The 57,671-nt window shown below is 66.7% G+C and carries 44 protein-coding genes, 1 tRNA gene and 1 pseudogene (2 of these 46 cut by a window edge); 26 read left to right on the top strand and 20 right to left on the bottom strand.

The annotated features are described in order from the left end of the window. Positions 1–652 carry the 5' portion of an alpha-ketoacid dehydrogenase subunit beta gene (locus tag ACOGI8_RS08695; RefSeq protein WP_419853406.1) on the bottom strand. 350 nt of this gene lie to the left of the window's left edge, so only the first 652 of its 1,002 coding nucleotides appear in the window; its start codon is at positions 650–652; the stop codon falls past the left edge of the window. Further along, positions 649–1,641 carry a thiamine pyrophosphate-dependent dehydrogenase E1 component subunit alpha gene (locus tag ACOGI8_RS08690; protein ID WP_419853405.1) on the bottom strand — a complete coding sequence of 331 codons (993 nt, stop codon included), beginning with the start codon at positions 1,639–1,641 and terminating at the stop codon, positions 649–651. Before ACOGI8_RS08690 ends, ACOGI8_RS08695 begins: the two co-directional genes overlap by 4 nt. A gap of 230 nt (positions 1,642–1,871) precedes the next feature. Between ACOGI8_RS08690 and ACOGI8_RS08685 the strand changes: the two genes are divergently transcribed. The 3 genes from ACOGI8_RS08685 to ACOGI8_RS08675 all read left to right on the top strand — a co-directional run bounded on the left by ACOGI8_RS08685 (position 1,872) and on the right by ACOGI8_RS08675 (position 8,014). Next, positions 1,872–3,647 carry an IlvD/Edd family dehydratase gene (locus ACOGI8_RS08685; protein WP_419856386.1) on the top strand — a complete coding sequence of 592 codons (1,776 nt, stop codon included), beginning with the start codon at positions 1,872–1,874 and terminating at the stop codon, positions 3,645–3,647. A 33-nt stretch (positions 3,648–3,680) separates the two neighbouring features. Next, positions 3,681–4,634, top strand: coding sequence for a calcium/sodium antiporter (locus ACOGI8_RS08680; RefSeq protein ID WP_419853404.1), 954 nt, complete (start codon positions 3,681–3,683; stop codon positions 4,632–4,634). A gap of 83 nt (positions 4,635–4,717) precedes the next feature. Then, the gene (locus ACOGI8_RS08675) at positions 4,718–8,014 is read left to right on the top strand and encodes a cell wall-binding repeat-containing protein (protein ID WP_419853403.1); all 3,297 of its coding nucleotides are present in this window, start codon (positions 4,718–4,720) and stop codon (positions 8,012–8,014) included. A gap of 28 nt (positions 8,015–8,042) precedes the next feature. Here ACOGI8_RS08675 and ACOGI8_RS08670 read toward each other — a convergent pair whose 3' ends face one another. Next, positions 8,043–9,458, bottom strand: coding sequence for an MFS transporter (locus ACOGI8_RS08670; protein WP_419853402.1), 1,416 nt, complete (start codon positions 9,456–9,458; stop codon positions 8,043–8,045). Between the two features lie 120 nt (positions 9,459–9,578). Between ACOGI8_RS08670 and ACOGI8_RS08665 the strand changes: the two genes are divergently transcribed. From ACOGI8_RS08665 to ACOGI8_RS08645, 5 genes are all read left to right on the top strand, one after another. After that, positions 9,579–11,666, top strand: a complete 2,088-nt coding sequence (locus tag ACOGI8_RS08665) for a molybdopterin-containing oxidoreductase family protein (RefSeq protein ID WP_419853401.1) — start codon at positions 9,579–9,581, stop codon at positions 11,664–11,666. A 12-nt stretch (positions 11,667–11,678) separates the two neighbouring features. Then, complete coding sequence (locus ACOGI8_RS08660) at positions 11,679–13,181, top strand: class I adenylate-forming enzyme family protein (protein WP_419853400.1); 1,503 nt, start codon at positions 11,679–11,681, stop codon at positions 13,179–13,181. Continuing rightward, a complete protein-coding gene (locus ACOGI8_RS08655) occupies positions 13,178–14,143 on the top strand; it encodes a YihY/virulence factor BrkB family protein (protein ID WP_419856385.1) in 966 nt (321 codons plus the stop codon). The genes ACOGI8_RS08660 and ACOGI8_RS08655 overlap by 4 nt, the downstream gene beginning before the upstream one ends. A 174-nt stretch (positions 14,144–14,317) precedes the next feature. Further along, positions 14,318–14,608: a type II toxin-antitoxin system Phd/YefM family antitoxin gene (locus ACOGI8_RS08650; RefSeq protein ID WP_419853399.1), complete on the top strand. Its 291-nt coding sequence runs from the start codon at positions 14,318–14,320 to the stop codon at positions 14,606–14,608. Continuing rightward, positions 14,598–15,011, top strand: a complete 414-nt coding sequence (locus ACOGI8_RS08645; RefSeq protein WP_419853398.1) for a type II toxin-antitoxin system VapC family toxin — start codon at positions 14,598–14,600, stop codon at positions 15,009–15,011. Before ACOGI8_RS08650 ends, ACOGI8_RS08645 begins: the two co-directional genes overlap by 11 nt. Here the strand turns inward: ACOGI8_RS08645 and ACOGI8_RS08640 are convergent. Further along, the gene (locus ACOGI8_RS08640) at positions 14,997–16,301 is read right to left on the bottom strand and encodes an McrC family protein (RefSeq protein WP_419853397.1); all 1,305 of its coding nucleotides are present in this window, start codon (positions 16,299–16,301) and stop codon (positions 14,997–14,999) included. The genes ACOGI8_RS08645 and ACOGI8_RS08640 overlap by 15 nt on opposite strands. A 21-nt stretch (positions 16,302–16,322) precedes the next feature. Continuing rightward, entirely contained in the window at positions 16,323–18,827 is a 2,505-nt protein-coding gene (locus ACOGI8_RS08635; protein ID WP_419853396.1) for an AAA family ATPase, read from the bottom strand. A 398-nt stretch (positions 18,828–19,225) separates the two neighbouring features. On the opposite strand from ACOGI8_RS08635, the gene ACOGI8_RS08630 reads away from it, so the two are divergent. Then, complete coding sequence (locus ACOGI8_RS08630) at positions 19,226–19,879, top strand: MamI family restriction endonuclease (protein WP_419853395.1); 654 nt, start codon at positions 19,226–19,228, stop codon at positions 19,877–19,879. Here the strand turns inward: ACOGI8_RS08630 and ACOGI8_RS08625 are convergent. From ACOGI8_RS08625 to ACOGI8_RS08615, 3 genes are all read right to left on the bottom strand, one after another. Continuing rightward, positions 19,831–21,894 carry an N-6 DNA methylase gene (locus ACOGI8_RS08625; protein WP_419853394.1) on the bottom strand — a complete coding sequence of 688 codons (2,064 nt, stop codon included), beginning with the start codon at positions 21,892–21,894 and terminating at the stop codon, positions 19,831–19,833. The two genes, ACOGI8_RS08630 and ACOGI8_RS08625, sit on opposite strands and share 49 nt — an antisense overlap. A gap of 771 nt (positions 21,895–22,665) precedes the next feature. Continuing rightward, on the bottom strand, positions 22,666–23,940 hold the full coding sequence (locus ACOGI8_RS08620) for an ATP-binding protein (RefSeq protein WP_419853393.1): 1,275 nt from the start codon (positions 23,938–23,940) through the stop codon (positions 22,666–22,668). Positions 23,941–24,061: 121 nt separating this feature from the next. Then, positions 24,062–24,337, bottom strand: coding sequence for a hypothetical protein (locus ACOGI8_RS08615; RefSeq protein ID WP_419853392.1), 276 nt, complete (start codon positions 24,335–24,337; stop codon positions 24,062–24,064). 132 nt (positions 24,338–24,469) lie between these two features. On the opposite strand from ACOGI8_RS08615, the gene ACOGI8_RS08610 reads away from it, so the two are divergent. From ACOGI8_RS08610 to ACOGI8_RS08600, 3 genes are all read left to right on the top strand, one after another. After that, positions 24,470–25,912 carry an HNH endonuclease gene (locus tag ACOGI8_RS08610; protein ID WP_419853391.1) on the top strand — a complete coding sequence of 481 codons (1,443 nt, stop codon included), beginning with the start codon at positions 24,470–24,472 and terminating at the stop codon, positions 25,910–25,912. 344 nt (positions 25,913–26,256) lie between these two features. Next, on the top strand, positions 26,257–27,552 hold the full coding sequence (locus tag ACOGI8_RS08605) for an ATP-binding protein (protein WP_419853390.1): 1,296 nt from the start codon (positions 26,257–26,259) through the stop codon (positions 27,550–27,552). 149 nt (positions 27,553–27,701) lie between these two features. Continuing rightward, the gene (locus ACOGI8_RS08600; RefSeq protein WP_419853389.1) at positions 27,702–28,481 is read left to right on the top strand and encodes a hypothetical protein; all 780 of its coding nucleotides are present in this window, start codon (positions 27,702–27,704) and stop codon (positions 28,479–28,481) included. A 37-nt stretch (positions 28,482–28,518) separates the two neighbouring features. On the opposite strand, the gene ACOGI8_RS08595 is transcribed toward ACOGI8_RS08600, so the two are convergent. Next, positions 28,519–34,338 carry a fibronectin type III domain-containing protein gene (locus ACOGI8_RS08595; protein ID WP_419853388.1) on the bottom strand — a complete coding sequence of 1,940 codons (5,820 nt, stop codon included), beginning with the start codon at positions 34,336–34,338 and terminating at the stop codon, positions 28,519–28,521. 366 nt (positions 34,339–34,704) lie between these two features. On the opposite strand from ACOGI8_RS08595, the gene ACOGI8_RS08590 reads away from it, so the two are divergent. Both ACOGI8_RS08590 and ACOGI8_RS08585 read left to right on the top strand, forming a co-directional pair. After that, complete coding sequence (locus ACOGI8_RS08590; protein ID WP_419853387.1) at positions 34,705–35,256, top strand: TIGR03086 family metal-binding protein; 552 nt, start codon at positions 34,705–34,707, stop codon at positions 35,254–35,256. Further along, the gene (locus tag ACOGI8_RS08585) at positions 35,253–36,200 is read left to right on the top strand and encodes an MBL fold metallo-hydrolase (protein WP_419853386.1); all 948 of its coding nucleotides are present in this window, start codon (positions 35,253–35,255) and stop codon (positions 36,198–36,200) included. Before ACOGI8_RS08590 ends, ACOGI8_RS08585 begins: the two co-directional genes overlap by 4 nt. A gap of 104 nt (positions 36,201–36,304) precedes the next feature. Here the strand turns inward: ACOGI8_RS08585 and ACOGI8_RS08580 are convergent, their stop codons facing one another. Next, positions 36,305–37,756 carry an NAD(P)/FAD-dependent oxidoreductase gene (locus ACOGI8_RS08580; RefSeq protein ID WP_419853385.1) on the bottom strand — a complete coding sequence of 484 codons (1,452 nt, stop codon included), beginning with the start codon at positions 37,754–37,756 and terminating at the stop codon, positions 36,305–36,307. A gap of 98 nt (positions 37,757–37,854) precedes the next feature. Here ACOGI8_RS08580 and ACOGI8_RS08575 point away from each other — a divergent pair, with 98 nt between their 5' ends. From ACOGI8_RS08575 to ACOGI8_RS08550, 6 genes are all read left to right on the top strand, one after another. Next, complete coding sequence (locus ACOGI8_RS08575; protein WP_419853384.1) at positions 37,855–38,523, top strand: GNAT family N-acetyltransferase; 669 nt, start codon at positions 37,855–37,857, stop codon at positions 38,521–38,523. Continuing rightward, the gene (gene speB, locus ACOGI8_RS08570; RefSeq protein WP_419853383.1) at positions 38,520–39,545 is read left to right on the top strand and encodes an agmatinase; all 1,026 of its coding nucleotides are present in this window, start codon (positions 38,520–38,522) and stop codon (positions 39,543–39,545) included. Before ACOGI8_RS08575 ends, speB begins: the two co-directional genes overlap by 4 nt. Beyond that, complete coding sequence (locus ACOGI8_RS08565) at positions 39,542–40,672, top strand: ABC transporter ATP-binding protein (RefSeq protein ID WP_419853382.1); 1,131 nt, start codon at positions 39,542–39,544, stop codon at positions 40,670–40,672. The genes speB and ACOGI8_RS08565 overlap by 4 nt, the downstream gene beginning before the upstream one ends. After that, positions 40,672–41,658 (top strand): ABC transporter permease, encoded by a 987-nt coding sequence (locus ACOGI8_RS08560; RefSeq protein ID WP_419853381.1) that lies wholly within the window; start codon positions 40,672–40,674, stop codon positions 41,656–41,658. The genes ACOGI8_RS08565 and ACOGI8_RS08560 overlap by 1 nt, the downstream gene beginning before the upstream one ends. Positions 41,659–41,671: 13 nt before the next feature. Then, complete coding sequence (locus ACOGI8_RS08555) at positions 41,672–42,508, top strand: ABC transporter permease (RefSeq protein ID WP_419853380.1); 837 nt, start codon at positions 41,672–41,674, stop codon at positions 42,506–42,508. A 94-nt stretch (positions 42,509–42,602) separates the two neighbouring features. Further along, entirely contained in the window at positions 42,603–43,802 is a 1,200-nt protein-coding gene (locus ACOGI8_RS08550) for a polyamine ABC transporter substrate-binding protein (protein WP_419853379.1), read from the top strand. A gap of 27 nt (positions 43,803–43,829) precedes the next feature. Here the strand turns inward: ACOGI8_RS08550 and ACOGI8_RS08545 are convergent, their stop codons facing one another. The 4 genes from ACOGI8_RS08545 to ACOGI8_RS08530 all read right to left on the bottom strand — a co-directional run bounded on the left by ACOGI8_RS08545 (position 43,830) and on the right by ACOGI8_RS08530 (position 47,057). After that, a complete protein-coding gene (locus ACOGI8_RS08545) occupies positions 43,830–45,068 on the bottom strand; it encodes an acyl-CoA dehydrogenase family protein (protein WP_419853378.1) in 1,239 nt (412 codons plus the stop codon). Between the two features lie 135 nt (positions 45,069–45,203). Next, positions 45,204–46,049: an enoyl-CoA hydratase/isomerase family protein gene (locus ACOGI8_RS08540; protein WP_419853377.1), complete on the bottom strand. Its 846-nt coding sequence runs from the start codon at positions 46,047–46,049 to the stop codon at positions 45,204–45,206. A gap of 101 nt (positions 46,050–46,150) precedes the next feature. Next, a complete protein-coding gene (gene infA / locus ACOGI8_RS08535; protein WP_323672860.1) occupies positions 46,151–46,375 on the bottom strand; it encodes a translation initiation factor IF-1 in 225 nt (74 codons plus the stop codon). A gap of 148 nt (positions 46,376–46,523) precedes the next feature. Next, the gene (locus ACOGI8_RS08530; RefSeq protein ID WP_419853376.1) at positions 46,524–47,057 is read right to left on the bottom strand and encodes a flavin reductase family protein; all 534 of its coding nucleotides are present in this window, start codon (positions 47,055–47,057) and stop codon (positions 46,524–46,526) included. A gap of 150 nt (positions 47,058–47,207) precedes the next feature. On the opposite strand from ACOGI8_RS08530, the gene ACOGI8_RS08525 reads away from it, so the two are divergent. Together ACOGI8_RS08525 and ltaE are read left to right on the top strand one after the other, a co-directional pair. Further along, a complete protein-coding gene (locus ACOGI8_RS08525) occupies positions 47,208–48,881 on the top strand; it encodes an N-acyl-D-amino-acid deacylase family protein (RefSeq protein WP_419853375.1) in 1,674 nt (557 codons plus the stop codon). A gap of 85 nt (positions 48,882–48,966) precedes the next feature. After that, positions 48,967–49,971 carry a low-specificity L-threonine aldolase gene (gene ltaE, locus ACOGI8_RS08520; RefSeq protein WP_419853374.1) on the top strand — a complete coding sequence of 335 codons (1,005 nt, stop codon included), beginning with the start codon at positions 48,967–48,969 and terminating at the stop codon, positions 49,969–49,971. 165 nt (positions 49,972–50,136) lie between these two features. Here ltaE and ACOGI8_RS08515 read toward each other — a convergent pair whose 3' ends face one another. Next, a complete protein-coding gene (locus ACOGI8_RS08515; RefSeq protein WP_419853373.1) occupies positions 50,137–52,257 on the bottom strand; it encodes a flavin-containing monooxygenase in 2,121 nt (706 codons plus the stop codon). Positions 52,258–52,379: 122 nt separating this feature from the next. Beyond that, on the bottom strand, positions 52,380–52,883 hold the full coding sequence (locus tag ACOGI8_RS08510; RefSeq protein WP_419853372.1) for an FABP family protein: 504 nt from the start codon (positions 52,881–52,883) through the stop codon (positions 52,380–52,382). A 64-nt stretch (positions 52,884–52,947) separates the two neighbouring features. On the opposite strand from ACOGI8_RS08510, the gene ACOGI8_RS08505 reads away from it, so the two are divergent. Further along, positions 52,948–53,298 carry a thioesterase family protein gene (locus ACOGI8_RS08505; RefSeq protein WP_419853371.1) on the top strand — a complete coding sequence of 117 codons (351 nt, stop codon included), beginning with the start codon at positions 52,948–52,950 and terminating at the stop codon, positions 53,296–53,298. 93 nt (positions 53,299–53,391) lie between these two features. On the opposite strand, the pseudogene ACOGI8_RS08500 reads toward ACOGI8_RS08505, so the two are convergent. Both ACOGI8_RS08500 and ACOGI8_RS08495 read right to left on the bottom strand, forming a co-directional pair. Continuing rightward, positions 53,392–53,739 (bottom strand): annotated as a pseudogene (locus ACOGI8_RS08500) (peroxiredoxin); the annotation flags it as partial. Between the two features lie 12 nt (positions 53,740–53,751). Beyond that, positions 53,752–53,880, bottom strand: a complete 129-nt coding sequence (locus ACOGI8_RS08495; protein WP_419853370.1) for a hypothetical protein — start codon at positions 53,878–53,880, stop codon at positions 53,752–53,754. 129 nt (positions 53,881–54,009) lie between these two features. Between ACOGI8_RS08495 and ACOGI8_RS08490 the strand changes: the two genes are divergently transcribed. Then, positions 54,010–55,143 (top strand): DUF1295 domain-containing protein, encoded by a 1,134-nt coding sequence (locus ACOGI8_RS08490; protein ID WP_419853369.1) that lies wholly within the window; start codon positions 54,010–54,012, stop codon positions 55,141–55,143. 39 nt (positions 55,144–55,182) lie between these two features. After that, positions 55,183–56,316 carry a DUF1295 domain-containing protein gene (locus tag ACOGI8_RS08485; RefSeq protein ID WP_419853368.1) on the top strand — a complete coding sequence of 378 codons (1,134 nt, stop codon included), beginning with the start codon at positions 55,183–55,185 and terminating at the stop codon, positions 56,314–56,316. 53 nt (positions 56,317–56,369) lie between these two features. Here ACOGI8_RS08485 and ACOGI8_RS08480 read toward each other — a convergent pair. Continuing rightward, positions 56,370–56,443 (bottom strand) — tRNA-Val (locus ACOGI8_RS08480). Positions 56,444–56,463: 20 nt separating this feature from the next. Continuing rightward, positions 56,464–57,231, bottom strand: coding sequence for an inositol monophosphatase family protein (locus tag ACOGI8_RS08475; protein WP_419853367.1), 768 nt, complete (start codon positions 57,229–57,231; stop codon positions 56,464–56,466). Between the two features lie 69 nt (positions 57,232–57,300). On the opposite strand from ACOGI8_RS08475, the gene ACOGI8_RS08470 reads away from it, so the two are divergent. Further along, on the top strand, positions 57,301–57,671 hold the 5' portion of the coding sequence (locus ACOGI8_RS08470; RefSeq protein ID WP_419853366.1) for a hypothetical protein. The gene runs 199 nt beyond the window's last position; the window shows 371 of its 570 coding nt (coding positions 1–371); its start codon is at positions 57,301–57,303; its stop codon lies off the right edge, out of view.

The raw sequence follows: 57,671 nt of genomic DNA, 5'->3' as shown, positions 1-57,671 counted from the left end.
CGTAGGTCACCACGGTGACGTCGTCGCCCGGTCGTACAACTTGCGCCGTGCCCAAGGGAATCTCATACAGGTCCTCGGGAACCTCGCCCTTCAGTCCCAGCAGGCGCTTGTGCTTCACGAATACCGTCGGGTTGTCGTCGCGAATGCACGAGATGAGCAGGCCCTTCGCGTCGTAGGGGTTCGACGGCATGACCACTTTGAGCCCCGGGATGTGGCACAGCATCGCCTCGAGGCTCTGGCTGTGCTGGGCCGCCGCTGACAGCCCGGCCCCGGCGCTTGTGGTGATCGTCATCGGCAGCGTGGCCTTGCCGCCGAACATGTACTTCAGCTTTGCCGCCTGGTTCACGATCTGGTCCATGGCCACGAGCATGAAGTCCATGAACATCACGTCGACGACCGGGCGCAGGCCGCTCACGGCCGCACCGGTGCCCAGACCCACGATGGCCTGCTCGCTGATCGGCGTGTCCACCACCCGCATGTCGCCGAAGCGCTCGTTCAGCCCGCGGAACGAGCCGAACACTCCCCCGGCCCGGCCGACATCCTCGCCTGCCACGAAGACGTCCGGATCGGCGTCCATCATCTGCGCCAGCCCCTCGGTGAAGGCTGCTCCGTAGGCGATGCGGCGCTCCTCGGTGTCGGGAGGCGGTGTCATGCTGTAGCTCCTGAGTACGCGGCCGGTGTGTAGACGTCGACCAGCAGGCTGTCGGGATCGGGCAGCGGACTCTCCTCGGCAAACGCGATCGCCGCTTCGATGTCTGCCTCCGCTGCGTCGTGCACGGCTTGAGCGCCGTCGGCGTCGAGCACACCGGCAGTTGCGAGCCGATCCTCGAACAGCTCGATCGGGTCTCGCTGCTTCCACTGTTCGAGCTCGTCATCGGAGCGGTACTTCATGCCGAGGGTCTGCACGCCATGGTGGTTGTAGAAGCGGTAGGTCTTGGCCTCGATGAACGAGGGTCCTTCGCCCCGGCGGGCCCGGCTGACGGCCTCGTGGGCGGCTTCCCATACCGCCACCACGTCCATGCCGTCCACGATCGCCCCTGGCATGCCGTAGCCGGCTGCGCGGTCCACCACATCGGTGATGGCCATCGTGCGGTCACGAGGCGTGAACTCTCCGTACTCGTTGTTCTCGCACACGAACAGCACCGGCAGCGACAGCGCAGCCGCCATGTTCGCAGCTTCATGGAAGGCGCCGATGTTCGAGGCGCCGTCGCCGAAGAACACCACCGAGACCCGGTCGCTGCCCCGGTACTTGTTGGCGAACCCGGCGCCTACGGCGATCGGCACGCCGCCGCCCACGATGCCGTTCGCACCGAGCATTCCCAGGTCGAGGTCGCAGATGTGCATGGAGCCGCCCTTGCCCCCGCAGTAGCCGGTGGCCTTGCCCATCAGCTCGGCCATCATCCCGCCGTAGTCGCCTCCCTTGGCCACTAGGTGCCCGTGACCCCGGTGAGTCGAGCTGATCTGGTCGTCATCGTCGAGGTTGGCGCACACCCCGGCGGCTACGGCCTCCTCCCCCACGTATAGGTGCAGGAACCCCGGCAGCCGGTTCTGCTCCGCGAGCCGGCCAGCGGCTTCCTCGAAGTGGCGGATCCGCACCATGCGCCGGTGCAGATCCAGCAATACCTCTGGACTCGGATCCATGCGAACCCCCTCGTGGCACGGCTCCAGCGCGCCTCACACTAGTTCTGGGCCTGTGCGCCGATCACGGCTGCGTTCGACCCGTCCGTCGCCATCACCGGGTTGGCGACTCCGTTGCCGTCACGAGCGACGCGTAGTGTGGCCCGGTGGCTCCCGAACCAGACGCACCTTCGACCTCTGAACCCCGTTCGATTCATCCCAGCGGCCCCGATCCCGGCGTCGGGCGCGGCGGCCTGCGTTCAGCAGCCTGGTTCGACATCGAGGGCGATCCGCTCATGTCGGCGCTGTACCTCGAACGCTACGCCAACTACGGCTTGACACGCGAAGAGCTCCAATCGGGCAAGCCGATCATCGGCATCGCCCAGACCGGGTCGGATCTGTCGCCGTGCAACCGCCACCACCTCGAACTGGCGAAGCGGGTGCGTGAAGGCATCCGCGAGGCAGGAGGCATCGCGTTCGAGTTCGGCGTGCATCCCATCCAGGAGACCGGCAAGCGGCCGACAGCATCGCTCGACCGCAACCTGGCCTACCTGGGCCTCGTCGAGGTGCTGCAGGGCTACCCGCTTGACGGCGTAGTGCTCACGATCGGCTGCGACAAGACCACGCCCGCGTGCCTGATGGCAGCCGCAACGGTGAACCTGCCGGCCATCGCACTGTCGGTCGGGCCGATGCTGAACGGCTGGCACGAGGGGCAACGCACCGGTTCGGGCACGGTCGTGTGGAAGGCGCGCGAGCTCTACGCCGCCGGTGAGATCGACGACACCGGGTTCATCGATCTGGTTGCGTCGTCGGCCCCGTCGGTCGGCTACTGCTCCACGATGGGCACCGCCACCACCATGAACTCGCTAGCTGAGACGCTGGGCATGCAGCTGCCCGGCTCCGCCGCAATCCCTGCCCCGTACCGCGAGCGGGCGCAGATGGCATACCGGACGGGCCTGCGCATCGTCGAGATGGTGCGGGAGGACATTCGGCCGTCGGACATCATGACCCGCGAGGCGTTCGAGAACGCCATCGTGGTGAACTCTGCGATCGGCGGGTCCACCAACGCCCCGATCCACCTCAACGCGATAGCCGCGCACCTCGGCGTGCCCCTCGACAACGACGACTGGCAGAAGCACGGCTACGCAGTGCCGTTGCTGGTGAACCTCATGCCCGCCGGGGAGTATCTCGGTGAGGACTACCACCACGCCGGCGGTGTGCCCGCGGTGGTCGGCGAGCTGATGCGGGCCGGCCTGCTGCCGCACCCCGAGGCGCTGACTGCCAACGGTCGCAGCATCGGCGAAAACTGCGCGGACGCCGAGATCATGGACACCGATGTGATCCGCGCTGCGGGTGAGCCGCTTCTCGCCGACGCAGGCTTCATCAACCTGTCGGGCAATCTCTTCGACAGCGCCATCATGAAGACCAGCGTCATCTCCGACGAGTTCCGCCAGCGCTACCTGTCGAACCCCGACGATCCCGACGCCTTCGAGGGCCGTGCCATCGTCTTCGACGGGCCGGAGGACTATCGGGCCAACATCGACAACCCCGAACTCCGCATCGACGAGCACTGCATGCTGTTCGTGCGCGGGACCGGCCCGGTGGGCTACCCCGGCGGCGCCGAGGTGGTCAACATGCAGCCGCCGGCAGCGCTGCTGGTGCGCGGCGTCCACTCGCTGCCCTGCATCGGGGATGGCCGCCAGTCCGGCACGTCGGGCTCGCCGTCCATCCTGAACGCCGCGCCCGAAGCAGCTGTCGGCGGTGGCTTGGCGCTGCTGCGCACCGGCGACCGCGTCCGGATCGACCTGCGGCGCGGCAGCGCCGACATGCTGGTCGACAACGACGAGCTGGCCCGGCGCCGCGCCAAGCTGGACGAGGCCGGCGGCTACCCGGTGCCGCCGTCGCACACCCCGTGGCAGGAGATCCAGCGCGGGATCGTCACACAGTTCGACGAGGGCATGGTGCTGCGTCCGGCGGTCAAGTACCGCGACACCTCTCGCACCCACGGCACACCGCGTCACAACCACTAGACACACACCGGCGGCAATGAGGGCAACACGGCGATGATCTGGGCATTGCTGGCCCTGCTGGCGGGACTGGTCCTGCTGGTGGTTGCAGGAGATCATTTCGTCGCGGGTGCGTCGCGCCTGGCGACGGCGCTGCGCATGCGACCGGCCGTAATCGGCGCAGTGGTCCTGGGTTTCGGCACCTCGGCTCCCGAGATGGTCGTGTCCGCGCTGGCCTCGATCAACGACAACCCCGCGCTGGGCGTGGGCAACATCGTGGGCTCGAACGTGGCCAACCTGAGTCTCGGCCTCGGCGTGGCGGCGCTGCTGATGCCGATCCCGTTCTCCCGCACCGCGCTGCGCAGGGACGTCCCGTGGTCGGTGGCGACGGCAGCCATCTTCGCCGTACTCGTGATGGACGACTACCTCAGCCGGCTCGAAGGCGGGCTGCTGGCCGTGCTGATGGTGATCACGCTGGCCTGGCTGATCCGCACATCGCGTGATGACGCGCGGCTGCCCGACGCAGGCGGCGCACCCGGCACGACGGCACGCGATGCCGGGACTGCGTGGCGCAATCTGGCGCGGGCAGTCCTGGGCCTCTGTGGCGTGATCGTCGGCGCCCAGCTCGCCGTGGAAGGCGCCATCGCCCTTGCCCAGCACTGGAACCTGAGCGGCGGATTCATCGGCTTCTCGATCGTGGCGCTCGGCACCTCCCTGCCCGAGCTGGCGACCGTCGTCGCAGCAGCCCGCAAGGGCCATACCGAGCTGATCGTGGGCAACCTGTTCGGCTCCAACGTCTTCAACAGCCTCGCCGTGGGCGGGGCCATGGGTCTCGTGGGCGCTGGCGCCATCAACGATCCGTCGCTGACCGGATTCGGCATCGGGGCGATGATGGCCGTGGTGGTGCTGGCCTACCTAGGCGCCTTGGTGGGCAAGCGCGCCGGGCGCATCGACGGCGTCGTGCTGCTGGGCATCTACATCGCCACCATGATCCTGCTCGGCACCGGCTAGCAGACTGCAGCCCGACGACCGTCTGCGTCGTCGGCGAGGCCGGCTACGCGGCCTTCATCGGGAGGAGCGGCAATAATCGGCCGATGCGACCCCACAAGCATCCAAGACAATGGCGTTCGCTGGTCATCGGCGTGCTGTCGTTGGCGCTGGCAACGGGAATCGCTGTGCCGGTCACGACAACACACGCCATGGCGCAGAATCACGACTCGGGCACCTCCGTCACGCGCTATGGGGATGCTGACAGGTATGCGACCGCGCTCCGGGTCGCAGAGCAGGTTGTCGCCGACGCCGGCGGCACCGCTGAATGGGCGGTGATGGTGTCGGGCACGAGTTGGCCAGACGCGGTCCTCGCCTCGTCGCTGGCGGGGGCGCTTGGAGCCCCGCTCGTGCTCACACGCCCCGGGGAACTGCTCGTCGAAGTGCAGCGCTTCCTCAAAGCAACGAAGGTCACCCGGGTGATCATCGTGGGTGCCGACGTCGCTCCTGGCGTCAGCGCGGGCGTCGTCTCCAAGCTGAAAGCGCTCGGCTACCGAACCGAACGGGTCGCCGGAGCCAACCGCTACTCGACGGGCGTAAGCGCAGCCGAGCGGCTGGGCAGCATCTTGCAGGCGGGCAATAGCTCTTCGCCGCGGGTGGGCGAGATGCCAGGTCTCGGCCGCACGGCCATCGTGGCAAGCGGCGAGGTGTTCGTCGATGCGCTGGTCTCGGGGCCAGTCGCAGCGCGCGGTCGGCATCCGGTACTGCTCACTCCACCGGACCAGCTCCACCCTGAGGTCGCGGCATACCTCAGCGCCGCAGACGTCGAGCACGTTGTGCTGATGGGCGGAACCGCCGCGCTCGGTGCATCCGTGGAAACGGGTCTGCGCAGCCTCGGGTTGTCGGTGACGCGACTCGCCGGGACGACACGATTCGAAACCGCGGTTGCCATGGCTGACCTCGTGGCAGGCCGCTACGCCAGCCAGGCCGGCAAACCGTGCTTCGACCGCGGCCAGATCGGACTCGCGCGAGCCCGCGTGCCATTCGACTCGTTCAGCGCCGCACCTCTGCTGGCACGTCGTTGCGCCTCGTTGCTGCTGACATACCCAACGTCGACGAACTCTGCGACCAGAGGGCATCTGGATGCGGCGCGCGGCAGCCTCGCAGCCACAGGCGGCGACCAACTCCAACTTCTTGTCTTCGGCGGCACGGCAGCCGTGACACCTGGTGTCGTCAGCGCGTACATCACCGCAGAAGCGCCAGCCACGAAATCCTCAACCCGTGACCAATGCGGCCCTGGTGACGGATCAAGGATCGACTTGGCGGTCACTGACCTCATCGAGAACGTCGTATGGAACCGGGACTGCAGCGCGATGGCCTGGACCAACATCGACCGGGAGCTGTGGATCGCAAAGGGTGACGGATCGAGGGCGAAGCGTCTGCTGCACGACTTCGGCAAGCTGAGGGCGCCGGTGTGGTCGCCTGACGGCAGCAAGATCGCTATCGCCTCCCTGCGCGGCGTCGGACCGACCGCCGACGAACAGATTCACGTTCTCAACGCTGATGGCAGCGGCGTAACGCAGATCACGCATGGGTCCTCATCCCACACCTCTCCCTCATGGTCACCCAACGGCAACCGCCTTCTGTTCCTGCGGGAAGCACCGACAACAGGTGCAGCCGCTGCAGCCACATCGCCGGAATACACGTTGGTCATCGCAGATGCAGACGGAAGGAACAAGCGGCAACTGCCTCGGCTCGTTCATGATGCGTCAGAGCCGGTCTGGTCTCCCGACGGCCGGAAGATCGCCTATTTCTCCCGGCCGCTCATCAACAACATGTACGAGATATGGGTGATGAACGCGGACGGAACCGGTTCGCGCTTCATGACCTTCGCTGACCGCAAACGCGGAGTGTCATGGTCACCCGACAGCACACGCATCGCGGCATACCGTCGCCCTGATCCAGGCAGGAACCGGGACGCTGAGATTGTCATCGCCGACCTGCTGGGACGCAGCGAACACACACTCCCGATAGACGAGAGCCTCCTCGCGGAGTACTCCCTTCCGAGCCGGGCGCCGCAGTGGTCACCCGACAGCCGTCGACTGTTCTTCCACACAGCCGCATCGAACCCGTACCGCTATCGACGCCCGGCCGAGAACTGGATGCAGCTCGACGAAGCGCCGCAGCGAGCAACGCGGTTCGTCTCGACATGCAAGCCCAAGTCACAAACGGGTAAGCACACAGCAGGGTTCCCGTTGCCGCAGTGGGCTCGATCTTCAACCGGCACACTGCGAGTCGCCGTGCTCTTCGTCGACTTCCCCGACGCGCGCGCTCCTTACAGCACACAGGCCGAACTCGACTCGTCCCAGTACTACTTCGAGCACTACCTTGAACATTCCAGCGGTGGACGACTCGATGTCGAGATCGTGCCGCATCACGTCTGGCTCCGGGCCGAACATGAAGTGTCTCACTTCAAGAACGAGAGCTTCTATCGGGGCTTGCTGGACCAGAGAATCAGCGAACACGCCGTCCAGCTAGCCGATGCAGCCTTCGATTTCTCAGAAATCGACATTGTCATGACCGTGATGCCGAGCGAACTGTTCGGCGACGGCGGCAACGAAGGTCCCCAGGTCACGGCGGATGGCAACACGATGCGCTCGATGCGAATCAACCACCGCCGTGAGGGCGGCGCCATATCGCCGGGTCAAGCGCTGTACCCGTCGGTAAACCCGTGGGGCTACATCGCAGCCCATGAGACGATCCACAGCTTCGGCTTGGCGGACTTGTACTGGGAGCACACGATCGGATTCCGACTGTGGCCCATCGGACATCCTCTCGCGCCTCCCGAACTGCCCGAAGGCGAATGGTGGGCGCTGACCGAGTTCGGCATGATGCAACTCAATGGCTACAACCGAGTGCCGTTCGGAGGGCCGAGCAGGGACCGTCGCCGTGAGATGCTGGCGTGGTCCAAGTGGCAGCTCGGCTGGCTCGACCCCGACCAGATCGAGTGCATCACGGACGATACCGCCACAGTGCGACTGCGGCCGGCGGCTGAGCCGGGGCGCGGTACGGCGATGGCCGCAGTTCAAACATCTGCGAACTCAGTGATCGTCGTCGAAAGCCGGCGTCTCGTGGGCTACGACACGCCCTCGGAGTTCCGACGCGAGCAGGTCGCCGCCGGCCATGATCATCCGCAGCTCCTCGCAGAAGGTGTGCTCGTGTACACCGTCAACTCGTTGCTCAATGAGCACCCGGCCTCTCTCGCAGAGGACAACGGGCGCGGCTATCTCAGCAGGTTCCCGCTGCTGGATGTCGGCGATTCGGTGGACGTTGCCGGCTACACCATCTCCGTCACAGCCGACAACGGTGACGAGCACGTCGTGTCGATCCGCAACAACGGCTGAGGGGGCACTCCGGCTAGAGCAGACATGCTTACGGCGTCATCGAAGAGGTGCCCCGCTGCCAGATCCACAGCAGCACGATGCCGATGAGCGACATGGTCGCCGATGCGTAGAAAGCACCGACGGTGGCTCCGACGATCCACGCGGTGACACCCAAGATCGGCCCGCCGATTCCGGCCGAGAGCTCGAAGAACATTGTGAACGTGCTGACAGCTTGAGCGCGTTCGTTGGGTGGCACGCCGTCCACGGCGGCCACCATGAGCGCCGGATAGAGCAGTGATCCACCCAGAGCCAAGATGACGGTGCCGATATAGAAACCCACTTGCGACACGAACGTGCCCATCACTGCCATGCCCACCATTGCGCCGACGAGTGCCAACGTCGCTGTGCGCTTGGTGCCGAGCTGGTCGGGCAGCTTCCTTCCGATGACCCGCAGGACGAGTACCAAGATGCCGTAGATGAAGAAGATCGATCCGATGAAGTCGGAACCCCAACCCTGCTGCTCGGCAATCTTGGGCAGGAAGCCCCACAACGCAGGGAAGATGATGATGCCCATGGCGAGGACGATCCCGGGCCACAAGGCCGGCTTGTAGAAGATGCGTCCGGCGTGCCGCGAGGGCGGCGGCGCGCTCGATTTCTCTGGTCCCGGCCGCGGGGAGCTGCTGTCTTGTTGAGCGACCAATTCGAACACCACCGGGCGAGCCGCTGCAGCAAGACGTGCCTGAAGCGCAAGCGCCTCTGCTGTGCCGTTCACAGGTTGTTCGGCTTTGGCTTGTTCCGCATCTCTCAGGTTGCGATGCGATGCTTCAGCAGGTGAGTCGTTGGGCAACAGACGGGCCACCAACGCTCCGATCAGCATCAATCCTCCGGCGACGAGGAACGCCGTGTCGAATCCACCGAGCGGCGACCACGTTTCTGCCCAGTCATTGATGGCGACTCCGAACCACGGGCCCAAAGACATGCCGAGGTAAATCGATACCGAGAACCAGCTCAGCGCCTCTCCCCGACGATGCTCAGGGGCCAAGTCGCTGACCAGAGCTGCGCTGCCGACAAAAAAGGCGCCTTGGAATCCTCCCGTCAGCAATCGCATGACCAGCAGAACGGCGTACGTATCGGCCCATACATGAGCAGCGAAGGTGAACGCGGTCGCAAGACTTCCCACCACGATCAAGTACCTGCGGCCGCGGGAATCGCCCAGTCGGCCGATCGTCGGCCGCGCAGCGATCGCAGTCACGGCGAAGACGCCGATGACGAAGCCGATGGCCACATCCCCGCCACCGAGCTGAACCGAGACCAGCAGCGTCGTCACCGGCAGCATCGCGGAAAACGACACCGCCGAGAAGAGCGCGCTGACGTTGAGGATCAGGAACGGGGAGCTGAACAGGCGCGAGGGTCCGCCAAGAGGCGCAGCGGCGCCTGGTGCCGCCGTAAACGTCGTCTGCGACATGGGGCCCTGGCCTCGTTGACGCCGAGCCCGAATATCGATGCGGGCGGGCTGGTTCCGGTGGGCCATGCTAGGGGCGATGCCCGAATCGCTGCGGGGAATTTGCGGCCGATGAACGCTGCGATGTCTGTCGTCCGCGGGGCGTGCCATCACGACTGTCCCGACACCTGCGCCTGGGAGGTGACAGTCCGTGACGGCGTGGCTGTCAACTTGCGCGGCGATCCCAGCCATCCGTTCACTGACGGGCAGCTGTGCCCCAAGGTGAACCCGTTCCTCGATCGGGTGTATCACCCGGACCGGCTGCTGCGGCCGCTGCGGCGAGTCGGGCCCAAGGGCGAGAGCCGGTTCGAGCCGATCGGCTGGGATGCCGCGATCGCCGAGATCGCCGAGCGGATCGGCGGAGCCGTCTCGCAGCACGGCGGCGAGACAGTGCTGCCCTACTCGCTCGACGGCACCCAGGGGCTCGTGCAGAAGGGCGTGCTGGCCGATCGGTTCTTCGCAGCGCTGGGCGCTACGCAGCTGAACCGGCACATCTGCGGTGTGACCGCCTGGCACGGCGCCGCCGACGTGCTCGGCATGCCGCTCGGGGCGGACCCCACCGAGATTGCAAGCGCCCGCACCATCGTGCTGTGGGGCACCAACACGCTGCTCACCAACCGCCACCTGTGGCCCTATGTGGAGGAGGCTCATCGCAATGGCGCCAGCGTGATCGTCGTCGACCCGGTCTCCACGATGACCGCGCAGCGGTCCGACTGGCACGTTCAGCCGCGCCCCGGCACCGATGTCGCGCTCGTGCTGGGCATCATCGGCGTGCTCGACCGCGACGGCCTCATCGACGAAGCGCGTGTCAGCGCCACCGCTTCGGGCTGGCCCGAGTTGCGTGCTGAGGCCAGGGACCTCGGCCTCGAGAGCGCTGCCTCGGTCACTGGGCTTGCCGAAGCCGACATCGTCTCGATGGCTCATTGCATCGCGCACCAGCGTCCCACTGTGCTGCGTGCGCTCATCGGCATGGAGCACCGCGAGCACGGCCAGGACATTCACCGTGCCGTGGCCGCTCTTGCCGTCGTGTCGGGCTCGGGTTACATGCGCTCCACACAGGTGTATTTCGACGCGGCATTTGCCGATCTCGTGCCGCTGCCGGGACCACAGCGAACCGTCAACATGTCCGCCCTCGGCGCCACGCTCACCGATGGCGGCCTGCAACCGCCGGTCACGGTGCTGCTGAACTACGGCTGCAACCCTGCTGCAATCACGCCTGACCAGAACCGGGTGCTGGCGGGCCTCGAGCGCGACGACCTGTTCACGGTGGTGATCGAGCAGTTCATGACCGACACGGCCCGCTATGCCGACATTGTGCTGCCCACCACCACCCAGATCGAGCATCTCGACTTGATGAATGCGTGGGGCCACCTCTACGTGTCGCTCAACCTGCCAGCCATCGAGCCGCTCGGCGAGTGCCTGCCGAACACGGAGATCTTCCGGCGGCTGGCCAGTGCGTTGGCGCTCGAGGCATCCGGCCTCGCCGACAGCGACGAACAGGTGGCCCGGGACATGCTCGCGAGCGGGCACCCCTGGCTCGACGGCATCACCTACGAACGGCTCCAGCGGGACGGCTGGGCACGGCTGGCAGTGCCAGCGGGTTGGTCGGCGCTGACCGACCGGGAGGTTCCTCTTGCACCGTCAGGCGCAGATGCTGGCAGCAGCGCCGGAGCGCGCTCTCGCTCGCTTGGCCTGCTGCGGCTCGACGCGCTGCGCTACCGGCCCGCCACGGAATCGGCCAGCGGCGACGCCGAGCTCGCAGAGCGCTACCCGCTGGCGCTCATGTCGCTCAAGCAGCACCAACGATTCCTCAACAGCCACTACGGAGGTTTCGAGCACCATCTGCCCGACCCGCCCCAGCCCCGCCTCGAGATCAGCGCCGTAGACGCCGAGGCGCGCGGCATCGCCGAGGGCGACCGAGTGCGCGTCTACAACGGCCGCGGCGAGCTGTTCACCGCTGCCGCCATCTCCGACCGTCTGCAGCCCGGCCTGGTCACGATGCCCTTCGGCTGGTGGGCCGGCGAAGCCGATGCACGCACGGTCAACGTGCTCACCAACGCAGCGGTCGGCGGCGACGATCCCGACGTCGGCTCGGCTGCGTTCCATGACACGCTCGTCGAGGTGGAGCCGGCCGTCGACGCGCGGCAGACAGCCAACGGCTCATCGTCGTAACCTGCGATGGCGATGAACGTCGCTCAACTGCTCGAGCGTTTCCCTCACGACGACGCCGTCGTGCTGATCGATCGCTCAGCCGCCCCACCGGAACACGTCAGTGCGGCGCAGCTCAGAGATCGGGCGCTGCGTTGCGGGGCAGGTCTCGCTGCCCGCGGTCTGGCGCCGTTCACCCGCGTCGGCCTACTCGCTGCCAACTGCGGCCAGTACTACGACGTGATGTTCGGAGCCCCGGCCGCGGGGCTGGTGTTCGTGCCGCTCAACACCCGGCTTCCCGCCGAGACGCAGGCGTACATCCTCGACGACGCCGACGTGCGGCTGGTCATCTCCGATGCCGAGCACGCTCCGCTGGTGCCGCCCGACATGCCGCACATCGTCATCGGCACTGCTGAATGGGATGCCTTGGCGGCCCACGAGCCGCTGGGGGCCGCAGCCGCCGTCGACAGCGACGACATCGCCGTGCAGATCTACACCTCGGGCTCGACCGGGCGGCCCAAGGGCGTCTTGCTGACCCATCGCAACGTCACCTTCACGGTGCTCGAGTACGGCGCAGCGATGCCGGGCGAGGTGATGCTGGTTTCGGCGCCGCTGTACCACAAGAACGCTTCGATGTCCTCCAAGCTGGCGTTCGCCAATGGAGGCACGGTGGTGCTCCTTCCGGGGTTCACGGCGTCGGGCTACATCGAGGCCATCGAATCCCACCAGGTCACCATGTGCTCGGGCGTTCCGACGATGTTCGCTCTCGTCACCGCCGAGATCGTCTCGCGCGTTGCGGCCGGCCAGGAACTCCCCGATCTGTCATCGGTGCAGCGCGCATTCATCGGCTCGGCACCGCTCACCGAGGCTCTGTACGACGACGTGCAGCGCCTGCTCCCCCAAGCACTCGTCTCCAACGGGTACGGCACCACCGAAGCGGTGCTCGAGTTCGGCCCCCATCCCGAAGGCAAGCCCAGGCCCAAGATCTCCGTCGGCCACCAGCACCCGAAGGTGGAGCTGCGACTGGTCGACCCCAACACGGGCCAGGACGGCGACGCCGGCGAGCTGTGGGTGCGCTCGCCTGGTGTCATGACCGGTTACCACAACCTGCCCGACGTCACTGCCGAGCGCCTTACCGACGGCTGGTACCACACGGGCGACCTTATGACTCGCGATGAGGACGGCTGGTTCTACTTCGTGGGCCGCGTGGACGACATGTTCGTCTGTGCCGGAGAGAACATCTACCCCGATGCCGTCGAGCAGATGCTCGAAAAGCACCCCGGGGTGCACCAGGCCGTGGTGGTCCCGGTGCCCGACGAGCTGAAGGGCCAGCTGCCGGCAGCCTTCGTGCGTGCCGAACCCGGCCGCACGCTTACTGTCGACGATGTCAAGCAGTACGCGCTTGCCAACGGTCCCGCGTACGCGCATCCCCGCCACGTCTGGATCGTGGACGAGATCCCGCTGGCCTCGACCGCGAAGATCGACCGCAACGGCCTGGTCGCCCGGGCCGCTGACCTGGTGAAGGCTGACTCCCCCTGAACAGCGAGCAGACCACTGCGGATGGCGCAGCGGAGGACGCCCCGCCACCCCACACGTCAGAGCAACGTCCTGGGCCAGCGAGTCCGACATCGAGGCTCCGCAAGCTGTGTCACAGCGCTGCACGGCTCGCGAACGAGACTCGGAACGACTGGGCTCAGCACCGCATCGCCGGGCTCTCCGCCGAGATTGCGTTCTTCGCCCTCTTGGGGCTCTTCCCCGCCGTCATCGTGTTCGCAGCGCTGCTGGGATCGCTCGACGTGCTGATCGGCCAGAGCGCGGCATCCGGCACCGAGGATTGGCTGCTGCAGCGGATCAGCGACACCTTCGGAGACCAGAACACGCTCGACGCCACGGTCGCCGATCTCTTCGATCGCTCCGACGCACGGGTGGTGACCGTCGGCATCGTCGTGGCTGCCTACGCGTCGTCCCGCGGCTTCATCGCCGTGGTGCGTGCCTTGAACGTGACACGGGGCCATCAGGGCGCTCGCAGCTGGCTGTCGACCCGTCTCGTGGGCTTCGCCCTGACATTCCTGACGTTGGTGGTCGCCGTCGTGGTGGCGACCATGGTGGTCGTCGGGCCGCTGTTCGGCGGAGGCTCCGAGCTGGCGGACCGTCTGGGCGCCGGAAGCTCGTTCAGCACGGCGTGGGACTGGCTCCGCTGGCCTGTCGTCTTCGTGGCAGTCGTGGCGTGGGCAGCAACGGTGTACCGCATCGCCCCGCGCCACAAGCTCACCTGGCGGCGAGAAGTGCCGGGAGCCCTCCTGGCAACCGCCTGGTGGCTGGCCGTATCTGGCGGATTCGGTGCCTACCTGCAACTCGCCTCGAACGGCGTCAACGCCGTCTTCGGCCTGCTCGGCGGCGCCCTCAGCCTGCTGCTGTGGCTGTACCTGCTCGCCATGGGCCTCCTCGCCGGCGCCCAGCTCAACAGCCTCCTCGACCGCCACCGCTCTTCGCAGGAATGAGAAGCCGCCCGTCATCTTCTGACCGTGCTCTCAAGCTCCCCTCCGCGTTCATCAATCCACTCGCAGATCAGGTGCTGCACCGTTGGGGGATTCCATTGTCTGCATTAGCGCAGCGGCCAGCGGTCATCGAAAATCGAGCACGACATCAAGGTGCCAGTCGCTACCGTGGCACGTATGGAGCGGATCAACGTTTCACAGCTGCAGCACAATTGCGGAGAGCTGCTCCGCCGCGCGGGTGCCGGTGAGTCATTTGAAGTCACGCGCCACGGCAAGCCGCTTGCATTGCTCGGACCGTTGCCGGACAGCAATGGTCCGTTGGAGCGCCTCGTCGAGCGCGGGCTCGTTAGTTCGAAGGTCATAGGCCTGTCGGCATCGTTGGAGAAGCACCCACCGTTGCCGCCGTCACCACCGGGTGAACCGACGCTGAGTGAGCGACTCGCGGACTTGCGTCGAGATGAACGGTGACATCTGGGTCATCGATGGCTCGGCGTTCGTCAAGCTGATCAAGATCGAAGCCGAATCAGACGAGCTACGCGAGTGGGTCAGGCAGCGACCCTGCGTTTCGAGTGCGTTGCTGCGCACCGAAGCCCGACGGGCTGTCGCTGGCGAGGACGCTCACGTACGTCAACTCTGCGAACAGCGGCTCGTGGAGACGCACTTGCTCGAGATCACTTCGTCGATACTGGATGCCGCAGGCCGTATTCCCGGTCGCGGTCTGCGCTCCCTTGACGCCATCTACCTCGCCTGCGCCTTGGAGATCGGCGACGACCTCGCTGGTCTCGTCAGCTACGACCATCGTCAACTCGCGGCGGCTGCGGCCTTGGACATCCCTACCGTCTCGCCCGGAGCGAACTCAGGGGGCGACTGAGGGTCTCGCCGGCCTCGCTAGGTGGTCCGCAAGGGCGGTGATCTGAGCATCAATGTCGCTGGGGCTGCCTGACAAGTTGATGGCGACGGTGTGAAGTCTCGTACCCGCGTGTCGAACGGTGATCGTTGACGTGGCCAACGAGCCTGGCGGCCGCTGCTGCTCGACGGCACTGTCCTCGTTCACGTCGGCGCAGTAGATGAGCGTGCCCCCTGCCATGTTGAGCGCCGTCGTGTAGGCCAACAGTTGGTAGTAATCGCCGTGCTGGGCGAGAGGTCCGCCGCTGTCCACCGCGCTCGCTTCACCGTCCGTGAGCTTGTACTTGAGGTCCGCCACTCCAATTGTCTCGCCCTGGCGGAGAAAGGTGAGATCCGGTCTGATCGGCAGACGTTGATCGATGTCAAGGTGAAGCCAGCCTTGGGCCTTGACATCGAGTTGCCCGCGCAGTTCGCGCTGCAAGCGTGACGTGACGAACTGCTCGAACAGTTCGTTCATGTCCAGCATGAACGCCGACGCAGCGGTGTCGCCGTGCTGGTCCTGCAGGGTGCAATTGGCCAGGATCAGCTGGGCCAGCCGCAACGCGGGCCGGTAGTGCTCGTTCAGCCGGGTGTATTGGATGCGGTCGAGACGACCCAGCGCCACCGACGCTGTCGGTTCGGCTACGCCGTCGAGCGCCGCGAGCAGCCGTCGAAGCCGCCGCCGATCGTCGTGAGGCACATCGGGCACACGCAACGCCAGCCGAATTGCCGCAGTCAGGCAGCGGTTCTCGTCGACATCGGCGGTGAAGTCATCCCAAGAGCAGGCCATCGGCACCAGTACCCCGCCCCGCCGGAACTGTCGCACGAAGTCGATGCGTCCCCGCAACGCAAACAGATCGTCCTCTTCGTGCCGATAGTGATGGAACAGCCCTCGCGCCAGCGTGGTTTCGGCGGTGCGTGCGAAGAACGACACCAGCGCTGGCAACAGCTCCTCGTTCTCGGCGAAGTCGATATCTTCGGCCTGCCAAGCCTCAGGCGGAAGTCCCACCTCGAGCAACACAAACAGGTTCTTGGGCTCGATCTTCGGCCGCACGATGATCCGCAGATCACCGAGCGAGAACGCACCGACCCACTGCCGGGTTGAAACCTTCCACCACCCAGGTTCTCGGTCAGTCGCCACCGACACCCACGGCGTCTCCCCGAGGCGGCGCGCCATGTCGTCATCAAGTTGCCAGCGCTCCGTGCGCCACTCATGGAGCACAATCCGCTGACCCTCGCCCGCCTCACGAACCACCTCAGAGACGTCCGGCCTCACCGCACCATCGACGATTGACATCTACAGGTCGCCGTCGCTCTCGGCGCTCCCATCGTGGTCGGAGCCGGGCTCGGCTTCCTCACCGAATTCGTTCGTCGTTCCCATTTCCGAAGCCGACGTGGCCGCACCGGGACCATGACGTTTCCAGACTTCGCCAAACCGATAGCTGTCGATCACCTCTTGCCGGCCAAAGAACTGATCCTCGATAAGGGGCTCAATGTTGTACTCCCAGATTCGCCGCAAGCCGTTCTCGTCCAAGTCATGCTTCATGAAGTGGCTCGGCCCGATCAGCATGTAGTCGCCTCCAAGATCAGCCCGGAGACGTTCGTTGACGGCATCGAGCAGCTCGGCCACCCAATCCTGTTCAAGCTCATTCTCCTCATACCACTTTCGCAACAGCCCCGCCGTTGGCTCACGATCAGGAAAGAACGGCACGAAGTGGAAACGCCGCCGCATCGCGGCGTCGATGAGCGCGATGGAGCGGTCGGCAGTGTTCATGGTGCCGATGAACCACAGGTTCTCAGGCAGCGAGAAGTCCTCGTCCGGCCGATACTGGGTCTGGATCGACTCGTTGCGGTACTCCAGTAGGTACAGCAATTCACCCAGCACTCGCGGCAGATTCGCGCGATTGATCTCGTCGATGACCATGACGTGCAGCTCCTCCGGATGGTCCTCGGCGCGCTCGGCGAGCTGTACCAACGGCCCTGCCGTGAGCTGGTAGGTCATCTGCCCGTCGTCATCGACTTGAGGTCGAAAGCCCTCGAAGAAGTCCTCGTAGGAGTACGCCGGATGGAACTGCACCAACGAGTACGCCTCATGGACTTCTTCGTCGCCGTAATCCGTGAGCATCCAAGCGAGTCCTGCCGCGAAGTGGGTTTTGCCCGTCCCGGGTGGGCCATAGAGAATCACCTGCCCCTTGTCTTCCAAGAGCGCCACGATGTCCTTGAGGAATCTCACATCGCACAGCAGGTCGTCGGCCAGCGCCGGTAGGTCGGCTTCGTCGACCCATGGTTCCTCCGTCTCGTCGCCGTTCGCGTGCCGCTCCATTACCCAGTAGAGGAACTTGGACATTCCCCACGTGTCGGCATCGCCATCATCAGAAAAATGTGGGCGCAGCGTGTCCAGCAGCAGGTCGTTGGCCCGCATCACCACTGCCCCCGAGTTCAGGCCCGCCGTTGGAAGCGAGAGCAGTTCTTGAACCCCCTGCTGATCGTCTTCGCCGATGAGATCCAATCGGTCGAGGACCTCGATCATGTCGATCACGCCTGGGTACTTGCGGCTCTTGCGCAATAGGTAGATCGGGATGACTTCGTGCGGCTGACAGATTGCGAGCAGACGCGTCCCAACCACGTACCGCACGCCACTCAGGACTCCAGACGCGGCGGCTCGATCAAGTCGCGTGGCCTCGTCATCGCTGCCGAAGCACACTTCGGCCAACTCGCTACGAATCAGAGGCCAATCTTGCTCAGATGCGTTGTTGACGAGCTTGTTAGCGCCCGCGCCTGCGTACCCCACGCTGCCGTAGTCGAACTCGGCAGGGTTCCACACCGCCTTGACTGCCTCGCGTTCGTCATGAGCGATGTCTGGTAACGACCTCAGAGTCTGCTCAAACCCGACTCGCGCCTGCTCGTGCTGCTGATTATCGTCGCTCGGATAACCAGTGGCGCGAAATTCGGCCACCAACTGCGCTAGCCGCACCGACCGATACTGGTCGGCCGCCGCCTCCGCATCTCGAGGGCCAGGATCGACACCGTGTTCTGCAAGATGACGGACTCGGTACACCGCATCATGCTTGCGCAGGCCGAAGACAGTGCCGGAACTGTCCATCGAATACAGGAGATCCTGCCCGATGGCGTCCCGCTCGATTCCGGTCCCTAGCCAAGTCACCGCTCGACGAATCCGCATGTATTCCGGTCGCGTTGGATCAAATTCGAAAGGACCGTCGATCCGGCCGATGGCTATCGGATTCCCGTCGACCCCCTTCATCGGCATTACGACGAGATTGCCAACCTGGATCTCGCGACCAAACCGCCAGATCTGGTCGCGAGCGCTTCGCCGTTCGCTTCCGAGCTCATCTGGGAACTGCTCGTCGATGAAGTCGCCGAACTCATCGCGAGACTCGAATTCTGCGACGCTGCTCCAATCGCCCCAGCCCCAACCGATAGTCACGACGTTGTGGATGAGGTTGTGCTCGACGGCCTCGCCATGGCGGCCGGCTCGTACGACCCAGCAGTTAGTCGCCTCGGAGGATTGCTGCTCTCGGCACCAACGGCACCAAGCCCGTACTCGGCCCTCGTAGTCGTCCTTGGTCCCGGGCGTCTGAGCACCGGTCGTCGCCAAGAATTCCTGGACTACAGAATGCTCGAATACTGCGGGATCGTGGCTAGCGCCGAGAGCGAACGATACCCAGCGCCGCAGAACCTGCTTTCGCTTTGCGACCGTCGTGTCTTCATCTCGTCCAAGCTCGTCGCGGAGATACGCGAGATATGCATCCAGCCGCTGCATCCATTGTTGCTCGTCGATCATGGTGGCGAACCTACTGCGGGGGTGCGGCGCGACACCGCGGCTGGCGCGGCGTCGGCCGGGTTCGGCCACTGCGCTGTCGCGTCAGCCTCAGAGGGCTGCGACGGGTACCGCCTCCAAGTCTCGCTCGAGCCAGCGGCGGTGACGGACCGTGAGCAGCCCGCTAGCCGCTGAAAAGCGGGTTCTCCCAGCGGACCTCTCCGAATCGGGCGAAGTCAGTGTCGGAGCTCATCACCGTGAGGCCGTGCTCAATTCGGCTCGGCGCAGCCCCTCAACGGCCACAGCGACCGCTGTCGCCAACATCACTGTTGTCCTCATGCCCAAGACTTGGCACCTTGAAGCTCACGCAGTTGCATCACAATGCCGATATCGGCTGACTACCGGTGAACTAGCTTCGCCCCGTGGACCTTGAGCCGTCCGTAGCGGAGCTGGACGAACAGACTCGGGGCGGCCTCGCCAAGTCGTTCATCGAGGACGCCGTCATCGGCCAATACCGTCAGCTTGTGCGCTGGCAGCACATCACCGGCCAGTCAGCGCAGATCGATTCGGGCTACCTCGGCCAGCACCTCGTGAGCCTCGTCTCGGGGATACCAGGGCGGGGCCGCGGGAGCCGAGGCAAGGGCGCAGATCTTGCCGACGGTTCCGAGATCAAGATCGCGAGCACGCTCGGCGGAGTCGACAAGCCGCGCTGGAACAACAAGCTCGACACCGCACAGGCAGTCGAGACGTATCTCAACAACCCCGCGATCTACTTCGGCCTGTTCGACACCCCCGAAAAAGGCGATGACTTCCCTGTACGCGTCCGCGTATGGATCGTCGAGCCGAGCCGCGACGAGGTCTTTCGCAGAGTGGTCAGCACATGGGCAGAGAAGCAGACATCTGGCAATTTCCAGCTGCACCCGCCGTGCTGGTCAAGCTCCGACATCGCAACGAATCAGAGCGGCAACGTTGTGCTGCCTCTCGCCTTTCGAGCGACGCAGTTGGACGTCAGGGGCGTGGATTACCTTCAAGTCGAGCACTGGGATCCGAGTCCGGGCAGGTGCTCGGCGCCGTAGCCGTCGGAGAATCCGGCTTGGCCACCAATGACGCCCCGGCTTTGCCCGTCCCGCTCTTCGGAAGGCGCATGCACGCTCGGATCCATGTAGAGGTGGCGGAGGCCACTTGCGGCTCTGGCAATACTTCCAAGGTGCTCCCGCGCCGTCTCGCCCGCTCGGGCAGCCGCGGCATCGTCGACCGGCGGCAGCATGAGCGACAGCACGTCGGTTGCGTCGATCCGGCGACGGGAGCTGGACGTTCCCCGACCCAGCGGAGCGATCTGTCGACGCACAAGCGGATGCTGGAGCATCACCAGTGCCGCGTAGGGGTCGATGTCGGTGCGATACACCCCGAACTCGGACGAGCACTGAATCCGCCCGACGGATTCAGGCACGACCGCCGCCCGGAATTTCCGGGGGTTGAGCAGCGAGACAAGCAATTCGCCAGGCTCAGCGAGCTGGCCGGGGGTCACGGGCCGATGCCCGCCAGCAAGATGCCAGTCGACCCCGCCGAGCTCGTCGACGTGCAAGACCGACACAAAGGGCAGATCGCCAGCAAGGCGCACACGCCGCTTGCCGTCGAAGCGAAGGACCGTCCGCGCCTCGAATCCTCCTGCATCCTTCAGCAAAGATCGAGCCAGTTCCGCTGCTTCGTCGAGGGTCGAGGCGTCGAGGCTTGACAATTCGGCAAGCCGTCGACGCGCCAGCTGTGGGGATGGTCGCCAAGCACACTGCTCCGCGACAAGTCGCCGTATGCCCTCAGTCAGCCGCGGGAGATCATCGCCCTTCGGGTCGCACGCGGGTGAGCCCTTGCTCATGACGAAGCCGACGCGATCGGCGCGCGCTAGGAATACGTGCCTTCTTGCCTCTGGCGCTGACTTCCGAAGAAAGATCACGCTGGTCTTCGCAGTGGTTCCCGCTGGCGCGAACGTGACCGGCGGCAAGCTGACGACACCCTCGACGCTGACCGGCAGTTCGACTCGCGGCTCCCCCAGCATCAGCCGTCGCATCGCTCGGCCGTCACCCACGCCGTCGGGCAGGATGATTCCCGCGACGCCACCCGGTGCAAGCAACTCCACGCAGCGCGCCACGAATGCGAGCGCTGGGTCCACGCGGGCAGAACCCGCCAGCGCAGGCAGGACGCGGGCAGCCCGCTCGATTCCCTCCGCCGAGTCGTATTTCTTGTCGCCGAACGGCGGATTCGTCAAGATCAGCGAGTACCGGCCGCACTGCTGCGACACGTGACGATCGGTGATGGAGTCCTCGACTACGAAGACCTCCGGGGCCGGAACCCCAGAGGCCAAGAGATTGACCCGTGCCATGGCCACCGACGATGCCGACTGGTCCGCTCCGAACAGCAAGCGACCACCCTCAAGCCAGCGCTCGGCGATCCCGCGCCGCCGCGCCTCGTGAAGCAGGCCGACCAGAAAGCGTCCGCTTCCGCAGCACGGATCACCCATCAGATACGGACCGGCATGGTCGGGCCCTGCGGCCTCGAGAAGCTCAAAGCCGACGTTCACCATGAGGTCGACAACGCCTTCCGGGGTCAGATAGGTCCCGAGGCCGCCTGCATGCTCGTACTTCCCGCGCAGGAAGACATCGAAGGCGGCGCCCAGCGGATCGCAGGCCCCGGCAGTTCCGAGTTCGATGCTCTCGAGGATGCGCAGCGCCTCCGAGAGCACATCGTGCCTCGAGACTCGGAGCGGCTCATCAAGCGGCCAGACGGTCTGGACTTCGCCGTCCGGCAAGCGTGCGGCGAGGGACGGCAGGCCATTCGCCACCTGGAACGCCGCCTTGGCAAGCGGGATGCTGTCCCGGTCGTCGCGCCGGATGTAATCCACGACAGATCCAAGCCGCACGTCGCCCGTGACGACGGAGTCCGGTTCGCGCTCAGCTGCGATCTTCATCAGAAGCAGCTTCGTGAGCTCGTCCACCGCGGCATTGGAGGGTCGAATCCCGCCGCGCATGTAGAGCAGCTGATGAAGGCCGTCGAGCTCCTTTGCAAGATCGATTGGCGCTGAGGTCACCGACTCCATGGACGCCTCCCCTCAACCGCTTCAGACGATGCCATCGGTCTGGCGTGCCACATCCTCGCGATCCCCTGTGACAACAACGCGCTCGGTGGCGCCGCGAACCAATTCGCACCGATCTGGTAACCCACATCCGGATCGTGACACAACCAATGCGCCCGCTGGCGCACCCTCCGCAACGAATCCACCGCGCCCACCGATGGCGAGCTGTCGGTCGGCTTCAGGGCTGAAGAGGAGTTCACCCATTTGCCCAAGTGTAACAATGGGACTCTATGGCAGATGTTACACTGTCCCAGCAGATGCGCTCGGATGCATCCAGCGAAATGCACTGCTTCGCCTCACCAGACGGTGCACAGGCGTGTTGGGAGGTCTCACGCATGTCTCACCTCGTTGAGCTCGACGGTCGGCGTCGCGCAGCGCTCGGCCGGATCGGGAACCCTGAACACAACCTCTACCTAGTCGATGAGGAACCCGACGGCACCCTGATTTTCACGCCGGCTGTTGTGATGTCGGCGCATGAGGCGGCGTTGCTGCGGAGCCCAGAGCTCGTGGCACAGATCGAGGCCGATCAAGCGGACCCGTCGCGGGCTGTTCGTTCCGCAGCGAGGCGCCCTCGCGAACCCTCAGGGGCGTAACCCCAATTCACGACGTCGAGCGTCGCGCAAACGTGCGCTGGGACGCCCCGCAGATGTGCGTTTCGCCAGCTAGCTGATGCCAAATTTGTCTGCCGCCTGATGTGCAGACCGGCACGCAGTCCGCGGCCTGTGCGGGTGCGCTTCAGCCCCAGAGGGCTGCGATGGGCACTGCCTCTATGTCTCGGTCGAGCCGGCGGCGGTGACGGCCGGTGTGCAGCACCACGCCACCCGCGAACTGCTCAGCAGGCAAGTTGTCGCGCAGCCAGATGAGGTGCCGAGCGTCCTTCACCGAGGGCGCACTTGCGGACTTGATTTCGAATGCGGCCACGCGGGCTCCGAATTCGGCAATGAGATCGATTTCGTGGTCTCCTCGCTGGCTGCGCAGGTGATGCAGGTACACAGGAATGTCCGCTGATTCCGCCTCGGCACGCAACTGCGCGGCGACATAGGTATCGAGCAGCCGGCCGCGCGCATCGGGATCGCGTCGTGCAGTGTCGAAGTCGACCTGTGCGAGCCATGCGGCCAGGCCGGAATCGCAGAGATACCGCTTGGGTGTGCTCGTCAGGCGCCGCAGACGGTTGGAACGCCACGCTGGCGTGTCCACGATGAGGCGCTGGGCATCCAGAATGTCGTGATGGCCCGCTGCAGTCTTGCGGTCGAGGTCGGCGGCCTCGGCGAGGGCGGTGTCGGGCACTACGCCGGCCGTGTGCAGAGCGCATGCCCGCAAGTAGCGCCGGAAGCGGCCCGGGCTGCGTGGCCGGCCTCGTCCCGAGCCGAACTCGTCGAGGTCGCGTGTTGTGGTGACGTCGACATAGCTGCGCATCCAGCGTTCCCGTTGGCGGGCATTGGATGCTCTGAGCGCTCCCGGAAACCCTCCGGACAGTGCGAGCCTCAGGTACCCCAGCACGTCGGGTGGATCGTCCGGCACCGTGAATCGGTCGGGTGAATCCCAGCGGTCGAACAGCGACGGCTGGCTCGCGTCGCCGAGCAGCTCCCGACCCACCAGCGGCCACATCTGGATGTCCAAGAAGCGGCCCGTGCCGGGCCATGCGCCAGCGATGAGATCGTTGCGCGCCGAGCCCGTGACGACGTAGCAGCCGGGATGCAGGCTGTCGTCAACAGCGCGTTTCACCGCACCGAGCACTTCAGGGGTGTGCTGCCATTCGTCGAGCAGGAGAGGGAACGGTCCGACACTGATGGCCGCATCTGGGTCGTCGCGGACGAGGCTGGCGTCCTCGGGTCGGTCCAGGCGCAACACCGCCTCGGCGTGCCTGATGGCCGTGGTCGTCTTGCCGACCGCCCTCGGACCGGTCACCAACACCGACGGCCACGACGCAAGGTCGGACTCGAGCATTTGATCTGCCAGGCGTGCGATGTAGCCGCCCTCGGCTTCCACAGCGTCCGCCGCTGCATTCATACCGCAGAATGTAGCTCATTATCCCCCTAATTTGCAGGGTCTTTCATCTACATTTGCACTTTCGCATGTCGAGAACGCGGCCATCGGGCACCGGGGAGCGAACCAGATGGCTGAACTCGCCTTACTGCTGCCGACTCTGCAACCAGTTGCACCACTGACGAATGTGGGATCGGTAGCTGGCCGGCGCCTTGCCCTGCAGTCCCAGATAGACCTCAATGAAGTGGCCGATGCTCCCATCGTCAAATGCCGACGGATCAGTGTGGTGAGTGAGCGCGTAGTCGATCCACTGCCCGACAATGCTCTTGTCGTCCGCAACGGTGCCATCGGCCCTGCCCAGGGAACGCCGCTGGCGCAAGTAATCGTCGAGCAACTGATGCCAGCGATGTGGACGGTCCACGACGGCGCACGATACCCAACATACTGAACCGCCGATTACCAAGCTGAACCCGTTCTCCGGCCGGTCCACCTTGGCCCAGACGATTGCGCGCGAATGTTTGTTTCTGCGAACATTCGTGTGTATACTCGCTTCATGTTCAGCGAGGTGCGTGTCGAGGGCTTTCCCGGCAGCCGTGTTGCGGCACCTGAGGCGCGCCGTGTCGGTCGCTCTGACGGCCCCGCTGGCCTTGAGGGCGGCGAGCCGGACTGGGCAGAGCTCAACCGTGAGGCTGCCAAGGTCCGGATTGCTGTTCGGGGCGCCGAGCGCGGCCCGTTCCTCGAGGCGCAGTGTGCGGCGAGGCTGGGGCTGGAGTCGCTGACCGACAGCGATCTGTTGGACCGTGTCGTCAAGCTGACGGCGGAGCGGTCCCGCATCGAGGCGGAGTATCTGGCTGCGGTTGGCGAGTTGGTGTCCCGTGACGGGGTGCAGTCTGCTGCGTGGCAGCTTCGCGAGTACACGCGCATGAATGGCGCTCAGGCCCGCAGCGAAGCCCGACTCGCCGAATCGCTCACAGAGCACTCCTTGGGAGACACGCTCGATGCGCTGGCGGCCGGCGAGATCCACATGTCCCATGCCAAAGTGATTGCCCGGGAGACCCCCAAGACCCACCGCCGCAGCGAATCCGACTTCTTGGGGCTGTGCCGGGACTATCCGTCAGATGTGGTGGCCCGCCACTCCCTGGCCTATGAGAGCGAGCAGGTCTTCGCCGACCTCGCTGCCGAGGCCGCTGCGGCAACCCCTGGGGGAACGGTTGAACCCGCTGACGCCGAGCTTGCGCTGCAACGGCACCAGCGGCGCTGCTCGATGCGGCTGGGCGACGACGGCATGTGGCACCTGAACGCCGATCTCGACTTCCTTGTCGGCCGCCAAGTCAGCATGCAGCTCGCTGCGGCCGAGCGCGCCGTGCGCCAGCGCGACGACTCAGCCGAGGACACGTTTCCGCAGCGCAACGCCGATGCCCTGTGCGATCTGATCTTGGGCCGCCAACGTCCCGGCGCCAGCCTGGTGATTGCCGCTGACTATGACAGCGTGTCGGGACAGCTCACCAACCCTCGGCTCGATGACGGCACGCCCATCTCAGCGAATCAGCTTGCCGAGCTCGCCGCCGACGCCAAGATCCTCCCGGCCATCTTCAACAGCGATTGGAGCCAACTCGCCTTGGGTCGAGTCCGCAGCGCGTCCGAAGCGCAACGGATCATCCTGGCCATCCGCGACGGCGGCTGCATCGCGTGCGCCACCCACTCCGAGCGCTGCCATGCCCACCACATCGACTACTTCGAAGATGGCGGGCACACCGACATCCCAAACCTCGCAAACTTGTGCGAGCCCTGCCACCTCGACCACCACCAGCGCCACTGGCCCATCGAAACCCCAGCGAGCGGCCGACCACGACGAGCACCTCCCGACCGTCGGCCCAACCGGCCGGCATCCCCCGAACCATCCGGCCGAGATCCGACCTCATCCCCCCACCAAGACCCAACTAGACCGACTGGCCACCTCACCACAGCGGGCGACGACTCGACAACCGCTGCCTGACCAGCCGACCCAAGCCGAACGCCGCGCCTCCGAAGGACACCGTCCGATTAGCTCGGGCCTGTCACCCACGCCTACCGTCGTGACGTCAGCGCACGAGGCAGCGATGTAGCGAGTCCCGAATTCGGCAATGAGATTGATTTCGTGGTCACCTCGCTGGATGCGGAGGTGATCCAGGTACAAACGCTCTACCCATCCCAAGCGAGTCCTATCGACAGTCCGCTCTTGGTGGCTCGCCCACCGGTGCGGCTGGGGCTGCAAATGGTCGGTTCAGATACTAACTTTTGGCCGGGTAGATATTATGCTTTTGGCTGGTTGGCAGTCAACTCTTTGGCATAATGGAAACTGTGGAACAGGATTCCGACCACACCAGTACCGCGCTCGAAGGCACGGCGGCCTACTTGCCGAGGGTCGTCGATGCGGAGATCGCCGACTGCATGGAGGGCCTGCCGGCTGTGCTGATCGAGGGACCGCGCGCCTGCGGCAAGACCACCACCGGGCGCCACCATGCCCGCAGCGAAGTGATGTTCGGCGCCGATCCCACAGCACGCTCAGCAGCCGAGGTGGATCCACGCCGTGTTCTGCGTGGCCCCCGTCCGCGGCTGCTCGACGAGTGGCAGATAGTGCCCAGCATCTGGAACCAGGTGCGCGCCGCGGTCGATGACAACACCCGGGCGGGCAGCTACATCCTGACCGGCTCGGCCACACCGGCCGACGATGTCACGCGCCACACAGGCACCGGGCGCATTACACGCGTGCAGATGCGGCCGATGTCGCTCTACGAGTCGAGACTGTCCAGCGGCGAGATCGGCACGGGCGAACTCTTCGAGGGCCGCCTCAAGTCTGCGGGGCCGACCGATATCGGCCTCAGCGACATCATCGAGGCGATCTGCCGCGGCGGATGGCCAGCCAGCACCTCTGCGAGCCTGTCCGCCGCGCAGCGCTACTGCCTCGGATACATCAACGAGGTCAGCCGCGCCGACATTCCTCAACTCACCGGCGAGACTCGCGACCCGACCCGAGTCATGCGGCTCATGCGATCGCTCGCCCGCAACGTCGCCTCTGAAGCCTCCGAACGAACCTTGGCCACGGACACCGGCGGCCAGCAGCCGCTGCACCGCACGACAGTGTCGAGCTACCTCGACGTGCTGCGGCGGCTGTTCGTCGTCGAGGAACTCCCGGCATGGTCAGCCGATCTGCGCTCACGCGCCCGGCTGCGCCAGAGCCCCAAGCGGCTCTTCGCCGACCCGTCACTCGCGGTTGCTGCTCTGCGAGCTAACCCCGAGCGGCTCGACGCCGACCATCGCCTGCTCGGCCTGCTGTTCGAAGCACTTGTCGTGCGCGACCTGCGCGTCTACACCCAGGCCCACGGCGGCGAGCTGTTCCACTACCGCGACAGCACCGGCCTCGAAGCCGACATCATCTGCGAACTCAGCGACGGCCGATGGCTCGCCGCCGAGGTGAAACTCGGCACCCGCGCCGCTGTCGATCACGCTGCCGCGGCGCTGCTCAAGCTCCGCGACCGTGTCGACACCTCCGTGATCGGCCCGCCCTCGGACCTGGTCGTCATCACTGCAACCGGCCACGGCTACCGCCGCCCCGACGGCGTGTTCGTCGCTCCTATCGGCACACTCGGCCCCTGACGGCCATCGTGGCCTCGGGGCACTCAGTCGCGTGACACGTCGTCCCTGCCTCTATTCGGGCGGTGCAGCGGTGCAGCGTCAACCGGGTCATGAACCGCCCGTGAGCATCCACAGAACCCACTTGGCGGGCAGGCTCTAGGGTGGCGCGCATGTGGATTCGTCTCCGTCAGATTGCCGTTACTACTGCCGACTTGGCCCAGACCTCAGCGGACATCCAGTGCGTCCTCGGTGTTGAGCCCTGCCATACAGATCCTGGCGTGGGCGTGTTCGGCCTGAAGAACGTGCTGTGGCCCGTGGGCACGCAATTCCTGGAATGCGTCACGCCCGTCCAGGACAACACCACAGCGGGCCGCTACCAGGCCCGCCGCGGCGGCGACACCGGCTACATGGTGATCACCGAGATCGACGACTTCGCCACCCGGCGTGAGCACCTCGACGAGCTCGGCATCAGGATCATCACCGACATGGACTACCCCGACGAGGGCTTCCGGGGCATGCAGATGCACCCCGTCGATACCGGCGGCGCCATGTTCGAGATGGACCAGATGGTCGGCCCAGACGGCGGCACCGTGGGCGGACCGTGGTGGCCTGCGGGCGGCTACTGGGAGCCGTATGTGCGCACCGAGATGGTGAGCGGCATCGCCGCCGCAGAGCTGCAGAGCCCCGACGCGCAACGGCTTGCTGAGCGCTGGAGCCAGATCGCCCAGATCGACCTCGAGACCGATGCCGACGGCCACCCCTCCATCCCCATCGACAATGCCATGCTGCGCTTCGTGCCCGAAGCCGACGGCCGCGGCGAAGGCCTCGGCGGCATCGACGTGACCACCGTGGACCGCGACGCCGTGCTCGCTGCCGCACAAGCGCGGGACTGCTACGTGAACGGCAGCCAGGTGATGCTCGCCGGCTTGCGGGTCAACCTCGTCGACTGACCGCAGCCGCCTGTCTGGGACCGCCCAGACCGCCCGGTCAGCCGTTCGGGGGGTTGGGGGTGGTGTTCTCGCCTTTGATGCGTATCCATTGGCTGGAGTGGGGGCTGTCCTCGCCGGTTCTGGTGCCGGTGAATGAGCGGACGAACACGCCGGTGGCGATGCCGTTGGTGAGGCCGGTGATGGTGTAGGTGGCGGTGCCGCCCCACACGACGATGCCGTCGTTGTGGTGGCCTCTGGGTCCGGCGGGGTTGGCCCACACTCCGGGGGTCTGGCTCCAGCGCAGGGCGTGGTGGATGTCGTCGTCGGCTTCGCCGGCGCGCGGCGACACGATCCAGGTGACCGTCAGGGTGCCGTCGCCGGGCACGACCTGCACGTTGAACGGCTCGAGCCTGCCGTCGCCGGGATGCTCGGGCTGCTGCGGCTCCGGCTCGGACTGCTGCGGCTCGGGCTGCTCTGGGTCCGTCTGCTCTGGGTCTGTCTGTTCGGGGTCCGTCTGCTCGGGGTCCGTCTGCTCTGGGTCTGTCTGTTCGGGGTCTGTCTGCTCTGGGTCCGTTTGTTCGGGGTCGGGTTGTGGCTGCTGTTGGGGCAGGGTGGTGGTGGTGTGGGTGCGGGGGCCTTTGCCGGCGTCGTTCTGCGCGCGTGCCCATATGTTGCAGGTCGTGCCGGGTTTGAGGTTGCGGAACACAGTGGTCGTCTTGGGTGCGTCGACGGTGCGGTGTTTGCCGTTTCTGCCGCACTTGATGTGCACGATGTAGCGGTCCGCAGCGCCGCCGGTGTCGGGAGCCTGCCAGGACACGGTCACGTTGCGCGGCTTGGCGGCCAGCGTCAGCGCGGTGACCGGCCCGGGCAGCTCCACAGTCGTGTCGGTTACCGCGACCGTCACCGAGTCGATGGTGATGGCGTCATATTGGGCGTCGCTGCTCGCGGCCCGGTGGCTGACAGTGACATTCTCGTCGTCGGTGTCGCCGTCGGCCGTGCCGGTGACGGTGAAGGTCCGCGGGATGTCCCAGTCCGCGGGGGTGAACGTCGCCGACACGGGCGACACGCCCGCCGCGTCGGGGTCGCTGCTTGCGGGGGTGACGGTCACGTCGTGGCTGGGTTTCGTGTCCAGCACGACGGTGTAGGCCCCAGCCGCGCCCTCGGTGATGCTCAGCGATGCCGGTGTGACGGTCACCGCGGGCACCGGGACGGGGTCGGTGGTGGTGGTCAGCGTGTAGGTCTTGGTGGTGTACCCGTCCGCGGCGGTCACTGTCACGGTGAGGGCGACGGGCTCATGGAAGGTGTAGCCGGTGCCCAGCGACCACCAGCCGATGCCGGTGTCGTGGCCGGGAGCGGCGAACGTCGCCTCGGGGTGCTCCGTGCGGATCTTGGCCAGCACCGAGATGTAGGAGGCCTGGGAGGCGGTGTGGTGGACCCTGTAGTCGGTCGTGTCAGGGTCGAACGCGGGAGACAGCACCCAGCCGTCGCGCAGAGACAGCGACCCGAGGCGGGCGTTGTCGGACTTGCCCGGGATGGGCTTTCTGGGCTTGTCGCGCTCGCGCTTTTCCGCCGCGGTCTTCTCCGCGGCGAGGCTGGTCGGCGCAGCCTCGGCCGCGCCCGGCGGCGCGCCGGTGTCGTGGTTCAAGATCGTGATGACCATCCCGCGGCCCTCGAACCCCTCAGCTGTCGGCTTGACGATGATCGTCTCGCCGCTGTCCTCGTGCGCGTCGTCGACGATGCGCAAGAACACCCGGTGGTAGCCGGTCTCGCCCTCCTCGAAGAACACATACGGCGCCGTGGTCACCTTGGCCTGCCGGTCCGCCGGCACAAACGGGTCATAGGAGTTCAGCCACTCATAATCCACCCCCGCCGTCGCCGTGCTCGCCGGGTCCACCTCGAGGCTGACCCGCAGCCCGCCGGTCGGGGCGGGCTCCGATATCCACACCGGCAGCGAGTAGAACGCGCCCGCGGGCTCGTCGGGATCCTTGCCGCGCACGTCCACGATGGACCCCGCAGGCGGGGTCTCGCGCACGTGCATCGGATACGCGCCGAGGCGGTCGGGCCGGTTCGTCGTCGACTCCATCCACAAAAGCGGCGTGTACACCAACGCCACATCCGCCGTGTCGCCCGCGGACCAGCCCAGACCGGCGCCGGCCCACGCGAACAACTGGGGGGCGCGGCCCGACACGGCCTCATAGTTGTAGGACTCCCCGGTGAGCAGCGGGAACACCTTCCCGTCGGCGACCAGCGACAGGAACATCCACTCGCCCAGCACCGACTCCAACGCGAAGCTCAACGTCCCCGCACCAGAGTCCTGATGGGCCAGAGTGCTCGAGCCCAAGTGGACGTAATGGCCCGAGCCCAGATTCACATAGGCCACACCCACGGGCGAGCCCCGAAAGGCGACCCTGCCCGCCGACATCGCCGACGAGCACACCGGCCCGGAGCGGACGTCGGCTGAGGGCGCGCCGCACCCCAACGCCGACGCCGACCGGCCGTGGCCCAGCCCGAACGACACCTCCCCCACCGTCAGCGCAGACTCCCACACCACCCGCTGGCCCGCGGGAAGCACCCGCACCGCCGCCGGCGACGACCAGAAACTCGGCCCCTCCGCATCGGACGCCCGCACCCGCACCACATAGCGGCCATAGGTGTCCAGCCCGGCGATCCGCTCGGCGGTGCCGGTGCCCGAATGGCCGGTGTCCACCCAGCCGGTGGCCGCATCGCCCGCCGTGGTCGCCGCCTCGTCGGGCGCATCGTGGCGCCTGTACTCCACGTCATAACCGACCACCGCGAAATCCGGGTCGCTCGGCGCGGTCCACGACACATCAATAGCCGTCTCAGAAGTCTCCAAGGTCAGCCCCGTCGGGACGGTGCCCAGCTTGATCTGCAGCTGCACCACCTGCCCCTCCGCCCACGCGGGGCCGCCGCTCCACTGCTTGGTATGGGTGTCGTCGTTGACGTCGGGACTGGCGAACGGGAACTGCGCATCGCCCACCTGCAGCACATAGGCCCTCAGCCCGGCGGGAAGCGCCGGCCCGGCCTGGCCAACCCCGAAAGTGAGGGTGCCCGCGTTGACCCCCACCGTCGTGATGCCGTAGGTCGCGCCGTCGAGCACGAAGTCGTTGTCCTCGATCACCGGCGAGCCGACGTTCTGGCACGACAACGGCGACGTCGGGCCGCCCGGCCAATCGCAGCCGAAGTTCCCCGCGCCCCTGTCGGCCACCACGAGCTTCGCCGCCCACAGAGTGCCCTCAGGCAGCGGAATCGCGCGCACCGCATCAGACCAGCCGCCCGCGCCCTGCGTGTTCGCCGCCAGCACCCGCACCTCATACTGCGTCAAATTGGCGAGACCGGCGATCACATGGGACAGCCCCGACCCCGCCGGGGCCACGCGCCCCGCCGACACCCACCCGTCAGCAGGATCGCCGGTCGGGTTGTCCAGCCGATCCGGCGCCGCGCGCTCCTTGTACGACACCTGATAGAAGACGATCGCCGAACCCCCCACATCGCCCGGCGCCGACCACGACGCCGTCAACATCCCGTCCCCGGCCACAACCGCCAAACCCGACGGAACGCCCGGCGTCACCAACGACTTCAGAATCCGCAGCTCCACCGACTGGCCCGCCGCCCACTCGCTCCACACCAAACCACTCGACAGCCACTGCGCACTGGCCGCGGATGCGAGGCCCTCCGCGAACGAGAACTGCACATCGCCCACCACCAGCGTGTAATCGGACCTGAAACCATCAGCTGCGAGGGACATAGTCAGAGCGTTGTGCGTGTCACACGGCGACATGCCGTCGTCCCCGCACGACAGGTCATTCTCCAAATGCACCAGGTCCACCCCGACAGGCGAGCCCCCCTCCACATCGACCGTGGAGTCGGTCAGCGCCGCCGCGCACTGCGCCGCGGGCAAAGCAGCACAGCCCCGCGTCTCGCCCGCCGTGATCCTCTTGGAAGTCAACGTCGCCGACCACACCTCACGCTGACGCGCCGGCGCCCCAGACACCACCGAACTCCACCGCCCGGCACCGACCGAGCTCACCGCCCGCACCCGCACGTCATAATCCCGGTAGTTGACCAGCGCGGCCCGCCGCAACTCGATCTTCAGCACATCGCCCGCCGACCACGACAAACCATGACCAGACCAGCCAACTGTGTTTCGAGCGTTGTAAAACGTGGCATCACCGAAACTGAACGCCTCGCCATCTATAACCAACACCCAACCATCGGCTTCGGCAGGCATAGCATCAGTCACATCAAACTCAAGGTTGCCGCCGCTAGAGAGGATGCGAAGAGCATTCACACTGTAGGTAGTCCCGCCAAAAGCGAAGCTGTTGGACGAGAGTCCGGTGCTGCACACCCCGCCAGAAGCGCCACCACATCCAACCCCGTTAACGCTGCCAGCAGTTCCAACAGCAGCCGTCAACGTAGAAGACCACACCGCCTCGCCGATCGCGGCGCGGATCCCCGTGCCCGAGTGCGGGACGTCCACCCAGCCGTCGTCGGGGCCTCTGGCGGCTGGGGTGCCGTCGCTGGTGACGAGCGACAGCCGGACCTGCTGGCCGTCGGTCCACGTGACGCCGGAGCTCGTCCAGCTGGTGGAGCTGAAGTCCCGGAAGGGCGACAGCGAGAAACGGGAGCCGCCGACGACCAGCGAATAGTCCGCGAGGGCACCGATATCGGTGCTGAAGCCCATCACCAACTCGCCGGTCGACGAACTGAGATCGAGCTCAATGACTGTGTACTCGACGCCGCCCAGGCTGAAGCCGGCATCGTCGAGGGCGACAGAACAGGCATCGAGGACGCTGAAGTCAGTGCAGCCGAAAAATTGCGCGCTGCGGTCCACGGTCAGCGTCGCGTCCCACAACACGTCAGACCCGCGGTCGGGCGCGGAGGACTCCTTGTACTGCACCTCATAGCCGGTGACCTCCGAGTCGCCCGGGTCGTCGGGCGGCTGCCAGTAGGCGTTGAGCCGCCGGTCGCCCGCCGACACGCCCACATCCTTGGGCTTGTCGGGCGCCTCGGAGGGCTCCAGGCGCATCTGCACCGCGGTGCCCGCGGTCCAACTCAAGCTGGAGCTCCACTGGACGCTAGTGCCGGATTCGCCGGCCAGGGGGAACTTGTCGCCGCCCACGTGCAGCGTGTAGCCCGTGAGCGCGTCGGGGATACTGGCGCTGAACTCGACCTCCAGAAGCTTGGTGGAGTTCAGCACCCCGATGTAGGTGATCGACAGCGTCGTGCTGCCCAGCGTGAAGTTGTTGTCGTCGAGCGTCGCCGCGGCGCTGCACTTGTTGGCCGCAGTCGCATCGTCGGTGTCACAGCCCAAAGCCAAGTTGTTCACGATGCTCTTGGGCGTCAGCGTGGCCTCCCACAGGATCGAGTCGTCCAGGATGAATAAATCCTGGCTCGACGCCGCGCTGTCCACGGTGTAGGGCTCACCCGCGACCGCGGTCATCGAGAACCTGACAGTCTCATTGCGGCCCTCGAAGCCGCCGTCGTCATTGACGAAGTCCGCCACCGCATGCACCGTGAAGGAGGCCTCGGCCGCCCCCGCCGGCAACACCAGATGGCCCGAGGCGTCCAGCCCCGACACCGTGTAGTCCTCAGGAGAGATGGCGTGGTCGCTGCTGTGAGTGATCAGCACACGGCTGTCAGAGGCCAGCGCCGGGCTGATATCAACAGTGATCGTTACGTCGGTGCCCTCAGAGGTGATGACGGTGGACTCGGCAAACCTCAGCGTCGAAGTCGACTGAGCCGCCGCCGGGCGCTCAGCAGGCGCCAGCAGCGCAGCGAACACCCCCAGCACCAACAACGCCGCCAGCGCCCGCGACAGACTCCGACGCGAGCCGTGCGCACGCCGAAGCCGCTTCACACGCCGACGGCGCATTACCGGGGGGGGGGGGGGGACTAGCAACGAACCAGACCCATCCCAAAAAAGAGACGGCTTCATATCAACAAAACCTCATCAGTCCACAGGCCACAGAGCAACCCGCACGCTCAGCACGGCCCAAGCATCCTAGGGGCACACCCGCACCCCACGACACCACACCACCAAGCCACGGACAACGGCTCATGCACGCAAGCACCCCATGAACGCGCGACCCCCGCAGCGATGCTCACCTAGCATCGGGCGCCTGCGGGCTTGGCGCTCGCAGCAGCGCGCGACGTCGCTGACGCTGCGCATCCATCAGCCGCAGGCCGCCGCCATGCTGCAGCCACGACAGGGAGGTTCTTGCCGATGAGCGAGATCGTTGACCAATTCAAGCGCTCCGTTGCGCTCTTCGACTCGGTGGTGGCCGGCGTGCCCGACGATGCCTGGGACAACGACACGCCGTGCGCCGACTGGGATGCGAGTGAGCTGCTGCGCCACCAGTGCGGCGTGCTCGACGCGCTCGCCGGCATCGCCCGCACCGGCGAAGTGGGCATGCCCCAGATGGCCGACGATGCCGGCGATCCGGCCGCCCAGTGGCAGGCCACCCGCGACGGCGTGCTCGCCGCAATCGACGGCGCCGACCTGTCCGCCGAGGACAAATACTGGTTCGGGCCGATGAGCTTCGAGAACTTCGTGGGCATGGTGCAGTGGGATCCGCTGACCCACGCATGGGACCTGGCCCAGGCCAGCGGCAACCCCATCGACCTGCCCGACGACCTGTGCGAGGCCAGCCTCGCCCGGGTGCAAGCACTGGGCGACATTCCCCGCAAGTGGAGGCTGATCACCGACGCAGTCGATGTGCCCGACGATGCGCCGATGTCGCACCGTTATCTCGGCTACGTCGGACGCCAGCCGTGAACGCCGCCGCCGAGAGCGAGGCTTCCCAGGCCGCCGACAGCACGGGCGGCGACGACGCCGGCAGCGAGCGTGCCGAGCCGCAGCGCTGGCGGATCGGCGAGGTGTCCATCACGTCCATCTCGGAGTCGACCACGCCGACGTCGCCCCGCTTCCTCTACGACGGGGTCAGCAAGGGCGGCGTGCTGGCCCGTGCTGAGGCCGCGCCGTGGCTGCGCCCGCATTTCGTCAGCGACGACGGCTACCTGTTGCAGCGCATCCACACCTGCGTGATCTCGGCGGGCGAGCACCGCATCGCCGTGGACACCTGCGTCGGCAACGACAAGGAACGCACCAACCCGCTGTGGCACCGCCAGCAAGGGCCGTTCCTCGACGACATGACTGCAGCGGGCTTCCCGCCCGAGTCCATCACCCATGTGGTGTGCACCCACCTTCACGTGGACCATGTGGGCTGGAACACCTGCCTGAACGCCCACGGCGAATGGGTGCCCACATTCCCCAATGCTGAGTACCTGTTCTGCGCGCCCGAGTACGACTACTGGGCCAACCACGAAGACCTGTTCGGCGACGCCGTGTTCGAGGACTCGGTAGCCCCCATCGCAGCCGCGGATCGCGCCAACATGGTCGAAGCTGTCGACAGCATCTGCTCCGAGGTGTCGTTCCAGTCGACACCGGGCCACACACCGGGGCACCTCTCGGTGGTGATCCACAGCGGCGGCAAGCGGGCAATCATCACCGGCGACATGGCGCACGCCCCGATGCAGCTCGCCGACCCCGATCTCAGCTCGATGTTCGACACCGACCCCGACGAGGCCCGCCGTACCCGCCACATTGCGTTCGGCGACTGGGCCGACGGCGAAACGCTGGTGATCGGCACCCATTTCGGGGGACCCACCGCAGGCATCATGGTCCCCCACCAGGGCGCCTACCGCCTCGACTGCGACTGACGTCCAGAGGTCAGGCTCCGAGCCCAAGCGGCCTGCGGGCGAAGCGAGGAACCACGGGTAGCTCTGGGCGAAGCCGCATCGCGGGCGGCCCGTGAGCGACAGTGCTAGTGGCCGCCACGCAGCAGCCGCGCAACGCCTGACATCAGGCGCTCGGGCCGGTCCGAGCGCAGCTCGCGCTGATCGGCCGCGCCGAGCAAAGCGCGGCTGGCGCGCACGCCCAGCCACCGCAGCGGCTCCGGCTCCCACCGGCGGGAGCTCACCCCCACCCAGGGCAGGCTGGTGCGCTCGGTGTCGCGCTCGGCGATCAGCTCGGCCATGGTGCGGCCGGCGAGGTTGGACGCCGCGACGCCCTCGCCCACGTAGCCGCCCAGCACGCCTTCGCCGGTACGCGGGTCGAAGCGCACCCCGGGCAGCCAGTTGCGGGGGATGCCCAGCACCCCGCCCCAGCGGTGGGTGATGCGGGCGTCGGCCACCTGCGGCAGCATCTCGGCGAGCACCCGCCAGATCCGCCGGTGCATCGGAAGGTGCGCCTCCGCAGCAGGCACGATCCGGGAGCCGAAGCTGTACGGCGCACCGGTGGCGCCGAAGGCGATCCGGTTGTCGGCAGTGCGCTGGCCGTAGGTGACCATGCGGCGGTCGTCGGCAAAGCTGGGACGGTTCGCCAGGCCGATGTCGTCGAAGACCGCTTCGGGCAGCGGCTCGGTGGCGATCATCCGCGAATACACCGGCAGAATGTCGCGCCGCAAGCCCTGCAGGTCTCTCGTGTAGGCCTCGGTGGCGCGCACGATCACCGGTGCCCGAACTTCGCAGCGGCCGCGGCTCATCGGCGAGCCACGAGCCCCCTCCGCGGCAATCTGCACTGCACCGCCGTCGGCGCCGGTCGCACGTGTCTGCTCGTAGATCTCCACACCCGCCTCTTCGACGGCGCAGGCCAGCCCGAGTGCCAGCCTGGCGGGATCCACCACGGCAGAGGGCCCGAGCAGGATGCCGCTGCGCACACCGGTGGCATTGAGCTGCTCGCGGGCCTCCTCGGCATCGAGCAGGCGGATCTCGTCCTCGGTGAGCCCGAAGCTGCGAGCCTCGGCCATTTCGGCGATCTGGCGCTCAGCTTGGGGACTCGTGCGGGCCACCCTGATCGTGCCGCCTTTGGCGTAATCGCAGTCGATGCCCTCGGCGGCTGCTACGCGCCCGATCTCGTCCACGGCATCGAACACGGCTCGCACCAGGCGCCTCGACTCAGTGGGGCTGGAACGCCGGGCGTAATCGGCAACCGAGCCGGCCAGCTCCCCCACCGCCCAGCCGCCATTTCGCCCCGAAGCTCCGAATCCGCAGTGGTGCCGCTCCAGCACGGCCACATGCAGCGCAGGTTCCAGCCGCTTCAGGTAGTAGGCGGTCCACAGCCCGCTGAATCCGCCGCCCACGATGGCGACATCGACATCCAAGTCCCCGTCGATGCCAGCACGGGCCACGACGGGCGGGTCGAGCCGGTCGATCCACAGCGGCGCAGTGGAGGCTGTCTCCAGCGACCACGGATCGGAGTCGGCGGCAGCAGCCATGCCGCGGACGCTAGTAGCGCGCCCGGTCGCCGATGAGCGCAGCGGTAATGTCTCGCGCGGCAGCAAGGCGCCGCAGGTGCCTGTCCGGGGGGTCTGCGATGCGTGACATCAACGCCGTGGCTGTCGGCGAACGCTCAGGCTTGACCTACGCCTGCATCGTCCCGGAATGGGCCGTCGAGCTCGAGGCGTTGGAGCTGGCCTCGCACCCGACGGCAGACCGTGCAGATCTCTACGACGCCCAGGGGTTCACCCAACTGGCGCACGACTTCCCCGAGGGCTGCTTCGCCGGATTCGACGGCGACGAGCTGGTGGCCATGGGGGTCGGCATCCGCTGCGAATTCGACTGGGAGAACCCGATTCACACGATCGCCGATCTCGTCCCTGAAGACCACAGTGGCAGCGGGCACGATCCCGACGGCCGCTGGTACTACGGCACCAGCATCGCCACCCGGCTCTCCCACCGTCGCAAGGGCATCGGCGCCGAGCTCTACGTGCTGCGCAAGCAGGTCTGCACCGATCTCGGCCTGGACGGCATCGTGGCAGGCGGCGTCATCCCCGGCTACGCCGAGCACAAGGAGAACATGAGCGCCGACGAGTACATCGCCGAGGTGCGGGAAGGCCGGCTGTACGACCGCACGCTGAGCTTCCAGATCGAGAACGGCTTCGAAGCAGTGTGCGGCCTGCCCAACTACATCACCGATCCCGCCACTGACAGCTGGGCGGCCCTGATCGTCTGGCGCAACCCCGATCAGCAGAGCGGCGCGTGAGCGACAGCACCGACGCCGCGGCGAGCGGAGGGGGCTTGATCGCCGGCTCCGACGCTGAGACGCTCGGCGATCAGGCATTCCGCTCGGACGACCTGCACGGCCGCCTGCCCGAGATGACCTACGGCGGAGCGCTGTCGTTCCTGCGTCGCCGCTACACCCGCGACATCGCAGACGCCGACATCGTCGTGTCGGGCATCCCGTTCGACATGGCGACCTCGAATCGGCCTGGCGCCCGGCTGGGACCCCGAGCCATCCGGGCGGCATCGACAGGTCTCGCCGAGCTCGACGCCTACCCCTTCGGCTTCGACCCGTTCGCCTCCCTCGCCGTGGTCGACTACGGCGACTGCTTCATCGACTACGGCCACCCGACCGAGGCCGTGGAGCGGATCGAGGCCCATTGCACCGAGATCCTCGACCATGACGCCCAGATGGTGACCTTCGGCGGCGACCACTTCGTCACCTATCCGATCCTGCGGGCGCATGCGGCCAAGCACGGGGCGCTGTCGCTCATCCATTTCGACGCGCATCCCGACACCTGGCCCGACGACGAGGGCCGCCTCGACCACGGCTCGATGTTCCTGCGAGCGCTGCGTGAAGGCATCATCGATCCCGAGGCGTCGGTGCAGATCGGCATCCGCACCCACAACGACGACGACTTCGGCTTCGCCGTGCTGGGCGCCCCATGGGTGCATCGCAACGGACCCGCCGCCGTGCTGGAGGTGGTACGCGAGCGGGTCGGCGACCGCCGGGCCTACGTCACCTTCGACATCGACTGCCTCGACCCGGCCTTCGCACCCGGCACCGGCACCCCGGTGGCGGGCGGGCTGACCACGGCGCAGGCGCTCGAGATCGTGCGAGGGCTCACGCCGTTCGACATCGTCGGGATGGACGTGGTGGAGGTGGCGCCGGCCTACGACGTGTCCGAGATCACTGCGCTCGCCGCGGCCACCATCGCCCACGACTTCATCTGCACCCAGGCCGTGCGCGCCGGCGCCCCGTGCGAACCGCTCGGGCTCACATGAGCGGCAGCACCGAGCAGCTCCCGATGGGTGCCGGTGTGCCCGCCGTGGAAATGCACGGCATCTCCAAGCGATTCGGCGACGTGGTTGCCGTGGACGGCGTCGACCTGCAGATCGGCGACGGCGAGTTCTTCGCACTGCTCGGGCCGTCGGGCTGCGGCAAGACCACCACCCTGCGGATGATCGCCGGCCTCGACATCCCCACCGAGGGGCGCTTGGCGATCTTCGGCGAGGAAGTCGCGTCGTGGCCCCCCGACCGGCGGCCGGTGAACACCGTGTTCCAGGCATACGCCCTGTTCCCGCACATGACGGTGGAGCAGAACATCGCATTCGGCCTCCAGATGCGCGGCATCCGCGGCCCCGACGCCGCCCGCCAGGTCGCCGAGGCCACCGCCCTGGTGCAGCTCGAGGGCATGGAGCACCGCCGGCCCTCGCAGCTCTCGGGCGGTCAGCAGCAGCGCGTTGCCCTCGCACGGGCGCTGGTGAACCACCCCAAGGTGCTGCTGCTCGACGAGCCGCTCGGAGCGCTCGATCTGAAGCTGCGCCAGGAGATGCAGGTGGAGCTGAAGGCCCTGCAGCGCGAGGTGGGCATCACGTTCGTATTCGTCACTCACGACCAGGAGGAAGCCCTGGCCATGAGCGACCGCGTGGGCGTGATGTCGGAGGGCCGGCTGCTGCAGGTGGGCACGCCGGCGGAGGTGTACGAGCATCCTGCAAACCGCTTCGTGGCCGACTTCATCGGGCGCACCAACCTGCTCGAAGGCGTCACCGAGAGCCCCGCCGCAGTGCGCCTCGACGCAGGAGCGGTGGTAGCCGCCGCGAACGATCTGGCTGCCGGCTCTGCGGTGGCGCTGAGCGTGCGCCCCGAGCAGGTGCGGCTGCATCGCCGCGGCGAGGCGCCGGACGGCGCCCCATGCCTCGACGGCGTCATCACCGACGCCACCTACCTCGGGCATGCCTTCGTGTACACGGTCGCGATCGGCCCCACCACTGGCACCAGCGGGACCGGAGCTGGGGGCCAAGCGGCCACCATCACGGCACGCTCAGAGACCGGCTCGGCAGCGCTCGCTGCCGGTGAACCCGTCTCGGTCAGCTGGTCGCCTGCCGCGACGACGGTGGTCGCGGACTGATGCCGTCGCTGCGTCGCGCCAAGCCTGCCGCGGCGCAGCAGACCGATGCTGGGTCCGATGCGCCGGCGTCACTGACGCCGACTGGGCCCGATGCGCCGGCGTCGTTAACCCCTGCCGAGGTGGCCGAGCAGCGCAGGAAACGGCGAACCGGCACGCTCATCGCCACGCCCGGAGCGCTGTACCTGCTGATCTTCTTCGTTGTCCCCCTCGGCCTCATCACCGTGTACTCGTTCGCGACCCGCACGTCCACCGGCCGCACGTCGCTGAGCGGCTGGAACCTCGACTCCTACGAGCGCATCGCCGACGACGTGATCCTCGGCATCATCGCCCGCTCGGCTTGGCTCGCGTTCCTCACCACCGTGCTGTGCCTCGTGGTCGCCTACCCGTTCGCCTACTACCTGGCCACCCGGCCGCCCCGGCTGCGCGCCCGGCTGCTCGTGCTGGTGATGATCCCCTTCTGGACCAACGGGCTGGTGCGCATCTTCGCGATCCGGTTCCTGCTCGGGTCCAACGGCCCCGCCTCGGCGCTCAGCGAGGCCATGGGCTTCGGCACGTTCCGGATCCTGTTCACACCCACTGCGGTGGTGCTGGGCATGGTCTACGGCTTCCTCACCTTCATGGTGCTGCCGCTGTACGTGGCGCTCGAGCGCATGGACTGGCGCTTGGTGGAGGCCGCCCGCGACCTCTATGCGAGCGGAGCGAAGGCGTTCTGGCGCGTGACCGTGCCGCTCACCCGCTCAGGCATCGTGGCGGGCTGCGTGCTGGTGTTCGTGCCCAGCTTCGGCTCCTATGTGGTGCCCGAGATCCTGGGCGGGGCCAAGACGCTGCTCATCGGCTCCTATGTGGCGCGCCAGTTCCAAGCAGCCCGAAACTGGCCCTTGGGCGCCGCGCTCAGCGTGCTGGTGATCGTGGCGATGCTCGTCGCTGTGGCGATCAACCAGCGGAACTCGGCCAATGCCGAGCGAACGCAGGGTGTCGCGCGATGAGGAGTCACAGGTCATGAGCAACCTGGGCACCGCCGGCGCCAAGCGCTCGACCAGGCATCTGCTGAAGGCCAATGCCTGGTTCGTCTTCGCATTCCTGTACGTGCCGATCGTGGTGCTGGTGGTCTTCTCGTTCAACGACTCCGAGCGGGTCAATGTCTGGCAAGGCCTCTCGGCGCGCTGGTACGGCGAGGCGCTGGGCAACACGCAGATCGTCAGTGCGCTGCGAGTGTCGCTGATCGTCGCGATCAGTTCGACGATCGTGTCCACGGTGCTCGGCACCGCCGTGGCACTGGCGCTCGACCGCTACCGCTTCAAGGGCCGGCGGGCGCTGGACGGCACCGTCTACCTGCCCATCGTCATCCCCGACATCACCATGGCGGTGATGCTGCTGGTGTTCTTCGCCGAGGCATTCAAGCTCATCGACACGTTCGGCCCCAGATTCACCCTGGGCGTCACGACGGTCGCGCTCAGCCATATCGCGTTCAACATCTCGTTTGTCGCCGTTGTCGTACGCGCACGCCTCGATCAGTTCGATCGCACCCTGGAGGAAGCGGCGCGTGATCTGTACGCCTCACCGTGGCGTACGTTCAGGAGGGTGACGCTGCCGCTGATTGCGCCAGGCATCGCCGCGGGCGCCCTGCTGGCGCTGACGCTCTCGCTCGACGATGTGGTCATCTCCGCGTTCACGGCAGGGCCAGGGGCAACGACGTTGCCGGTCTACGTGTTCAGCTCCATTCGCCAAGGCGTGACGCCCGAGCTGAACGCCATCTCCACGCTCATGCTGACGGCGTCGATCACCCTGGTCGTGGCCTCGCTGGCGCTGCAGCGACCGAGGAGCCCCACGCCGTGAGCCGACCGCGCCGCCCCGGGCACAGCCAGCACAGTCCCAAGACAACGCAAGCGAGACAGCGATGCTCTGCCGGAGCGTCCACAAGGGAGGAACCATGAACAGCCTTGCGAAGACTGCGTCCCGAGCGCGCCGGGCGCGATGGCTAGCGCTCGCCGTCGCCGCCGTGCTGCTCGTCGCAGCGTGCGGCAGCGACGACGACAGCGACGCCGCCCCGGCCACCACGGCAGCAGCAGGCGACACCGGCACCGCGACCGACACCGCACCGCCAGACGAGGGCTGCGCGCCAGGCGAGACCGACGGCGACTTGGCCTTCTACAACTGGGCCGACTACATGGACGAAGAGCTGCTGCTCGCCTTCGAGGAAGAATCCGGCATCAGCGTCGACTATTCGGTGTACGAGTCCAACGAGCAGATGCTCACCCAAGTGGAATCGGGCGCTGCCATCTACGACCTGGTCGTGCCGTCGGACTACATGGTGGCGCTGATGATCTCGGAGGATCTGCTGCGGCCGCTCGACTTCGACGCCCTGCCCAACGTGGTGAACATCGACGACGCATGGGACAACCCGCCCTTCGATCCTGAGCACCGCTTCCACGTGGCCTACCAGTGGGGCACGACCGGCATCGGCATGACCTACGACGTGCTCGACGCTCTGGGCGGCGAGTCCAGCTGGGCGGTCATCTTCGATCCCGACACCGCAGCACTGGTGCCGGGCAGCATCTCGTTGCTCGACGATGCGCCCGAGGCGGTGTCAGCAGCGCTGAAGTACCTCGGCTACAGCATTACCGAGACCATCGAATCAGGCGATGAGGAGGCGATCCGCGAAGCCGGTGCCTTGCTCAAGGCCACCAACGAGCGGCTGCTCAAGTACGACTCGGTGACATTCGGCGATGACCTCGTGAACGGCGAGGTCGACGTGGCGCACGGCTGGAGCGGCGGGTTCGCCCAGGCGTTCTTCGAGACCGATGCGTACGAGACCCACGTGTACACGATCCCCGTGGAGGGCGGCGTGCGCTGGGTGGATACCATGGCCATCCCGCACAACGCCGACAACGTGTGCTCGGCCCACGCCATGATCAACTTCCTGCTGGATGCACAGAACGGCGCTGCGCTCACCAACTACACGTACTACGGCAGCCCGAACGAGGCCGCGACGCCGTACATCCTCGAGGAGATCCTGGAAGACCCGGGCATCTACCCGCCGCCGGATGTCTACGAGCGGCTCGAGCTGATCCCCCAGATGGGCGACTTGGGCCTGATCGTGCAGGACATGCTCACCGAGGCCAAGAGCTGATCATGTGACCCGCTGGGTGGGCGTGTCTCAGTTGCGGGGCACGTCCACCCAGGGCACATCCTTGTCAATGCGGGGCTCGCCCGGCAGGCCGAGTACCTGCTCGCCCAGGATGTTCCGCATGATCTCCGACGTGCCGCCCTCGATGGAGTTGGCGCGCACCCGCAGGAACCCGTGCTGGACGCCGCCGTCGGAACCGTCGACCGACAGATCCCCCGGGCGGCGGAACGTGTAGTCATACCCGACGAGCCCGTCGGAGCCCATCATGTCGACGGCGCAGGTCATGAGGGCCTGGTTGAGCTCGGCGAACGCCAGCTTGGCGATCGACATCTCCGGCCCGGGGTTGCCCTTGCGCCGGTTGGCACCTGCACGCATGTTGGTCAGCCGCAGCACTTCGGCACGGGTCCACAGCTTTGTCAGCCGATCACGAGTGACGTCGTCGCGCTCGGCATCGTCACGCTGGTTCCACAGCTTCACCAGCACCGAGATGGGCCCGGAGCCTCGCTTGGGAGGGCCGGCACCGCCCGCACCGATCGCGTTGCGCTCGTTCATCAGCGTGGTCAGCGACACCCGCCAGCCGTCGCCCACGTCGCCGATGCGGCTCGCATCGGGCACGCGCACATCGGTCATGTAGACCTCGTTGAACTCGGCCTCGCCGGTGATCTGGCGCAGCGGGCGCACCTCCACGCCCGGCGACTTCATGTCGAGCGCGAAGTAGGTCAGGCCCCGGTGCTTGGGCACCTCGGGATTGGTGCGGGTCACCAGCATCCCGTAGTCGCCGAGATGAGCCAAGGTGTTCCAGACCTTCTGGCCGTTCACCACCCACTCTTCGCCGTCGGCAACCGCCCGGGTTGCCAGCCCGGCGAAGTCGCTGCCCGCACCCGGCTCGCTGAACAGCTGGCACCACACTTCCTCGCCGGTGAACATCGGCCGCAGGAAGCGATGCTTGACGTCGTCGCTGCCGTGGGTGTGAATGGTCGGCCCGGCCAGATGCGCGAAGAAGGTCACCGGCTTCATGGGCCGGGCGCCGGCCGCCCGCAGCCGCTCTTCCACCCCGCGCTGCAGCTTTGGGCTCACGCCCAGGCCCCCATGGCCCTCATCGAAGTGCACCCACGCCAGGCCGGCGTCGAACTGTGCACCGCGAAACTCGGCATAGCTGAGCTGCTTGGGGTCGTGCGAGGCGAGCAGCTCGTCGATGGCTGTATCAACCCGAGCAGCAGCGGGGTCGATGGCCGCGTCGGCAGCCGGGGCGTCAAGCGTGTCGGTCATGGCGCCAGTCTGCCAGCAGTGCGCAGCCACACAGGCACTAGCTGGGCGAGCGGATGAGAACTCTGCGACGTTGCGACCTGCTGGATCGCGGGAGCAGAGGGCTCGTCCGCTCGCCCAGCGGGCGCACTCGATGAGTCAGTAGCGGTCGCCGGAGAATGACGGGTCGCTCTTGGCGAGGAACGCCGCTGCCCCGTCCGCCATGTTGCGGGGAATCAGCACCGCTTGGTGCCCCATCTCCACGTCGAGCTGGTCGGCCAGGTCACGCTGGGTGGCGCCGTCCACCGAGGCCCGGATGCGGCTCATGGCTGCGGGCGAGCTGCGCCGCAGCACGTCGGTCACCTGCCCCACGGCTGCGTCCAGTTCCTCGTCGTCCACGGTCTTCCACACCAAGCCCCAGTCTTCGGCCTGATCGGCAGTCACCCGCTCACCAAGCAGCGCCATGCCGAGCGCACGGGCACGGCCCACCCGCATCGGCAGCTGCCAGGTGGTTCCCAAGTCGGGAACGATGCCGAGCCGAGGTCCGAACGTGGCCACGAAGAACGCCGAGCGCGCCGCAATCGCCACGTCGCACGACAGCGCCAAACCGATGCCGCCGCCTGCGGTGACGCCGTTGATGCGAGCCACCGTCGGCACCGGGCACTCGACCACGGCCCGGATCGCCGGGTGGAACACGTTGTCCATGGAGTCGGTGGTGGCCTCGCCCGCTGCATCGGCGTCGAATCCCTCGGCGTCGCCAGCGGCCGCGTTCCGCAGGTCGGCACCCGAGCAGAAACCGCGGCCTTCGCCGGTGAGAATGACTGCTCGCACACCGTCGTCCGCGGCAACCATGCCGAAAGCCTCGGTGATGTCGTTCATGAACTCGTCGTTCATGGAGTTCAGCGTCTCGGGCCGGTTCAGCGTGACCGTGGCCACATCGCCCGCCGGAGCCCGCTCGACGCTGTAGTTGACCGTCCCATTCGACGGCTGCGGCTGACTGCTCATGGTGAATCCCTCTACGAACTCGGTTGCGACCGAGGCGTGCTGTCGAGCGTAGAGCGCGAGCCAACTCCGATGCCGGGCTGCGTCAGCCCTGAAAGCGACGGCTACTTGTAGCGATAGGTGATGCGACCGCGACTGAGGTCGTATGCCGAGACTTCGACTTGCACTCGATCTCCGGGAAGGATCCGGATGTGGTGCTTGCGCATCTTGCCGCTCAGGTGCCCCAGCACCTCGTGGCCGTTGTCGAGCTCAATGCGGAAATGACCGCCCTTCAGCGCTTCGACGGTCTTTCCTTCGAGCAAGATGGCGTCGTCTTTGACTTTCGGCACGTGGTTTCCCTGGTCGGCGGGCAGAACATGCGTGCCCACCGCGGTGAACACGCAGGCCCCGAGAGGGGCGACACATCATGGTAGCCGAGAGGGTCAGAATCCGCCCACGGCCCCCATTTCCCGCAGGAAACCGGACCTGGCGACGCCGTCAGTGCCGCTTCACGCCGCCGTACTTCATGCGGGTATCGGACATCGAGGCAATCTGCACCTCGTCGTCATTGATGCCCGCCGCCAGGAGCTCGCCCATGAACAGCGTGTGCGTGCCCAGGTTCACGCTGTGGCGCACTTCGCATTCCATCCATGCAGCGGCATCGACAAACACCGGAGCTCCGGTGGCAGCTTCGTACACCGCCCAGCCATTCAGCGTGCCAGTCGCCGGACCGTCCCCGCCGGCTGCGGCCTCGTAGGCCGCCGGCTTGGAGAATTTCACGAACGGCCGGGTGTTTGATGCGTCCCACAGGTTCACCGTGAACGATCCGCCGTCGGTGATCAACCGGTGAGTAACCGCCGTGTTCTCCACACCGATGCCGATGATCACCGGCTCCATAGACAGCTGGGTGATCCAGCTCGTCGTCATCGCATTGCGCTCGTCACCGGACCTCGACCCCACGAGCGCCAACGCATTGGGAATCTTCCAGGTCACCCGGTTGACCAACTCGTCGGACAGCTCCGCATCAGTCATGGCTGCACACTAGGCAGCCGAACGTCACCGACCAGTACCACGGCACTTCAGGGACCGGCGAAGAGCGCGCGGCTAGCGTAAGCGCCACGGCTTCGGGCCAGCCGGCCCGAGAGCAGCGAGCGCGTACGCGCCAAGCACGGGGACGGCGACATGGCGTATGACCTGAAGATCACGGGCGGCACGATCATCGACGGGACGGGCTCGCCCCGCTACGTCGGCGACGTGGGCATCTCCGGCGGCAAGGTGGTGGCGCTCGGTTCGGCCCCGGCGGAGGCCGCCGAGACCATCGACGCGACCGAGCGCATCGTGTGCCCCGGCTTCGTCGACATCCACACCCACTACGACGCGCAGATCATGTGGGACCGGCTGGTGAGCTGCTCGCCGTGGCACGGCGTCACCACGATCGTGATGGGCAACTGCGGCTTCTCGGTGGCGCCGACGCGGCCCGAGCACCGCGATCTCATCATGCGCACGCTCGAGAACGTGGAGGGCATGAGCGTCGATGCGCTGCGCGCTGGCCTCGGCGACTGGGGCTTCGAGACCTTCCCGCAATACCTCGATGCGCTCGAGTCGAATGGCGCTGCGGTCAACATGGCGGCGCTCATCGGCCACACCGCCGCTCGCATGTACGTCATGGGCGAGGAAGCCACCGAGCGCGAAGGCACCCCCGAAGAGATCGCCGCCCAGCGAGATCTGGTTGCCGAGGCGCTGCGGGCCGGTGCGCTGGGCTTCGCCACCTCCAAGGCGTCGACCCACGTCGGCTACGAAGGGCGACCGGTGCCGAGTCGCGCTGCGACCACCGACGAGATCGTCGAGATCGCCCAGGCGCTGGGCGATGTCGGCGGCGTGATGCAGGCCACGGTGGGACGGGGGCTCAACCACGACGAGTTCGCCCGGATTGCCGAGACCACGGGAGCACATGTGAGCTGGACGGCGCTGCTGGGCTCAGCCCGGGGCCCGGGCAGCCACCGCGCTGATCTGGAGCGTGCCCGCGAGATCGCCGACCGGGGTCTGCCGGTCTTCCCGCAGGTCGCGGTGCAGCCCATCCAGTTCGAGATGAGCTGGAAGGCGCCGTTCATCTATGAAGCGCTGCGCTGCTTCAACCCGGTGTCCCAGAGTGATCTCGAAGGCCGCAAGCGCTACTACGCCGACGCCGATTGGCGGGCCGAGTTCAAGGAGAAGGCCGGCAATGGCGGCAAGATCGGCGACCGCTGGGCGCGCACCGAGATCAGCTACCTGCCGCACAACCCCGCACTCGAGGGCCGCAACATCCAGGAGATGGCCGACGAAGCAGGCCAGGACCCGGTGGACTGGGTGCTCGACGTGGCCCTCGAAGCCGACCTAGAGATGCGCATCGTCCAAGACGTCATCAATCACGATCCCGACGACATCGATGAGCTGCTGCACGATCCCACGACGGTGATCGGGTTGTCTGACGCCGGAGCGCACGCCAGCCAGCTCTGCGACGCCAAGTACTCCACGGAGTTCCTGCAGACCTTCGTGCGCGGCCGGCAGAGCTTCGATCTCGAGACCGCCGTCCACATGCTCACCCAGCGTCCTGCCGAGGTGTTCGGCATCGCCGACAGGGGCACGCTCGCCGAAGGCAAGCCCGCCGACGTGGTGGTGTTCGACGCCGACGAGGTCGGCCACCTGGGCAAGCGGCGGGTGTACGACCTGCCCGCTGGCGCAGACCGGCTGATCTCCGATGCGAAGGGCATCGATGCAGTAGTAGTGAACGGCACGATCATCCGCCGCGACGGCGCCGATGCGGTCGATCCGCACGGCCCGCTGCCGGGCAAGCTGCTGCGCAACGGCAAGGGTTGAGCAGCCGGGCTGACCGGGCCCGTCTGACCGGCCCAGCGCAGACCCACCCGTTGCGCAGCGCAAGCCGCATGGCAGGCTTGCGACCGTGATCGACCTGCGCTCCGACACCGTTTCCAAGCCGACGCCCGAGATGCGGGCGGCCATGGCCGCAGCCGACGTCGGCGACGACGTTTGGGGCGACGATCCCACCGTCAACGAGCTCGAGCGCTACACCGCCGAGCTGCTCGGCAAGGCGGCGGCTCTGTATGTGCCGAGCGGCACCCAGTCGAACCTGTGCGGCCTGCTGGCCCATTGCGAGCGGGGCGACGAGTACATCGTCGGCCACCACGCCCACACCTACATGTACGAGGGCGGCGGCGCGGCGGTGCTGGGCAGCATCCAACCCCAGCCGGTGCCGACCGACGAAACCGGCATGCTGGATCTCGAAGCGGCCGAGGAGGCAGTGAAGCCCGACGACAGCCACTTCGCCCGCACGCGGCTGCTGTGCCTGGAGAACACGATCAATGGCAAGGTGCTCACGCCGGCCCAGCATCAGGCAGCCCGCGACATGGCCGACCGCCACGGTCTCGGGCTGCACCTCGACGGGGCGCGCCTGTGGAACGCCGCGGTGTCGCTGGGCTGCTCCCCCGCCGCGGTAGCTGAGCCATTCGACACCGTGTCGGTGTGCCTGTCGAAGGGCTTGGGCGCGCCGGTCGGCTCGGTGCTGTGCGGTACCGAGGACCTGGTGGCCAAAGCACGCCGCTGGCGCAAGCTGCTCGGGGGCGGGATGCGGCAGGCCGGCATCATCGCGGCGGGCGGACTGCATGCCCTGCAGAACCACATCGACCGGCTGGCCGACGACCACGCCAACGCGCAACGGCTCGCGGCCGGTCTCGAAGCCATCGAGGGCATCACCGTCACCGGCTGCGACACCAACATGGTGTTCGCCCAGCTGGAGCGCAACGACTCGACGCTGTCCAAGCGACTCGAAGGCCGGGGCGTGCTGGCCGACTGGCGCTTCGGCCGCTCCCGCATGGTGCTGCATCTCGACGTCAGCGAAACCGATGTCGACACCGCCTTGGAAGCCATCGCCGCCGAACTGGCCACCTGAAAATCGCTTCGCGCGGACGCGATGCCAGACCTACGGCCACGAATAGGGCCAGCCTCGCCGAGTGCGAGCTACAAAATGCCTGCTCTGACCACACTCGGTTGAGGCTGGCCTCCCGCACAACTATAGGCGGCGCCAAAATCTCGAGCCTTCGGATTTTCGGCCCGATCAGTCGGCGATGAGCTCCCGGTCGGCCGCTCGGGGCTCGCAGAGGTAGTCGTCGAGGTTGGCTTCCTTGGTCATGTCGAAGTAGTCGACATTGCGCCACGGCGAGTTGACCACGATGCGGCCGGCCTCGTTGCGGTAGTAGCTGGTCATGCCGGGATGCATCCACACCATGTTCTCGTGGGCATCGTCGACGCGGTCGCGATACTCGTCGTGGACATCTCGCCGCACCTCCACCGAACCGAGCCCTTCGGCGCACATCTTGGCGATCATGTCCATGACGTAGCGCACCTGCATCTCCACCACAAAGATCAGGCTGCCGCCGTGGCCGGGCTGCAGATTCGGCCCGTACAAGGTGAAGAAGTTGGGGAAGTCGGGTGTGACCGTTCCCAGGTAGGCGCTGGCGTCGTCGTCGCCCCACGATTCGCGCAGGCTGCGGCCCGAGCGGCCGGTTGCCTCGTAGGTGGTGATGAACCGCAGCACGTCGAAGCCGGTGGCCAGAACCAGCACGTCGGCATCGCGCTCGGTGCCGTCGGCGGTGCGGATGGTCTGGCCTGAGATCTCTGCGATCGGATTGTCGACCAACTCAACATTCGGATTGCGCAGCATCCGGTACCAGCCGTTGTCCATCAGCATGCGCTTGCCGAAGGGCGGGTAGGTGGGCAGCACCTTGTCGAGCAGCTCGTCGGCCCGGTCGCCCAGCTCGTCGATCACGTAGCGGGTGAAGTAGGCCCGGTGGGCGTCGTTCTGGGCATTGAGCGACCGTTCGGGGTGCTCCCAGTCGGGGTCCTTCTGCAGGGCGGTGTGGATGCGGTCGTTGAACGTCCAGCCCAGCCGTACCCGGTACCAGGCCCGGTACAGCGGCACTGCCTCGAACAGGGTCCGCATGGCGTCGGGAACCGGCTTGCGGAACTGCTCGAACGGCGCGGCCCAATGGTTTGAGCGCTGGTAGATCGCCAGCGATTCCACTCCGTGCTGGATCTCGGGAGCTGTTTGCATGCAGCTCGCCCCGTTGCCCACGATCGCCACGCGCTTGCCGGCGACATCGGCATCGGCGGGCCAGCGAGCGGTGTGCCACGTCTCACCGCTCCAGGTCTCGAGGCCGTCGATGTTGGGGCGGATCGGCGGGTTGAAGATGCCCGCAGCGCTGATGATGACGTTTGCCTCGATGATCTCGGCAGGGCCGTCGACTCCCTGAGCGTGGCCGTTGGCACCCGGCGCCGTTGCCGCGCCGTCGTCGCGGCGCCGCAGGCCGGTCTCGTCGGGCGTGGCGCTGAGGCCGAGCCGCCCGGTCTCCCAGCGGCCCTCGTTGTCGGCCACATGGCGCACCTCGGCCTGCCAGACCTGCCGCTCGGCGTCGTAGCTGACGCGCTCCACCGAGGTGTTGAAGCGGATGCTGCGCCGCACGTCGAAGTCGTCGGCCACCTTCTCGAGGTATCCGTGGAGCTCGTCGCGCAGGCAGAAGTACATCTTCCAGTCGTGCGGGGCGAACGAGTACGAGTACAGGTGGTTCGGTGTGTCCACGCCGGCACCCGGGTAGCGGTTCTCCCACCACACACCGCCGACCGTGCCGTTGCGCTCGACCACCTCGTAGGGCACGCCGGCCTGCTGCAAGTTGATGGCAGCGCACAGCCCCGAAGCGCCCGCGCCGATGACCAGCACTTTGAAACCTGGCGGCACGTTGATCGGGTCGTGGTCGAGGAACTTGGCGAGGCCGAGTTGGGCAGCGGTGAAGGCGCCGTACTCGTCGGGCACGTGCTCGCCCATGGCGGTGCTGAGCATCCTGGTGATGAGGGCGTCGTCGGGCTCGCCGATCGCCATCGGGCGGCCGTCCCGCCAGGCGGCAATGGCCTCGAGCGCGGCCTCCCGAACCTCCCGCTGATGCTCGGGCGCCAGACCGCCGGTGTCGTTGTCGCCGAGTCCCGGCTGGCGTTTCGGCCGGTAGGGGTCGTCGAGCCAATGCAGCTCGCCGGTCATCTGCACCAGCACCATCAGCAGGGTCGGGATGTTCGCTACCGCTACCGCAGCGGCAAGCGTCTCATCGTCCACATCGGGGCGACCCGCGGCCGTCGGGGCGCCGTAGTCGGCCGCATAAGCTCCGTTTGCTGCATTGGTTCTGGACATCTCTGACATCGCTCCCCCTGTTGGCCCGAGGGCCAGCGTAGGACGTGGCGCCGGAGCGCACCGGGTGCGCTACATCCGCTGTGTCGCAGCGATCTTTCCGCGTGCCGGCTGATCAAACCGCGTCAGGCCTGTTTGGTCAGCTCGCCGCGCAGGTGGTGCAGCAGATCGGCCTGGCCCACGGCGGCCATCCACAGCTCGGAGATCAGCGTCGGGTCGTCGGCAGTACCCGTCCCGACGATGCTCAGCTCCCGCCGCACCAAGGTAACTTCCTTGGCGGTCGGGGTCAGGCCCACATGCTTGCTCGCCAGCTCGATCGCCAAACCGTCGGACGTGGTGCGGACCCTTCCGAGACAGATCTCGGTGACACCGGACGGTTGTGCCAGGGTGAGCTCGATCTGGCCGTCACCCACGGCACGCAGGTAGCCCGCCTCGGAGTGCAGCGGCTCGCCGGTGACTGCGTTGCGAGTGCGCTGGGTCATTGACACGAACGGCTTGCCCACATGGCCGAACGTCAATTCCTCGATGTAAGCGAATTCGTCGATGGTCGGGTACTGGCCCGTGCCCCCGCCCTGCCAGGTTCCCAGCAGCGGGGCGAGGGGCACGCAGTGCGGGTGCAGCTCAGCCATAGCCGCAACCTAGCGGCGAGCTCTCCGCGGTCAAGCCCGAGCGCAACCTCTAGGGTCTGCCGCCATGAGCGCAGCCCTAGAGGTCGGATTCGGTGTCAACGAAACGCACCGGGTCACCGACGAAATGTCTCCGCCGCACCTGCCCAACAAGGTGCTGTCCACCCCTGACATGGTCCGTCTCATCGAGGGCACGTGCCTGTTCGGCGTCCAGCCGCACCTCGACGAGAACCAGACGACCGTGGGCATCCACATCTGTGTCAGCCACGAGGCCGCCGTCGCCGCAGGCGAAGACGTGGTGGTGGCGGGCGAGATCAGCGAGATCGACCGCCGGCGCCTGGTGTTCGACATCAAGGTCACACACGGCGACACGCTGATCTCCCAAGGTACACACCAGCGGTTCATCGTCGGCGGCTAGCCGCCGAGCAGTCAACACGTGGCGGGTAACCGCCCAGCAATCAGCACAGGGCGGCTAGCCGCCGAGCAATCGACACGTGGCAGTTGATGGGAGCTAGCCCTGGCGCTGCCGCATCTGCTGCACAAAACGGATGATCCGCATGGTGTCGAGCGCCGTGAACCGGCCGATCGGTCCCGTCGAATAGCACGCTTGAGCGACCTTGCCGCCCGGAGACAGGATGAACCCGGTGGCATGCAGGATGCCCCGCGCCTCCTCGGTGTAGGCGCCGGTCAGCTTCGACACTTCGGCCATGTCGGCGCTGTGCAGCATCTTCACCGTGCGCAGCTGCAAGCCCTCTGACAGGCGCTGCGTGGTCTCCTTGTCGTCCACGGAGAGCGCCACGACGCTGGCGCCGAGCGTCTTCAGCAGCGAGCCCGCGCCGTCGAAGTCAACCAACTGTTGACGGCAGTACGGTCACCAGTGGCCCCGGTAGACCAGCACCACACCCCAGCCGTCGCCGAAGACGTCGGGGATCGTGACCTGCTGATCCTCAAGGTCAGCCAGAGTGAGTTCCGGGAATCGATCCCCGCTGTCGAGCTTCATGGCTTCACGCACCTTCCTGCCGTTGCCAGCGGACGCTACCGCCGAGTACGTCGATGAGTCCCACGACCGCTCGCCGCTGACGGCAATACTGGCAGTCTGCGCTGACCGGCGTGAGAAGGGGTGCAGATCATGATCGATTGGCTCGGTATCGGCCATCTGTTCGAATTGACTGCGGGCGAAGCAGTGCTGGGCTTCCTCACACCGCTGTTCGTCTGCGCCTTCGCCTTCGTGGCGCACATGATCCTGCCCGCCCGGCGCGTCACCGGCTACGCCACCAACCGCGAGACCGGCGAACCCCGCAGCTACCGGCTCAACGGCATCTTGGTGTTCGCGCTCGCGCACATCGTGTGGGCGTTCGAGCTCTTCGGGCTGCCGCGGGAATGGTTCTACCGCTCGACCATGTACGCAATAGCGGGCGGCGTGATCATCGCCGCCATCGCGACCGCCTTCGTGGTGTTCAGCCAGCCCAAGGGCGAACAGAAGAACCCGTTGCTTGCGTTCTATCTCGGACGTGCGCAGGAGCTGCAGTTCTTCAACAACCGCTTCGACCTCAAGATGTACTTCTACATCGTCGGCGGCACCATGCTCTCGCTCAACGCGTGGTCCGCGCTGGCGTGGCACGCCGATTTCGTCGACGACGTCAACCCCGGCCTCGTCCTCTACGTCGTCATCAACTCCTTCTACGTCTTCGACTACTTCGTGTGGGAGCGAGTGCAGCTCTACACCTACGACCTCATCCACGAGAACGTCGGGTTCAAGCTCGTCTGGGGCGGGCCGTTCGTATGGGGCTGGATGTTCGTGCTGCCGCTGTGGGGCTTGGCGAAACACCCCGATCCGGGCTTTTCAGGCGGACCGATGTACCTCTGGCTGATCGGCAGCGCAGTGCTGTTCGTGGCGGGCTGGGTGATCTCCCGCGGCTCCAACATGCAGAAGTACACCTTCAAGCGCTGGCCCGAACGCTCATTCCTCGGCATCAAGCCGGAGGTCATCGTGGCCGGCGACCGCAAGATCCTCTGCAGCGGGTTCTGGGGGAAGGCCAGGCACTTCGGCTACTTCGGCGAGGCCCTGTACGGGCTGTCCAACGCCTTGGCGTTCGGGCACTTCACCAACCTGTGGGCCTGGAGCTACTTGATCATGATCGTGACCTTCTTCGTGCCCCGCCAGTTCGAGGACGACAAGGTCTGCGCCGAGAAGTACGGGGCAGAGAAGTGGGCCGAATACCAGGCCCGGGTTCCGTACCGGATCCTTCCCGGCGTCTTCTAGCGCCGGCCGGCCGCGGCGGCACCGGAGAGGAGGCCACCCATGTTCGAACGGCTCGGCATCGGTCACCTGACAGAGCTGACTGCGGGCGAGGCGGTGCTGGGATTTCTCACGCCGCTGTTCGTGATGGCTGCGTTCTTCGTGCTGCAGATGGTCATTCCCGGCAAGCGCGTCCCCGGTTACGTCATCGACCCCGTGACGGGCCAGCCCCGCAGCTACCGCCTCAACGGGCTGGCAGTGTTCGTGGTGGCGCAGGTGCTGTGGTGGTTCGAGCTCACCGGCATGCCACGCGACTGGTTCTACCGTTCGTCGCTGTACGCCGTGGCGGGCGGAACGGTACTGGCCGTCATCCTGACGCTGATCGCCGTGTTCAGCCAGCCCGAGGGCGACGTCAAGAACAAGCTCCTGGCGTGCTGGTTCGGCCGCGCCCAGGAGATGCAGTTCTTCAATGACCGCATCGATCTCAAGATGTACTTCTACGTCGTCGGCGGCACGATGCTGTCGCTGAATGCCTTCTCCGGCGCGGTCTGGCACTACGACAACGTCGACAACCCCAATCCGGGCGTGTACCTCTTCGCGGCGTTCTTCACCTTCTACGTCGTCGACTACTTCATCTTCGAACGAACGATGCTCTACACGTTCGACATCATCTACGAGCGCCTCGGGTTCAAGATGTTCTGGGGCGGCCTGTTCGTCTACGGCTGGATGTTCATCATCCCGATGTGGGGCATGGCAGCGCATCCCGATCCGGGCCATGGCGGGGGCTGGCGAGCGCTCTGGCTGATCGGCGCACCGGCGCTGTACGTGGCGGGCTGGTGCATCAGCCGTGGCGCCAACATGCAGAAGTACACGTTCAAGCGCTGGCCCGAGCGCACCTTTCTGGGCATCAAGCCGCAGATCATCGAAGCCGGCGAGCGCAAGATTCTGTGCAGCGGCTTCTGGGGCGCATCCCGCCATCCCAACTACATGGGCGAAGTGTTCTACGGGCTGGGCCTCGCCGTGGCCTGGGGTCACTTCGGCAACATCTGGGCGTGGCTCTACCTGATCTATGTCTTCGCGCTGTTCAGCTACCGGCAGATGGACGACGACAGGCGCTGCGCGCAGAAGTACGGCCCCGAGAAATGGGCCGAGTACCGCGAGCGGGTCCCGTACCGCATCATTCCCGGCATCTACTGAGCCGGCCGCTGACGTGAGCGGAAATGCGTCGAGACAGTCCAAGCACAGATCGGTGGGCGCTGCAGGACTCGAACCTGCGACCCCCTCCTTGTAAGGGAGGTGCTCTCGCCAGCTGAGCTAAGCGCCCCCACAGCCGGGTTTGGCAGGCTACCGGCCGTCGCCTGACCCAGACCCCGGCTGCCGAGCGTGTCCGAGCAGCGCTGCCAGCTCGGGCGTGCTGGCAGCGACGGGACCCCGGCGCTCGCTGTGGCTGAGGTGAAAGAGTTCCCTGCCGCCGGCCTCGCCGGTCCATGCGCCCGCCTCGGTACAGATCAGAATGCCTGCGGCGTAGTCCCAGACGCCGTGGTTCGAGTTCAGGTCGATGTACGCGTCGAGGCGGCCGCAGGCGACGGCGCAGAGGTCGAGCGCCGCGGAGCCCAGCACCCGCACCTGCCAGACCGGCAGGTCAGCGCCGGGGCGACCCGACACGCCGATCACGGCCCGTTCACCGGTCGTCTGCCCGCTCGGCCCGATCGGGGCACCGTTGCGCTGCGCTCCCCCGCCGGCCACAGCCGTGAATTCCTCGCCGGTGACGAGGTGACGCACCAGCCCCGCCACCGGCGTCAGCCCGTCGACGACACACAGGCTGATGCAGTAGTGCGGGATGCGGCGGGATGCGTTGGTGGAGCCGTCCACCGGATCCACGATGACGGTCTCGCTGCCCGATCCTGCGCGCAGGCCCGATTCCTCGCTGAGCACGCCGACGCTCGCTGCGTCGAGCACGTCGAGTGCCGCTGCGTCGGCCACCTGATCGACTGCGTACTGATCGGATCGTTCCCCGCCGTCCTGCCAGTGGTCGAAAGCGGCGAGCGCTTCTTCGACCGCGTCGGCAGTACGTCGCAGGAGATCTCGCCAACCGTCGCGCTCTGAATTCATTCGTCGAATGCTGCCACCCGGCGCTATAACCTCCGCGCATCACCTCAGCGCCGCGTGGGGAGCATCCCGATGGCAGCGATCGACATCTCCGGCTACATGGCGAGCCTGAAAGACCATGCGCATGCGCACGGCTTTCACATCCATGACGAGCGGCAGTTCATCGAGACCTACAGCCTGCGCCAGACCTGGGAGGTCGACCTGCACCCCGCTGAGGCCTGCGGCGGCCCGCTCGACCTCCACCTCACGCTGGAAGCCGATCCGCGCACGATGCTGTCGTTCGAGGAGGTGCTGTGGGCGACGCCGGAAGACGAACTGCCTCCCGATGAGTTCTGGCTGCCCCTGATGTTCACCTGGGCGCTCCCGCCGCTGGATCGCAGCCCCGACATGCTCGTGCTGGCAACCGATCTCGCCGGCCTAGGCGGCACAGCCCTGCCAGTGGA

The organism is Candidatus Poriferisodalis sp. (assembly GCF_965204195.1).
Classification (GTDB): Bacteria; Actinomycetota; Acidimicrobiia; order Acidimicrobiales; family Poriferisodalaceae; genus Poriferisodalis.
The sequence above is the reverse complement of the archived record's forward strand: the minus strand, read 5'-3'. Positions and strand labels throughout refer to the sequence as shown.

What these genes read in the sequence shown, in the direction of transcription:
- ACOGI8_RS08690 (WP_419853405.1), bottom strand. Translation starts at nt 1,641, where the DNA reads ATGGATCCGAGTCCAGAGGTATTGCTGGATCTGCACCGGCGCATGGTG.
- ACOGI8_RS08680 (WP_419853404.1), top strand. Translation starts at nt 3,681, where the DNA reads ATGATCTGGGCATTGCTGGCCCTGCTGGCGGGACTGGTCCTGCTGGTG.
- ACOGI8_RS08675 (WP_419853403.1), top strand. Translation starts at nt 4,718, where the DNA reads ATGCGACCCCACAAGCATCCAAGACAATGGCGTTCGCTGGTCATCGGC.
- ACOGI8_RS08670 (WP_419853402.1), bottom strand. Translation starts at nt 9,458, where the DNA reads ATGTCGCAGACGACGTTTACGGCGGCACCAGGCGCCGCTGCGCCTCTT.
- ACOGI8_RS08665 (WP_419853401.1), top strand. Translation starts at nt 9,579, where the DNA reads ATGTCTGTCGTCCGCGGGGCGTGCCATCACGACTGTCCCGACACCTGC.
- ACOGI8_RS08660 (WP_419853400.1), top strand. Translation starts at nt 11,679, where the DNA reads ATGAACGTCGCTCAACTGCTCGAGCGTTTCCCTCACGACGACGCCGTC.
- ACOGI8_RS08650 (WP_419853399.1), top strand. Translation starts at nt 14,318, where the DNA reads ATGGAGCGGATCAACGTTTCACAGCTGCAGCACAATTGCGGAGAGCTG.
- ACOGI8_RS08645 (WP_419853398.1), top strand. Translation starts at nt 14,598, where the DNA reads ATGAACGGTGACATCTGGGTCATCGATGGCTCGGCGTTCGTCAAGCTG.
- ACOGI8_RS08635 (WP_419853396.1), bottom strand. Translation starts at nt 18,827, where the DNA reads ATGATCGACGAGCAACAATGGATGCAGCGGCTGGATGCATATCTCGCG.
- ACOGI8_RS08625 (WP_419853394.1), bottom strand. Translation starts at nt 21,894, where the DNA reads ATGGAGTCGGTGACCTCAGCGCCAATCGATCTTGCAAAGGAGCTCGAC.
- ACOGI8_RS08620 (WP_419853393.1), bottom strand. Translation starts at nt 23,940, where the DNA reads ATGAATGCAGCGGCGGACGCTGTGGAAGCCGAGGGCGGCTACATCGCA.
- ACOGI8_RS08610 (WP_419853391.1), top strand. Translation starts at nt 24,470, where the DNA reads ATGTTCAGCGAGGTGCGTGTCGAGGGCTTTCCCGGCAGCCGTGTTGCG.
- ACOGI8_RS08600 (WP_419853389.1), top strand. Translation starts at nt 27,702, where the DNA reads ATGTGGATTCGTCTCCGTCAGATTGCCGTTACTACTGCCGACTTGGCC.
- ACOGI8_RS08590 (WP_419853387.1), top strand. Translation starts at nt 34,705, where the DNA reads ATGAGCGAGATCGTTGACCAATTCAAGCGCTCCGTTGCGCTCTTCGAC.
- ACOGI8_RS08580 (WP_419853385.1), bottom strand. Translation starts at nt 37,756, where the DNA reads ATGGCTGCTGCCGCCGACTCCGATCCGTGGTCGCTGGAGACAGCCTCC.
- ACOGI8_RS08575 (WP_419853384.1), top strand. Translation starts at nt 37,855, where the DNA reads ATGCGTGACATCAACGCCGTGGCTGTCGGCGAACGCTCAGGCTTGACC.
- ACOGI8_RS08565 (WP_419853382.1), top strand. Translation starts at nt 39,542, where the DNA reads ATGAGCGGCAGCACCGAGCAGCTCCCGATGGGTGCCGGTGTGCCCGCC.
- ACOGI8_RS08560 (WP_419853381.1), top strand. Translation starts at nt 40,672, where the DNA reads ATGCCGTCGCTGCGTCGCGCCAAGCCTGCCGCGGCGCAGCAGACCGAT.
- ACOGI8_RS08555 (WP_419853380.1), top strand. Translation starts at nt 41,672, where the DNA reads ATGAGCAACCTGGGCACCGCCGGCGCCAAGCGCTCGACCAGGCATCTG.
- ACOGI8_RS08550 (WP_419853379.1), top strand. Translation starts at nt 42,603, where the DNA reads ATGAACAGCCTTGCGAAGACTGCGTCCCGAGCGCGCCGGGCGCGATGG.
- ACOGI8_RS08545 (WP_419853378.1), bottom strand. Translation starts at nt 45,068, where the DNA reads ATGACCGACACGCTTGACGCCCCGGCTGCCGACGCGGCCATCGACCCC.
- ACOGI8_RS08540 (WP_419853377.1), bottom strand. Translation starts at nt 46,049, where the DNA reads ATGAGCAGTCAGCCGCAGCCGTCGAATGGGACGGTCAACTACAGCGTC.
- ACOGI8_RS08530 (WP_419853376.1), bottom strand. Translation starts at nt 47,057, where the DNA reads ATGACTGATGCGGAGCTGTCCGACGAGTTGGTCAACCGGGTGACCTGG.
- ACOGI8_RS08525 (WP_419853375.1), top strand. Translation starts at nt 47,208, where the DNA reads ATGGCGTATGACCTGAAGATCACGGGCGGCACGATCATCGACGGGACG.
- ACOGI8_RS08515 (WP_419853373.1), bottom strand. Translation starts at nt 52,257, where the DNA reads ATGTCCAGAACCAATGCAGCAAACGGAGCTTATGCGGCCGACTACGGC.
- ACOGI8_RS08510 (WP_419853372.1), bottom strand. Translation starts at nt 52,883, where the DNA reads ATGGCTGAGCTGCACCCGCACTGCGTGCCCCTCGCCCCGCTGCTGGGA.
- ACOGI8_RS08505 (WP_419853371.1), top strand. Translation starts at nt 52,948, where the DNA reads ATGAGCGCAGCCCTAGAGGTCGGATTCGGTGTCAACGAAACGCACCGG.
- ACOGI8_RS08495 (WP_419853370.1), bottom strand. Translation starts at nt 53,880, where the DNA reads ATGAAGCTCGACAGCGGGGATCGATTCCCGGAACTCACTCTGGCTGAC.
- ACOGI8_RS08490 (WP_419853369.1), top strand. Translation starts at nt 54,010, where the DNA reads ATGATCGATTGGCTCGGTATCGGCCATCTGTTCGAATTGACTGCGGGC.
- ACOGI8_RS08485 (WP_419853368.1), top strand. Translation starts at nt 55,183, where the DNA reads ATGTTCGAACGGCTCGGCATCGGTCACCTGACAGAGCTGACTGCGGGC.
- ACOGI8_RS08475 (WP_419853367.1), bottom strand. Translation starts at nt 57,231, where the DNA reads ATGAATTCAGAGCGCGACGGTTGGCGAGATCTCCTGCGACGTACTGCC.